Below are 55,730 nucleotides of genomic sequence, written 5' to 3'. Positions count from 1 at the left end.
GTTCGCTGCGCTCGCGGGCGGGCGCGGCGACGGGATCGCAGACGATCAGCGCGCACTCGATGGCGCCGTTGAACACCTGGTATTTCTTCTGCGCGCGCAGGCCGGTGGCGTGGGCCAGATCGGCGTTGCCGCACAGCAGGCTGGCGCGCCAACCGGGCACGGCGCGTTGCAGCGCGTCGCCGAGCATGCGGTACAGCGTCGCGTCGGCGGCCAGGCGTTCGTCGTAGGGCGGATTGCAGACCACCAGGCCGCCGCCTTCGCCGGGGGCTTCCAGCTGGGCGACGTCGCGGGTCTGGAATTGAATCTGCCCGGCCAATCCCGCCAGGGTCGCGTTCTCGCTGGCGGCGCGGATGGCGCGTGAATCCAGATCGCTGCCGAAGAAACGCGGTTGCAGCGCGCGACGGCCTTCGGTCTCGCGGGCGACGGCGTCGGCGAACAGATCGCGCCAGGCCTGCGTGTCGAAGCCCAGCCAGCGCGTCGGCAGCGCGTTGCCGTGGCGTTGCAGGCCGGGGGCGACGTCGGCCGCCATCAGCGCGCCTTCAATCAGCAAGGTGCCGCTGCCGCACATGGGATCCAGCAGCGCGCCACCGGCGTGGTACAGCGCCGGCCAACCGCCGCGCATCAATACGCCGGCGGCGAGGTTTTCCTTCAACGGCGCCTCGTTCTGTTCGCGGCGCCAGCCGCGGCGGTGCATCGGACCACCGCCGAGATCAATCGACAGCGTGGCGCGGCCCTTGCGCAGCGACAGGTTGATGCGCACGTCCGGCTGTTCGACATCCACCGAGGGACGTTCCAGTCCCTGCTGGCGCAGGCGATCCACCACCGCGTCCTTGATCCGCTGGGCGGCGTAGCGCGCGTGGGTGATGGTCTGGCCGGAGACATGCGCGTCCACCGCGAGGGTGAGTTCCGGGCGCAGGTGGTTTTCCCAGGCGATGGCGGCGGCGCCGTCGTAGAGCACCTGCTCGTCCGGACAGTCGTAGTCGGCGATGGGCCACAGCACGCGGCTGGCCAGGCGCGACCACAGCACGGCGCGCTGGGCGTCGCGCAGTTCGCCTTCGACGTTGACGCCGGCGATGGTGGCGGTGGCGCGGTGGGCGCCCAGCGCCGTCAGCTCGTCGGCGAGCAGGTACTCCAGGCCCTTGGCGCAGGAAACAAAGAACTTCAAGTGGACTCCGGAACTCGGGACGACGGGGCGCGGACGGGCGCGGTTTTGCCGGGCAATTTTGCCGGATTGGGGGTGGAAACACACGGAAAACCGGCCCCGCGCGCGCTCAGGCGTGCGACAGGGCCCAGCTTTCCCGCGACAGGTGCAGGCGATGGGTCAGGTCCAGCCGTTCCAGCAGGGCCTCGTCGTGGGAGACCACGGCCAGCGCGCCGCGGTACTGGCGCAGCATGCTTTCCAGCGCGTCCAGCCCGGCCAGATCCAGATGGTTGCCGGGTTCGTCCAGCAGCAGCAGGCCCGCCGGCTGCGCGGCGTACAGCACGCAGGCCAGCGCGGCCTTGAGGCGCTCGCCGCCGCTGAGTTTCGCGCTGGGGCCGTCGATGTGGCCGGCGTCCAGCCCCAACAGCGCCAACCGGGTGCGCAGCGCGGCCTCGCCCGCGTCCGGGTTGGCCTCGCGCAACTGCGCCAACACGCTGGCGGCGGGATCCAGCCCGGCCAGGCGCTGATCCAGCCACGCCACCGGCACGTGCGCGCGGCGATGTCCGGACAAGAGCGGCACCTGCCCGGCCAGCACCTTCAGCAGCGTGGATTTGCCGCTGCCGTTGGCACCGGTGATGCCGATGCGCTGGCGCCCGGTGAGGGTGAGGTTCATGCCTTGGGCGGTGGCGGGTACGAACGGCAGCACCGCGTCTTCCAGGCGCAAGGCGATACGGTCCTGCGCGGAGGCCGCATCGGGCGCGAACAGGGCCAGTTCCACCGCGGGCTCCTGCCTGCGCGCGGCCTCGCGTAACTGCGCGCCGAGCTGTTCGCGCGCGGCCTGCTGGCGGGCGGCGAAACGGCCGGCGCTGTCCTCGCTGCGGTCCTTGCGCAGGCCCATCAGGATCGGTGCCTGGTTGGCGTCGCGCGCGTCGCGGTTGCCGCGCGCCTGCCGGCGTTGCTGGCGTTCGCGCTGTTCGCGCAGCGCGCGTTCCTGGCGCTGCACGGCGGCCTTGGTCTGCTCCAGTTCGCGCTGCGCCTGCGCCTGCTCCTCCGCCTTGCGCGCGGCGTAGAAACCATAACCGCCGCCGTAGGTCCGCAGGCCGTGCGGCGACAGTTCCTCGATGCGGGCGAAGGTGTCGAGCAGGCGGCGATCGTGGCTGATCACCAGCAGGCCGTTCTGCCATTGGGCGAGTTGCGCGTGCAGGCGCTGGCGTTGCGGCGCGTCGAGGTGGTTGCTGGGTTCGTCGAGGATCAGGAAGTCGGCCTCGGACAGGAACGCGCCGGCCAGCGCCACGCGCATCGCCTCGCCGCCGCTGAGGGTGTCGGCGGCGCGATCCGGCGCGAGATCCGGCAGGCCCTGCGCCTCCAATGCCTGCGCGAGTTGCTGGCGGATGTCCCAACGATCGCCCAACGCATCGAAATCGCGCACCTCGGCGCTGCCGGCCTCGATGCGCGCAAGCGCGTCCAGCGGACCATCGACGCCGGCGAGCGAGGCGACGGTGGCGCCGGGTGGCACGCGGATCTGTTGCGGCAGGTAGTGCACGCGGCCGCTGGCGGCGCGCTTGCCGGCGGTGGGTTCGACCTCTCCGGCCAGCAGGCGCGCAAGCACGCTCTTGCCCACGCCATTGCGCCCCACCAGCCCGGTCGGGGGGGCGTCCAGGTGCAGGTCGAGATCGGAGAAAAGGATCCTGCCGTCGGGCAGGGACAACGACGCGCGGTCGAGCGTCAGGAAAGGATTCGTCATGCGGATTCCATGTGATGCCACGGGAACTCCCTCGGCGCGGGGCCGGCGGGAACCTGGGCCGTCTGAAGCGACGGCGGCATCAATGGCGCATGGGCGTGGACACCTGGGACGAATCGAGGCCGCGATTCTAGCGGCAGTCGCGCGGCCGCGGCCAGACGCGGGCTGAACGCGGCGCGGCGGGGTTACAGCGAGGCGAGCAACTGGCCGAACGCGTCGGCGGAGGCTGCCACGTGCGAAGACAGGCGATGCGCGTCGTCGACCATCAGCAGGCGCGCGCGGCGGGCGTGCGCCCAGTCGACGACGAGCTGCGCGGGAATCAGTTCATCGTCCCAGCCGTGGATGACCGAAATCGGCACCGGCGCGGCGTCCAGTCCCGGCAGCGGCCCCATGGTGGTGGGCGGCGCCATCAGGAACAGGCCGCGCACCGGCACTTCCAGCGAGATGCGGCCGGCGATGTAGGCGCCGAGGCTGGAGCCGGCGAGCACCAGCGGGCCACGGCTGGCGGCGGCGAGCGCGAGGCCGCGCAGGCGTTCCAGCCGCGCGGGCACGTCACCGAGCGAGCTGATCTCGCGGCGCGCGTCCAGATCGGTGTAGTCGGGACGTTCGTGGGTCCAGCCCAGGCGCTCGGCGACGTCCGCCAGCGCGGTGACCTTGGTGGCGTCGGGGCCGCTTTCGAAACCGTGCGAGAGGATGCAGTGGCCGCGAATCCGGGAGGGCGGGCTCACAGCGCCTCCACGCGATCGCCGATGCGGAACACGCCGCCTTCGAGGATGCGCGCGCACAGGCCGCCGTGGCCGCGCATGGCGTTGTAGCCGCCCGGGCCGAGCGCGTCTTCCATGCGCGAACAGGGATCGCATTCGTCGGTGCCTTCCAGCACGACGTCGCCGATGCGGAAGCGGCGCTCCTTCAGCGCGATCAGCGGAATCCCGGAGACCACCACGTTCCGTCGCAGCAGCGCCGGTTGCAGATCCGCACGCGCGGCCAGCGCGGCGATGGCCGGCAGGTGTTCGGCCTGGATGAGGGTGATGCCGCGCTTGCCGCTGCCGCCGGCATAGCGGTCGCCGACCAGGCCGATGCCGGTGACGGCTTCGACCTGCTGCACCGGCACCATCGCCACGTCGCGGGCGGGACGCAGGCCAATCCATTCGACCTGGCCGGCGCGCGGCAGGCGGGCCATCAACTGGGCAAGCGGGGAATCGGGAGACAGGGGCATGGGGATCATCCCGCCGCGACGGCCGCGGCGCAGGCCGCCAGTTTACTTGAGCCGCGCGCCGGTATCGGCCTGCTAGCATGCCCGGCATGTCCGACGCGCCCGCCATCCACTCCGCTCCCCTGCCCTATGAAACCCGGCTGGAGCCGCGCCCGCTGGCACAGGTGGATCTGGTGGTGATCCATTGCACCGAGCTGCCGGATCTGGCGACGGCGCGGCGGTTTGGCGAGGAGATCCTGTATCCGGGGTCGGGTACCGGCAACAGCGGGCACTTCTATATCGATCGCGACGGCAGCGTGCACCAGTACGTGGCGCTGGACCGGGTGGCGCACCATGTGCGCGGTTACAACCCGCGCGCCATTGGCATCGAGCTGGTGAACATCGGCCGCTATCCGCATTGGCTGGCGAGCGACCACCAGCGGATGGAAGAGCCGTATACCGAAGCGCAGATCGAGGCGTTGATTGCGCTGCTGCGCTGGCTGCCGTCGCAACTGCCGGCGCTACGGTGGATTGCCGGGCACGAGGATCTGGATCGGACGCTGGAGCCGGCGAGCGATGATCCGGCGGTGCAGGTGCAGCGGAAACTGGATCCGGGGCCACTGTTCCCGTGGGAACGGGTGATGGTGGCGGTGGGGCTGACACGGTTGGAGCCCTGATGGGGTTTCCTTGTGGGAGCGACGTCAGTCGCGACCGGAAGCCATCGGGTCGCGACTGACGTCGCTCCTACAGGTGGGGGTTGTGGGTCTTCCCGCCAGAAGCAAATCCCCCTCGGTCCCCCTTCTGCGAAGGGGGAGGCAAAGCTTGCTTCCGAGCGGAATTTTGGTGGCGCATGTTTTTCCGTGGGAAACGGGCGATGGCAGCAGTGTGACTGGTGCGGTGGGTGCCCTGATGGGGTTTCTTTGTGGGAGCGACGTCAGTCGCGATTCGGGATCCCGGATTCGCGACTGACGTCGCTCCCACAGGTGGGGGTTGTGGGTTTTCCCGCCAAAAGCAAATCCCCCTCGGTCCCCCTTCTGCGAAGGGGGAGGCAAAGCTTGCTTCCGAGCGGAATTTTGGGCGGCGCATGTTTTCCGCAGATACAGGTGATGGCAGCAGTGTGACTGGTGCGGTGGGTGCCCTGATGGGGTTTCCTTGTGGGAGCGACGTCAGTCGCGATTCGGGATCCCGGATTCGCGACTGACGTCGCTCCCACAGGTGGGGGTTGTGGGTTTTCCCGCCAAAAGCAAATCCCCCTCGGTCCCCCTTCTGCGAAGGGGGAGGCAAGAGCGGGGATGTCCTCGATCTGATGCTCCAATCCCGAATCCCGAATCCCGAATCCCGAATGCCCAATCCGGCCCTGAGGCCCCAAGCCCCCGCCCCGTATAATCCCCACCCTTCCGACCCGCCTTGCGAGCCGCCGTGTCTGCCAAGCCCGAACCCGTCGTCAGCGAACTCATCGACCTGCTCTCGCTGGAGCGGCTGGAGGACAACCTGTTCCGGGGCCAGAGCCGCGATATCGGCACCAAGTACGTGTTCGGCGGGCAGGTGCTGGGACAGGCGCTGTCGGCCGCGCAGGCGACGGTGGAAGGTGAAGGCGAGCGCCGGGCGCATTCGCTGCATGCCTACTTCCTGCGCGCCGGCAACATCGAGGCGCCGATCGTCTACGAGGTGGATCGCACGCGCGATGGCGGCAGTTTCTCGGTGCGCCGGGTCACGGCGATCCAGCATGGGCGGGTGATCTTCTTCTGCGCGGCCTCGTTCCAGGGCGAGGAAGCCGGCGCGGAACACCAGTTGTCGATGCCCGAGGTGCCGCAGCCCGAGGACGTGACGCCGGCGCCGCCGGTGCCGGCCGAGGTGATGGCGACGCTGCCGATCAAGGTGCAGCGCTGGCTGTCGCGGCGCGGGCCGTTCGAGTTCCGCCACGTGTATCCGCGCGACGAACTGAATCCGCCCAAGCGGCCGCCGTTCCAGCAGGTGTGGTTCCGTCTGAGCGAGAAGGTCGGCGATTCGCCCGAGCTGCATCGCGCCCTGCTGGCCTACGCCTCCGATTTCCAGCTGCTGGGCACGGCGACCTATCCGCACGGCATCAGCTATTACCAGCCGAACGTGCAGATGGCCTCGCTGGATCACGCGCTGTGGTTCCACCGCCCGTTCCGCGCCGACGACTGGCTGCTGTATTCGATCGACAGCCCCAGCGCGCAGGGTTCGCGCGGGCTGGCGCGCGGGCAGATCTTCGATCGCCATGGCCGGCTGGTCGCCAGCACCGCCCAGGAAGGCCTGATCCGGGTGGTGCCCGACGCCCACGCTGCGGCCGCCGTGCCGGCGAAGGACTGATCGACGATGCGCCAGATTTTCACCAGCCAGCGTCTGGAAACCGTCGAGGGTGTGGCCAAGCTGCTGCGCGACGCCGGCATCGAGGTCCACATCAGCAACGAGCGCTCGTATCGCGGCAAGCGCGGCAGCCAGTTCCGCTATACCGAACCGGTGCCGAAGGGCCTGCAGCCGGCGGTGTGGGTGCGGCATCCGGAAGACCAGCCGCGCGCGCGCCAGATCCTGCGCGACGCCGGGCTGCTGGAAACCACCCGCCCCGGCGCGGGTCCGGCGCCGCTGACCTTCACCAGCACCCAGGACGATCCGCCGAAGCGCAACTCCTGGGCCTGGCGCATCCGCCTGATCCTGCTAGGCCTGATTGCGGTGGCGGCGGTGTTCACGGTGTTGCGCCACCGCGCGCCGCGCCCGGCCGCACCCGCTCCGGCGCCGGCCGCGGCACCCGCCGCGCCCACGCAGCCGGCACCCGCGCCCGCCGACGAGACCGAGGAAGACGACGCGGTGCGGGTACAGGTGAAGCCGGCTTCCGGAGGCTGATCCGGCTTGGTCACATTTTTCGGGCGGTCTCGTCCCGGGGACCAGGAACCCAAGGAAGCCCCGCCCCGATGAATGCCCAGACCCTCGACCTGATGCTGCAGCACGAGCTGCCCGCCGCCGCGCGTGGCAATCAGGATGCCTATGGCCGCATCGTCAGCGCCTGCCAGAACACGGTCACCGCGATCGCCTACGCCATCACTCGCGACGTGCAGGCCAGCGAGGACATCGCGCAGGAAGCCTTCCTGCGCGCCTGGCAGCGGCTCGACCGACTGAAGAACAGCGCCAGCTTCCTGCCCTGGCTGCGCCAGATAACCCGCAACCTGGCGCGCGACTACCTGCGCACCCAGCACCACAAGCCGATGTCGGGCGAAGCGGCGGAACTGGCGATCACCCTGACCGCCGATCCCTCGCCCTCGCCGGCCGAACGCCTGCTGCGCACCGAGGAGGAAATCGCCGCCGCCGACATCATCTCGTCGCTGCCGGAAGATGCCCGCGAAACCCTGCTGCTGTTCTATCGCGAAGGGCAGAGCTCGCTGCAGGTGGCCGAATTGCTGGGCCTGAGCGACGCGGCGGTGCGCAAGCGCCTGTCGCGTGCGCGCGGCATCGTGCGCGAGGAAATGCTGAAGCGTTTCGGCGAGTTCGCCCGCTCCACCGCGCCCGGCGCGGCCTTCACCGTGCTGGTGGTCAGCGGGCTGATGGGTGCGGCGCCGGTCGCCAGCGCCGCCATCGCCATCGGCGCCGGCGCGGTCGGCGTGGGTTCGGCCAGTGCCGGCAAGCTGGGCGCCAGCGGGCTGGGCGTTTCGTCGCTGTCCGGCGGCACCGCGATGGGCACGCTGATGGGCGCCTACGACACGCTGGCCCACGGCGGCGTCACCGCCGGTTTCTCGCTGGGCGCGGTGATCGGCGGCGTGGTCGGTGGCGCGCTGGGCACGTACTTCGGTGGCCGCCTGCTGCTGAGTTTTGCCGATACCGAAACCGAACGCGCGCAGTTGCGCCGCTTCATCCGCATGAACACCGCTACCGCGGCGGCGGTCGGTGTCAGCATCATGGCCGCCGCCGCCCTCAGCCGCAGTTGGTTGCCGATGACGCTGGCGGCGGCGATCGGCATGGCCGTCATCAACTACCAGTGCCTGGTGCCGCTGCGCCGGATGATGAAGCCCATGGTGGCGCGCGATATCGCCCGGCGTGGACACAGACGCGGCGCGTGGCTGTACGAGAGCATGTACGGCGCGACCGGGGTGGTGATCGCCTCGGTGCTGGCGCTGGGCGGGATGATCGTGTCGATGAAGGTGTCGGGGCGGTTTTGAGTTTTGGGGGAGGCTGTGCAGGCTTTCGGCCGTCACTACCTCGCACCGCCGTACCTGCGGGCGCTGACCTTGCCCCCATCCCAACCCTCCCCCGCTTGCGGGGGAAGGGGCGAAGTACGCATCAAGTACCTTCCTCCATCTCTTGAGGATGGTGGCAGCGTACGGACACGGCTCCCTCCCCCGCGTGCGGGGGAGGGTTGGGGTGGGGGCCAATGCCGCAGCCCGCTCCCGTACCGCCCCCCGCGAACGTCGATGCATCGCGCCGGAACGACGATGACGGGGTTTCCGGATTGCCCTACCCCGTCATCCAGGCGAACGCTGGAACTTTGCCCCCATCCCAACCTTCCCCCGCACGCGGGGGAAGGGGCGAAAAAAGCACCGGGTCACATCGCGTCTCCCCAGGCGTCTGTGCTTCCATAGCCGCCTGGGAGCCGACCACCGATGACCGCCGCCACGCTGGAATTGACCCTGCGCCATGAGTTTCCCGCCGCCCAGCGGGGGGATCGCGATGCCTACGGGCGGATAATCAGCGCCTGCCAGAACACCGTCACCGCGATTGCATATGCGATCACCCGGGACGTGCACGCCAGCGAGGACATCGCCCAGGAAGCCTTCCTGAAGGCGTGGAAGCACCTCGGCAGCCTCAAGAATCCGGACAGCCTGCTGCCGTGGCTGCGCCAGATCACCCGCAATCTGGCGCGCGACCACCTGCGCGCCGGGCAGTACCGGCCGCTCACCGGCGAAGGCGCCGACATCGCCATCGAACTGGCCACCGACACCGCGCCCACGCCGGCCGAGCTGGTGTTGCAGACCGAGCAGGAACGGGTGGCCGCCGACGTCATCGCCGCGCTGCCGGAAGACAGCCGCGAAGTGCTGCTGCTGTACTACCGGGAAAGCCAGAGCTCGCAGCAGGTCGCGCACCTGCTGGGACTGACCGATGCGGCGGTGCGCAAGCGCCTGTCGCGGGCACGCGGTTACGTGCGCGAGGAATTGATGAAGCATTTCGGCGAGTTCGCCCGCAGCAGCGCGCCGGGCGCGGCGTTCGCCAGCATCGTGCTGGGCGCGCTGGCGGTGGGCGCGCCGCCGACCGCCGCCGCGGCGGTGCTGGGCACCGGTTCGGCGCTGGCGGGCAAAGGCCTGCTGAAAGTGCTGGGCGCATCGTTCGGTGCGGTCGCCGTCGGCCTGATCGGCGGCATCGGCTCGGTCTGGTTCGGTATCCGCAAGCAGTTGCGCGATCCGCTGGATGCGCGGGAGCGGCGGGCGCTGATTGCCTACGGCACCGTCAACACGCTGATGATCCTGGCGTTCCTCGCCGGTGCGCTCGCGCTGCAGAAGGTGCCGGGCTGGATTCCGCACCTCCTGCTCACCGCCGCCTATTGCGGCGGCATCATGTGGTCGTGCAGCCGCTGGCTGCCGCGGATCCTGGCGCGCCGGCGCGCGCGCGACATGCAGTTGGACCCGGTGGCCGAAACCGCCGACGCGGTGCGCCGGCGCAAGTGGCGGATCGTCGGGGTCACCGTGGGACTGGTGCTGGGGTTCGGCGGCCTGCTGTATGGGTTGATTGCAAGTGGGCGGCTGGTGTTCTGAGCGGGTTGCCGTGGGCGCTTCATTCGTCCGCCAGCGAAAGCCCGGTGCCATGCGATTCGGGACGTGCGGGATGGAGCCTGCCCGTACCTGGTGTTTCCGGCCGTTCGATGTCCCATCGCGACTGACGTCGCTCCCACAAGGGATTGTGCAGGCAGGAGCGGCGTCAGCCGCAACCGTGGTCGACGCCGATTGCAGGAAGTTCTGCCGGGGATGGATGGCCGGTCGCACACGGGTTCCGGCGCTTCGATTTTTTCGTCGCGACTGACGTCGCTCCTACAAGGCGGTTTGCTTGGGGACCCAACCGCTCCAGCCCCACCGCCGCCATCACCGATTTACGGAAACGCGTGCGCCGCGCAGGATTCAGACCGGAAACAGGCTTTGCCTCTCCCTTCGTAGAAGGGGGACCGAGGGGGATTTGCTCTTGGCACCTTTCGCAAGGGCATCACAGCCCTATGTGGGGGCGGCCATGACTCCGAACGGCGGGATATCGCAGACACGACACCGGCCGCGCTTGGCGGCCGGTGTGCGGTACCATGATTGCGCGGCTCAGCGCGGCGAACGCGGCTTCAGTTCGTCCTGGCTGAGGAAGCCGTCCTTGTTCGCGTCGAGCTGATCGAAACGCTCCGCCAGGCGCGACTTGCCCTTGGCTTCATCGCGGCTGATGCGGCCGTCCTTGTTGGCGTCGGCGGCGGCGAAGCGTTCGGCGCCACGCGCCTGCATGCGCTGCTGGAACTGCGCGCGCCGGTTGGCATCGGCGGTGTCGATCTCGGCGCGGGTCAGCTTGCCGTCCTTGTCGGTGTCGGCGCCGGCGAACCATTCGTCACGACGCTGCTTGCCGCGCAGCTCGCGATCCTTGGCATCGACGTAGCCGTCACCGTTCGCATCCATCCTGGCGAAATGCTCGGCGAAGCGCGGCTGCTTGCCGGCCTCGGCCTTGCTGATGCGGCCGTCGCCGTCGGTGTCCAGTTGCTTCATCATGCCGCCGTGGCCACCGTGGCCACGACGGTGGCCGCCGCCGTCCATGCCGTGGCGGCGATGCGGGCGTTCCTCGGCGCTGAGCTTGCCGTCCTTGTTCTTGTCGAGCGTGTCGAAACGCTCGGCCAGGCGCGGATGCGCGGCGGCTTCGGCGCGATCGACGACGCCGTCGCCGTTCTTGTCCAGGACCGGACGCGAGGCGCCTGCGGCCGGCGCGGACTGGGTGGCGGCGAAGGCGGTACCGGCGGCGAGCGCGGTCAGCACGGCCACCACGAGCAGGGTCTTGTTGCGGGTCATGTTCGGGTTCTCCTGATCACGCGGCGCGGTTGCGCCACTGCCCGGGAAAACGCCCGGCCGCCGCCACGGTTGACGCGGCGACGAACGGATTCAGCTTCCGGCCGGTCGCATGCACCGCGACGACGGCGGCGCAGTATGCTGGCCGCATGGTCCACGCCTTCGCCCGCGCCGTTTCCATCCTCGGACACCCGATGCTGGTGCTGCCGGTGGCGGCGCTGCTGCTGGCGACACGCACCCTGGGCGTGCGCGAGGCGGCGTGGATGGCGTTGGGCTTCGCCGCGTTCGCCGCGCTGGTGATGGGCTGGTCGGGATGGCAGGTGCGGCGTGGCCGCTGGCAACACGTGGACGCCAGCCGGCACGAGGAACGCCGGACCTTGAACCGCTTCCTGCTGGTCGCGCTGGCGCTGGCGGCGGTGCTGGGCTGGGTCGCCGGCCAGCCGGTGCAGCTGGCGCTGGGACTGATCCTGGCGGCGGCGCTGATCGCGGTGGCGATGCTCGGTGCGCGATGGTGCAAGCTGTCGCTGCACATGGCCTTCGTCATCTACGCGGCGATCCTGCTGTCGCAGATCCATCCGGGCTGGGGCATCGCCGGCTTGGCGTTCGCCGCGCTGGTGGCGTGGTCGCGGCTGAAACTGCGCCGGCACGTGCCGCGTGATCTGGTCGCCGGCGCGCTGGCCGGCGCGTGCGCGGGCGGCCTGTTCGTCTGGCTCGCGCCGAAACTGGCGGGGGCGTGATGGGCAACAATCCTCCGCAGCCGGCCGAAGACCTGCGCCTGTTCCATACCGGCGAACATCCCTGCGGCTACTGGCCGGATCGCAACGCGCGCGATCTGGTGCTGGATCCGCGCGATCCGCGCCTGCCGATGTTCTATCCGAACGCGCTGGCATGGGGTTTCCGTCGATCCGGCGACATCGTCTACCGGCCGCATTGCCTGGGCTGCCAGGCATGCGTGGCGGTACGGATTCCGGTGGAACGGTTCCAGCCGGATCGCAGCCAGCGTCGTTGCGCGCGGCAGAATCCGGACGTGGACGTGCGGGTGATGGCGGCCGAGCGCAGCGAGGAGCACGTCGCGCTGTACCAGCGCTACCTGACCGCGCGGCACCCGCTGGGCGGCATGGACGATCACGGCGCGGTCGAGTTCGAGCAGTTCCTGATCGGTAGCTGGGCCAACAGCCGCTTCCTGGAACTGCGCGAACACGGACGGCTACTGGCGGTGGCGGTCACCGACGTGCTGCCGGAAGCGCTGTCGGCGGTCTACACCTTCTACGATCCGGATCTGGCCGCGCGCGGGCTGGGCACGCTGGCGATCCTGCGCCAGATTGACTGGGCGCGCCGCGAGGGCCTGCCGCACCTGTACCTGGGCTACTGGATCCACGGCCACCGCAAGATGGACTACAAGCGCCGCTTCCAGCCACTGGAAGCCTACGACGGCCGCGGATGGCGGGACTTCCAGCCGCCGCCGGATCCGTAACCGTGCTGTCATCGGCGGCGCTGGTGCCCATGTCAGAATGGCGGCATGCGAACCTTCCTCCTGCCCGCCTGCCTGCTTTCCCTGCTCACGGCCTGCGTGAACGTCAACGTGCACGGTGATCCCGCCGCCGCCCTCGCCGACAGCCCCGCGCGCCTGCGCGTGGCCACCTACAACACCTCGCTGTATTCGGACGAAGCCGGCGGCGTGATCCGCGAACTGGAAGGCGACAGCACGCATGCGCGCAAGATCGCCGCGGTGCTGCAGAAGGTGCGGCCGGATCTGGTGCTGCTCAACGAGTTCGACTACGACGAGGCACATCGGGCGGCGGATCTGTTCCAGCAGCGTTATCTGGAAGTGGCCCAGCCCGGCGGCGGCGAAGCGCTGCGCTATCCCTACCGCTATCTGGCGCCGGTCAACACCGGCGTGCCCAGCGGACTGGATCTGGACAACAACGGCGAAGCCGGCGGCGAAGGCCGCGCGCGCGGCAACGATGCCTGGGGCTACGGCCTGCACCCGGGCCAGTACGGCATGCTGGTGCTGTCGAAGCATCCCATCGATGCCGCGCAGGTGCGCACGTTCCAACTGCTGCGCTGGAGCGCCCTGCCCGGCGCGGCGCGTCCGGTGGATCCGGCCACCGGCAAATCCTGGTATCGCGACGAGGTGTGGTCAAAGCTGCGGCTGTCGTCGAAGTCGCACTGGGACGTGCCGGTACGCACGCCCTCGGGCGTGGTGCATTTCCTGGTCTCGCATCCGACCCCGCCGGTGTTCGATGGCCCGGAGGATCGCAACGGTGCGCGCAACCACGACGAACTGCGCCTGTGGCACGAGTACATCAGTGCCGGCGACAAGCCCTGGCTGTGCGACGACGCGGGCGTCTGCGGCGGGCTGGCGCAGGACGCACGCTTCGTCATCGCCGGTGATCTCAACAACGATCCGGTCGATGGCGACGGCCGCCACGAGGCGATCCTGGAACTGCTGGAGCATCCACGGGTGATGCGCCACGCCACCCCGCAGAGCCGCGGCGGCGCCGAGACCGCCGAAGCCTACGCCGCCAAGGGCATCGCCCATCGCGGCGCGCCCGGCCACGTCACCGGCGATTTCGGCCCGAAGGCCGGCGCGATGCGGCTGGACTACGTGCTGCCCTCGACCGGCTTCGCCTACGAAGGCGGCGGCGTGTTCTGGCCCGCGAAAGCCGAGCCGGACGCCACCATCGCCGATGGCAGCGATCATCATCTGGTGTGGGCGGATTTGAAGCCCTGAGGGCTGTTTCTTCCCTTGTGGGAGCGACGTCAGTCGCGACCGTGCGCAACACTGATTGAGGCAAGCGCGGCGCAGGGGGACGGATGACCGTGCTCCCCCCGCTGTTCCTTGCCCGTCTGTTTTTCCGTCGCGACTCACGTCGCTCCCACAAGGGCACTTTCCTGTGGGAGCGACGTGAGTCGCGAATGCGGGAAGTCGGGCGCCTACGACCCCACCACCGTCGTGCGCGGGCTGAAGCCGATGGCGCCGTCGCTGCGGGCGGAGACGATCATCTTGACCATGCTGCCGGGGATCATCACTTCGATCTGCACGGTCTTGCCGTCGGGCGCGAGGCCTTCCAGGGTCATTTCGATCAGCGCGCCAGCGGTGTCGATCTCACGGCACAGGATGTGCGGCTCGCCACCTTCCACCTGCACCAGATAGGGCTTGATCGCCTCGCCCAGCGCTTCCAGCGCCTGCGGGAAGAAGAACACCGCGTAGCCTTCATTTCCGTTCATGGTCCGATCCTTACTTGAGTTCGATGCCGAGGGCTTCGGCGGCGTCGCGCGCGATGGCGCGGGCGGTGTCGATGTCGGCGGCGCGCGCCAGGGTCACGCCGACCCGGCGATGGCCCTCCACGCGCGGTTTGCCGAACAGGCGCAGCGCGGTGTCCGGCGCCACCAATGCCTTGTTCACATTCGAGAACACCGGCACGCCATGGCCGTGCGCCAGCACCGCACAGGAGGCCGACGGGCCCTGCTGGCGGATGACCGGAACCGGCAGGCCAAGGATCGCGCGCGCATGCAGCGCGAATTCGCTCAGCTCCTGCGAGACCAGGGTGACCAGGCCGGTGTCGTGCGGACGCGGCGAGACTTCGCTGAACCACACCTCGTCACCCTTCACGAACAACTCCACCCCGAACACGCCCCAGCCGCCCAGGTTGTCGGTGACCGCGCGCGCCACCGCCTGCGCGTTTTCCAGCGCGCGCGCCGACATCGGCTGCGGCTGCCAGCTCTCGCGGTAGTCGCCGTCGCGCTGCAGGTGGCCGATGGGTTCGCAGAACGAGGTGCCGCCAGCGTGGCGCACGGTCAGCAGGGTGATTTCGTAGTCGAAGTCGATGAAGCCCTCGACGATGCAGCGACCAGCGCCCGCGCGGCCGCCGGTCTGCGCGTACTCCCAGGCCGGCGCGATGTCGGCGTCTTCGCGCACCGTGCTCTGGCCCTTGCCGGAGGACGACATCACCGGCTTGACCACGCATGGCAGGCCGATCGCGGCAATGGCCTCGCGATACTCCACCTCGGTATCGACGAAGCGGTACGGCGAAGTCGGCAGTCCCAGGGTTTCGGCGGCCAGCCGGCGGATGCCTTCGCGATCCATGGTCAGGCGGGCGGCGCGGGCGGTCGGGATGACCCGGGCGGCGCCCTCGGCCTCCAGCGCCACCAGGGTGTCGGTGTGGATGGCCTCGATCTCCGGGACGATCACGTGCGGGCGTTCCCGCGCGATCAGCGCGCGCACCGCGGCCGGATCCAGCATGTCCAGCACGTGCGCCCGGTGCGCGACCTGCATGGCCGGGGCGTCGGCGTAGCGGTCGGCGGCGATGACTTCCACGCCCAGCCGCTGCAGCTCCAGCGCGACCTCCTTGCCCAGTTCACCGGACCCCAGCAGCAGGACCCGGGTGGCGTGGGGGCTGAGCGGGGTACCGAGGTCGACCATGGGGCGGGATTCCGATGCGGGGAGGAGCGGCATTCTACCGGCCCGGCTCCTCCGCCCTCCCGGCCGACGGACGGCACTTGCCAGTTGATATCATTTTGATATCTTTCCTTCCAACAAGGAGAGACCACCATGAAAGAGAACCCCATCCGCTCGCTGCCCGGCATCCCCTTCCTGCTTGCCCTGCTGGCCGTGACCGCCCTGGCCGTCTGGCTGTTCGCCACCGGCATGGGTCCCGATCCGAAGTACTCCGGCGTCGTCTCCGGCGCGCGCATCGCCGCCGGCGTCATCCTGGCCGTGCTGGCCTTCTTCAGCCTGATCGGCCTGTACACCGTGCAGCCCAACCAGGCCGCGGTGATCAGCCTGTTCGGCAAGTACGTCGGCACCGTCAAGGACAACGGCCTGCGCTGGAACAACCCCTTCTATTCCAAGAAGAAGGTCAGCCTGCGCGTGCGCAACTTCGAAAGCGGCAAGCTCAAGGTCAATGAACTGGACGGCAGCCCGATCGAAATCGCCGCGGTGATCGTGTGGCAGGTGGTCGATGCCTCCGAAGCCGTCTACAACGTGGACGACTACGAGAGCTTCGTGCACATCCAGTCCGAATCCGCGCTGCGGGCAATGGCCACCAGCTATCCCTACGACCAGCACGAGGAAGGCCAGCTGGCCCTGCGCAGCCACGCCACCGAGATCTCCCAGCACCTGAAGAACGAACTGGCCGAGCGCTTGGCCGATGCCGGCGTACAGGTCATCGACGCGCGCATCAGCCACCTGGCCTACGCGCCGGAAATCGCCCAGGCCATGCTGCAGCGCCAGCAGGCCAACGCGGTGATCGCCGCGCGCACCCGCATCGTCGCCGGCGCGGTCGGCATGGTCGAGATGGCGCTGGCCGAACTGCAGAAGAACGGCGTGGTGCAGCTGGACGAGGAGCGCAAGGCGCAGATGGTCAGCAACCTGCTGGTGGTGCTGTGCGGCGACCGCAGCACCCAGCCTATCGTCAATACCGGCTCGCTGTACTGAGCCGGGCGGAAGGCAGGCGTCGTGGCCGAGAAGAAAGCCTATCCCCTGCGCATCAGCGCCGACGTGCTGAACGCGGCGCAGCGCTGGGCGGATGACGAGTTGCGTTCGCTCAACGCGCAGATCGAATACGTGTTGCGCGACGCGCTGCGCAAGGCCGGGCGCCTGCCCAAACCGTCACCCTCGCCGGATGCCGACGGCGGCGACGAGTAACCGCGCCACGACAGGCGCAAGGTCGCGGCCCACCGCGACCCGGACAAGGAGAAGGACATGAGCAAGCGTTGGACCTACCAGGTCATCGAAGTGAAGCCCGGCCTGATGGGCGGCCTCAAGCACGAGGAACTGCAGAACGAACTCAATCGCCAGGGCGCGCAGGGTTGGGAGCTGGTCAACATCATCGTGCCCGCACCGATGACCGCGGTGCAGATGGTGTTCAAGAAGGAGGCCTGAGATGCGGATTCCGTTGTGGATTGTGCTGGTGCTGGGCGCGCTGTTCTCCCCCGCCACCCTCGCGGCCGAGGCACCGGCCATCCTTGCCAACCGCTTGCTGGATCATCTGCAGGCCGGCGACTACACCGCCGCCGAGGCGATGTTCTCGCCGGAAATGGCCACCGCCGTACCGCAGGACAAGCTGAAGGCAGTGTGGGAATCGCTGCCGGCGCAGATGGGCGCGTTGCGCACGCGCGGCGAGCCCGGGGTCGCGACGCACCAGGGCATGCAGGTCGCCTTGATCCGGCTGGAATTCGCCAACGGCGCCATCAACGCGCAGGTCGCGGTGAATGCGCAGGGCAAAGTGGCCGGATTCCTGCTGCAGCCGGCCCCCCCGGAAGCCGCCACGCCGGTTCCCGCCGATGCGTCCTATCTGGAGCGCGAAACCAGCGTCGGCAGCGGCGAACAGGCGCTGGCCGCCACCCTGGCGATGCCGAAGGGCACCGGCCCCTTCCCCGCCGTGGTGCTGGTGCATGGCTCCGGTCCGCAGGATCGCAACGAGACCATCGGCCCCAACCGCCCGTTCCTGGACATCGCCCGTGGCCTGGCCGCGCAGGGCATCGCGGTGCTGCGCTTCGAGAAGCGCAGCAAGGCGCGTCCGCAGGATTTCACCGGCGGCAAGTCGTTCACCGTCGATGACGAAGTCACCGACGACGCGGTCGCCGCGATCGCCACCCTGCGCGCCCAGCCGGGTATCGACGGCAAGCGCTTGTTCGTGCTCGGCCACAGCCAGGGCGGCATGCTGGCGCCCCGCATCGCGCAACGCTCCGGCCATGTGGCCGGGCTGATCCTGTTCGCCGCGCCCGCGCGTTCGCTGCTGACGATCCTGCCGGAGCAGAACCGCTACCTGCTGGCGAAACAGGGCCCGGCGACGCCGGAGGCGCAGGCGTTCCTGGACAAGCTCGACGCGCAGATCGCGAACGTGCGCGGCAATGCGCCCGACGATTCCACCGACACACCACTGGGCCTGCCCGCCCGCTACTGGCGCTCGCTGGAAGCCATCGATCCGGTGGCCGAGGCCAAGGCGCTCGACCTGCCGCTGTTGCTGCTGCAGGGCGGCCGCGATTTCCAGGTCGTCGATACGGACTGGCAGCGCTGGCGCACGGGACTGGCCGGCGATCGCCAGGCCACCTTCAAGCACTACCCCGCCCTGAACCACCTGGGCATCACCGGCGAAGGCGCCGGCACGTTGTCCGAATACCAGCGTCCCGGCCAGGTCGATCCGCAACTCGTCGCCGACACCGCGCGCTGGATCAAGGAACACTGAGCATGACCCGTGATTTTCCCGTTGCCCCGCTCGACCGCTGGACCCTGCTCGGCCTGTGGCTGCCGATGACCAGCGCGATGGCGATTGCGGTGGGCGCCGTGTTCTGGAACTCCAGCGAAGCGGTGCCGCGCGGTCTGCTGTTCACCCTGCCCTTCATGCTGCTGGTCGGCGTGGTCCTGCACGTGTTGCTGCGCCGCCGCCGCATCCAACTGGAACATGATCAATTGCGAATCACCGCGACCATGTTCCGCAGACAGGTTCCGGTGAGCGCCCTCGATCTGGACAAGGCCCGCATCGTCAATCTCGACGAGCACACCGAACTCAAGCCCGCCCTGAAGACCCATGGTTTCAGCCTGCCCGCCTTCACCGCCGGGAACTACCGGCTGCGCAACAAGGCCAAGGCGTTCTGCCTGATCAGCGACCGCGCGCGGGTGCTGGTGCTGCCGCTGCGGGACGGTCCACTGGTGCTGCTCAGCCCCGAGAAACCCCGCGAGCTGCTGGACGGTCTGCGCGAAGTGGCGGCCTCCGCGCCGCGCCGCTAAGCTGCCGGGCATGCACACGCCTCCGGTTCCGCTCAAGACCCGCCTGCTCAACACGCCCGACGTGGAACTGTGGCCCGGCGGCCTGCTGCGCGCGCGTGGCAACGCCGACGCCCGCATCCTCGCCCGCGCCCGGCGGGTGCTGCGGCGCAAGCGCGATGGCCGCTACCTGGCCGCGGAGTTGCCCGAGGGACTGATGCCGCTGATACCCGGCCTGCCACGCGAACCCGGCATCGAAGCCGCGCTGGATCGACTGGATCACGACGGCGGCGGACGCGGCCCCTGGCGCGGCGAAGCCGGCGAACTGCCGCTGGACGCGCTGCGCGACCACCTGGATGCACTGGGCCTGGATGACGGCTACGGCGAACGCACCGGCCTGCCGCTGGTGGCCGAGCCGGACACGCTGGCCTTCGCCGGATTCGACCGTTACCGCCGCGCACTTTGGCTGACCCACGCTGCCGCGCACGCCTGGCTGGGCCTGCGCGACGCCGCCGCGCGCGAGGGCGTGGTGCTGGAGGCGATCTCCGGCTACCGCAGCCACGACTACCAGCTCGGCATTTTCGAACGCAAGCTCGCCCGCGGACAGACGGTGGAACAGATTCTCTCGGTCAACGCCGCGCCCGGCTACAGCGAACATCACAGCGGACGGGCGCTGGACATCGGCGCACCGGACGAGCCGGCGGCCGAGGAAAGCTTCGAGGACACCGCCGCATTCGCATGGCTGGTGGCGAACGCCGGCGCATTCGGCTTCTCGCTCAGTTACCCGCGCGACAACCCGCACGGCATTGTCTACGAGCCGTGGCATTGGTGCTTCGCCGCTGATGTCGCGGCCGATGCGGACTGAGACCGAACGCCAGCGCCGACGGCTGTTGCAGGCCATGGCATTCGGCGGCATGGCCGCTGCCGCCGGCTGCCGCCGCGACGACACGGATGCCGACGCGGTCAGCGATGTCACCGACATCGACCACATCCCGGTCGCCGGCCAACTCCGCCCCGCCACCACCGCCGCCCTCCAGCAGGCACTGCGCCAGAACCGCGGGCCGATCTCGATCGGCGGCGCGCGCTACAGCATGGGCGGGCAGATCGCCGCCGACGGTTCCACCCACGTCGACATGCGCGGCATGAGGCGCCTGCTCCACCTGGATGTCCAGGCACGCACTGCGCGCGTACAGGCCGGCATGTGCTGGCGGGATCTGCAGGATCATCTGGATCCGCATGATCTGGCGGTGCGGATCATGCAGAGCTACAGCAACTTCTCCATTGGCGGCTCGCTGTCGGTGAACTGCCATGGGCGCTACGTCGGCGCGGGCCCGCTGGCGCATTCGGTCCGTGCGCTGCAACTGGTGACCGCCGATGGCACCGCGCACGAACTGGATCGCCAGCGGCAACCCGAATTGTTCGCCGCCGTGCTGGGCGGCTATGGCGGCCTGGGCGTGGTCACCGAGGTGGAACTGGATCTGGACGAGAACTTCCCGATCCGGCGCGACGCGCGGCGGGTGGCGCTGGACGAGTATCCGGACTTCTTCCGCGAGGAAGTACATGCCCGGCCCGGCATCCTGCTGCACAACGCCGATCTGATGCCGCCGGATTTCGACCGGCCCCTCGCGATCAGCTGGACCCGCACCGATCAGCCGCTCACCCTCGCCGAACGACTGGTGCCACGCCACCTCGACTACGGACGCGAGCAGAACCTGATCTGGACCGCGTCCGAACTGCCGGGCGGCGGTGCGTTGCGCGAGAAGTTCCAGACCGATCGCATCCTGCGCGAACCCGTGGTGGTCATGCGCAACCGCGAGGCCAGCCTGGACGCCGCTTCGCTGGAACCGCGCACGCGCATGGTGTCCACCTACCTGCTGCAGGAGTACTTCATCCCGGTGCGTTCGTTCGCGATCTTCGCCCGCCGGATGACGGCGATCCTGCGCCGGTACGAGGTCAATGCGCTCAACATCTCGATCCGGCATTCGCCGGCCGATGCCGTCTCGCTGCTCAAGTGGGCTCCGCAGGAGGTGTTTTCTTTCGTCCTGTACCACAAGCAGCGGGCCTGGTCCGGGGTTGATCAGGCGGCCGGCGTCTGGACCCGGCAACTCATCGATACCACGCTGGCGCTGGGCGGACGCTACTACCTGCCCTACCGGCTGCATGCCACGCCCGAGCAGTTCCACCGCGCCTATCCGGAAGCCGCCGCCTTCGCCGCGCTCAAGCGCCGGGTCGATCCGCAACGCCGTTTCCGCAACCGCCTGTGGGACAAGTACCTGCCCGCTTGAACCCAACCATCCATCACGCGTCTGGGGAGAATGCCGTGACCGACACCAATCCGTATTCCACGCCTGCCGCGGCGATTTCCGCCATGCAGGTACCGGACATTGAGATTCCCGAAGAAATCGCCCGTCCCATCAAGCATGGCTGGGTGGCTGCCTGCGTCACCGGCGCATTGACGCTTGTCCTGACGCTGCTGTCGCAATTCGGCGCCTCGGCCAATCGCACCGAGCTATGGAACCTGCTGGACGTGGGCCTGGTCGCTGTCCTCGCCTTCGGCATCTACCGCAAGAGCCGGATCGCCGCCACCCTGATGCTGTGCTATTTCGCCCTGTCCAAGATCCTGATGATGATCGCGGAAGGCATGCCGACCGGGCTGGTGGTCAGTTTCATCTTCCTCATCTTCTACTTCCGGGCGACGGTTGCCACTTTCCGCTACCACCGCTTCCTGCGCGAAGTGAAGCGCAACCCGCCGCCGCCACGCCGCCGCCTGAGCGACGACCCGTTCTTCCAGGCATCACCGGCAGCCTCGGCAAATGCGGCGCCAGGCATCCCCGGCGACACGGGGACCGGTACGCCGATGCCCTGAGATCTCCCGCGGAAAACGGAAGGCTTCCGCCACGGGAAGAGAAGGCCGCGTAGCGAGTCGCAATACCGCTATCGCCATCATCCCGCTGGAAGCGCGCCGGACTTGAGCGAGATCAATGTGCCGCGTGCGCGGGCTGCCGATACTCGCGGCGTCATCCCGCCGTGGCCGCCCCGATGTTCTCGACCCATGCCCGCTATCGTCCGTCGCTGGTTGCCCTGCACTGGCTGACCCTGCTGTTGCTGATCGGTGTCTACGCCACCATCGAGCTGCGCGGCCTGTTCCCGCGCGGCAGCGATGCGCGCCAGCTGATCAAGACCGCGCATTTCTTCCTGGGCATCAGCGTATTCGGCCTGACCCTGCTGCGCCTGCTGGTGCGGGCATCGTCGCCGACACCGCCGATCGCGCCGGTGCCGCCGACCTGGCAGAAGCTGGCGGCCGGCGCGATGGCGCTGGCGCTGTACGGGCTGATGCTGGTCACGCCGGTGCTCGGCTACCTGCTGCTCAACGCGGAAGGCACCTCGCCCGCGCTGGGCGGTTGGGCATTGCCGTCGCTGATGGCCGCCCAGGACACCCTGGGCGACGCCCTGAAGGAATGGCATGAAAGCATCGCCGTCGCCGGCTACTGGCTGATCGGGCTGCACGCGCTGGCGGCGCTCTATCACCACCACGTGCGCCACGACGACACACTGCTGCGCATGACCTTCAGACGCTGACATGTAGAGCGGAGCCTGTTCCGCCGCGGCGCTCACGGATCGGGCGCCGGGGGTTCGGCGGAGCGGGCTTCGCTCTACATCGCAGCCGTTGTCCGCCTTGTCCGCTTGCTCAATCCTGGGAACGCCTGGTGGGCGCCTTGGCCTCGGTGCCGAAGTCGGCGATGCGCCACAGGTACTGGGCGGCGTAGGTGCGGTACGGGCCCCAGCGTTCGCCCCGGGCCACCAGTTCCTTCGGGGTCGGCGCGGTGTCCAGTTTGTCGACGAACTGCGCGCCCTTGCGTATGCCCAGATCGTCCACCGGCAGCACGTCAGGCCGCCCGAGCCGGAACATCAGCATCATTTCCACCGTCCAGCGACCGATGCCGCGGATCGGTACCAGCGCTTCCACGATGGCGTCCTCGCTCATCGTCGACATCCGCCGCAGATCCGGAATCTCCCCGCGCGCCTCGCGTGCGGCCAGGTCGCGCAAGGCCAGGGTCTTGTTGCCCGACACGCCGCAGGCGCGCAGCGCGGCGTCATCAATCTTTCCCAGGGTGTCGAAATGCAGGCGGGTGCTGCCAATGGCGGTTTCCACCCGGCCGACGATCGTCGCCGCCGCCTTGCCGCTGAGTTGCTGGTACAGGATGGCGCGGGCCAGCGCGTCGACCGGATCGAACGGCTTGCGCCAGGTCGGCTGCGGCTCGATGTAGCCGATCCGCTTCATCCAGGTGCCCAGCTTGCGGTCGCGGCGGCCCAGGTGATCGAAGGCCGCCTCGGTATCGAATCCGCGCGAATAGCGGGGCATGGATTTACCTGCGCACCGCGTCGATGGCCCACAGCAGCCAGCCCGCCATCAGCGCCATGCCACCGGCCGGCGCGAGTTGGGTGGACAGGCCGGCGAACACCGCCGCGATCAGGCTGCCGGAAAACAGCAGCGTGCCGGCCAGCAACAGGAACAGGCCGGCCTTGCCCATCCAGCGGGTCGTTCCGGGCGCCAGCGCGGCCAGGGCGATGCCATGGCCGAACGCGAACAGCGCCGCGGTCTCCAGCCGCGACTGCGCCACCGCTTCGCTGATCGCATGGGCGGCGTAGGCCGATAGGCCGACCGAGGCACCGGCCAGCAGGCCGCCGCACAGGGCGAAGACGGAGGGTTTGCGTTGGCGGCGGTCGTAGTGCATCAGGGTGGCGTCCTGCGGGTGCCGACAGCCATCCTTCCGCGCAGGAAAAACGGCCGCACAAAAAAACAACGCGCCGCAATGAGCGGCGCGTTGTCGGGTTCACGCATGGGACCTTGCACGAACAAGGCAAAGATCCCGAAGCGGATTACTTGATGGCCCAGTAGATGTCGAACTGGCCATTTTCGGTGAACGAGTTGTCCACGCCGCTCTTCCAGGACTCGTACGGACGGTCGACCACTTCGTAGCCGTTGGTGACGGCCCAGGCGCGCAGCGCGCTGCGGTTGGCGTCCAGCTCGGCCATGAAGCCGGTGTAGTTGGCGAACGCGGAACGGTGGGCCTTGGTGACGACGTGCTCAACCGGGGCGCCGGACGGGATGGTCACCTTCAGGTCGCCGGTCGAGGCGACCGGGGTGGAGGTGGCCGGCACCGGCACCGGGATCGGGTTGCCGTCCTTGTCCTTGGCGTCGGCGCTCGGGGTCTTCGGACCAGTGCCCGCCTTGCGGACCGGCACGGCCACGTCGAACGCGTACTTCTCGGCGCCGAAATCGGTGGTGATGATGCGGACCGGGCCGGCGGCTTCCAGGCCATTGGCGTCCATCACCCGCTTGATCCACTCCTGGTTGGACTTGATCGAAGCCTTGATGGGGTCGTTGCTGCGGTCGATGTTGCCGGCGTTGACGACCAGCAGGTCCTCGGCGGGCAGCTCGACGATCTTCAGACCGGTCAGCTTGCTGCCTTCGGTGCGGTAGTCGAAATTCGGCACGGTGGCCAGCATGTTGGTCAGCTTGGACAGGCCGGCCTTGACCGCGTCGCCGACATGGCGGCTGACGTACATGCCGGCGTAGCGGCCGATCAGGTTCCAGCCATAGCTGACTTCATAGGTCTGGGTGATCTTGACGTTGCGGTTGTTCTTGCCGGTCGGTTCCAGGTTGAACGCGGTGACCTTGTCCGTACCCAGCTTCTGGTCGGTGATCGCATAGACGATCTTGCCGGTGCCGCCGTTCGGCGCCGGGCGCTCGCTGGCGGTGATTTCCCAGCTGCCCTTGCCCCACTGGCCCTTGGAATCGTAGTCGACGCGGGCGCCGACGCCGGCATGGCCTTCGTCGCCACCGGAATAGGAAAGTTCGTTGGCGGCGTGCGGCAGCAGCGGGTTCCAGTCCTTCAGACGGCGCACGTTGTTCAGCGTGTCGAACACGATGGTCATGCGGCGGTTGGTCTCGGCGCTTTCCTCAAGCTGGCGCTTGGAAGGCAACACCAGGCCGATCACCAAAAACAGCGCCAGGACCAGCGCCAATGCAATCAGGAACTCGATCAAACGGGTCATTCAGGGAGTCTCCGGGGGCCGGTGCCTCGGCCATTGAAAATGTGCACCGCGCATCCTATCAGGCTTGGCGGGTTCCGCGCAGCCCATTCCGGCCACGGATCGCGCCCTTGTTCCGAACGCCCGGAAACACGCGCCCTTCACGCCCTTTTCGGGACCGCAACGGTCCCGTTGGCGGCGCCGGGATGCCGGCGCCTCATAGGCAGACCAATCGCGACCGGACCGGACCGCCGCCGGTCGTCGCCCCGCTCAGACCAGTTGCAGCTCGAACGCCTTCAGGACCGCGCGGGTGCGGTCGCGCACGCCGAGCTTGGAGAGGATGTTGGAGACATGGTTCTTGATGGTGCCCTCGGCCACGCCCAGCGAATTGGCGATCTCCTTGTTGGAAAAGCCGCTGGCCATCAGCCGCAGGATCTCGGTCTCGCGATCGGTCAGCGGGTCCGGGCGATCCAGGCTGACGAAATCGTTGCGCATGTGCTCCAGCCCGGACAGCAGGCGCTGGGTCACCGCCGGCTGCACCAGGGATCCGCCATCGGCCACGGTGCGGATCGCGCCGACCAGTTGCTCCAGCGACACGTCCTTGAGCAGGTAGCCCTTGGCGCCGGCCTTCAGTCCGGCCAGCACCAGCTGGTCGTCGTCGAAGGTGGTCAGGATGATCGCCGGCGGCAGTTGGCCGGCGCGGGCCAGCGCCTGCAGGGCCTCCAGGCCGGACATCACCGGCATGCGCATGTCCATCAGGACCACGTCCGGCTTGATCTGGGGAATCATCTCCACCGCCTGCTTGCCGTCCGCGGCTTCGGCGACGACCTCGATGCCGTCGTCCAGCGCCAGCAGCGAGCGGATGCCCTGGCGCACCAGGGTTTGGTCATCGACCAGGCAAACACGGATCACAGGCTACCTCCAGGGGCTGTCTCGGACAGCGGTTCGGTTTCGGGTTCGGCGCGCAGCGGGAGCACGCCGGTGCTCTCGGCCGCGGGGAGCCGGATGTGCAGGCAGAAGCCCTTGCCGGGCTGGGTTTCGATGTCCAGTGCGCCGCCGTACTGGGCCAGGCGCTCGGCCATGCCACGCAGGCCATTGCCGGAGATCACGGCGTCGGCGCCGGCCCCGTCGTCGCGGGCGTCGATGAGAATGCTGCCGGCCTCGCGCCGGCAATGCACCCACAGGTTGCGGGCGCCGGCGTGGCGGACCGCGTTGGTGATGATTTCCTGGGTGCAGCGCAGCAAAACGTGGGCGCGCTGGGGATCGTCCAGGGTCAGCGGTTCCTCGATGTCCATGTGGATGGCCAGCGCGGGCACCTTCTCGGCCAGCGGCAGCAGGGCCGCGCCCAGGTCGATGGCGCCGCTGTCGCGCAGCTGGCTGACCGCCTCGCGCACGTCGGTCAGCAGCAGCCGGGCCAGGGTGTGGGCCTGGCGCACATGCTCCTGGGCGCGGCCCTCGGTGATGTGCCCGGCCACTTCCAGGTTCAGGCTGAGCGCGGTCAGGTGGTGGCCCAGCAGGTCGTGCAGCTCGCGGGAGATGCGGGTGCGCTCGTTGACCCGCGCGCTCTCGGCCAGCAGCACCCGGGTGGCGCGCAGTTCCGCGTTCAGGCGGCGCTGCTCCTCGCGCGCCTCGGCCTGCTGGCGGGCCACGTAGGCGGTGATCAGCACGAAGGCCGCAAATCCCACGTAGAAGGCCGACTGGAACAGGGCCTCCCAGAAGTTGAAGTCCTCCAGGGCCATGAACGACCACACCAGCGGCGCATGCCCCAGCAGCAACCAGGCGATGGCCACCCGCAGGTTCAGCAGCCAGGGCAGCACCCCCGCCACGATCACCATCAGCATGGCGCTCAGGCCGGTCCGGCTGTACACGCCCACCGCCACCGCGGCCAGGGTCAGCACCAGCGCCAGCGGGATGTTCCAGGCCTGGGACACCCGTCCCCCGCGGGCGCCCAGCGAGCGGGTGGCGAACCAGTAGCAGGCGCCGAAGGTGAAATAGGCCAGCGCGGTCAGCGGGATGTCCACGCCCTTGCCGTCCGCGCCGCTGGACGGCGGCAGGAACCACACGTTCAGGACGATCGGAATGCCGACCAGGGCCCAGGTGTACAGGCCGGTGGCGCGCAGCAGGCGGGTGTGGCTGAGTCGTCCCAACATGGACGCAGTTTAGGGGCAATCAGCGGCGCCGGCCGCCCAACGAAAGTCATGCAATGGGCATCGGGGGCCGTCCCGGCCGGTTCACGGACCGCTTACCCGGAAGCTGCCACCCTCCCGCCACAAATGCGATAATCCGCCGTCGGCCGCCGCGCTGCGGCCGCCCGAACGAAAGCCTTTTGCAAGACCTCCCGCCCCGGAGCCGAGTAATGTCGATTGTCATCCGCGACGTGCGCGAGCACGAGCTGGATTCCGTTCTAGCCCTCAACAACAATGCCGGACTGGCGATCCTGCCGCTGGATTCGGCCAAGCTTCACCGCTTCTACGAGCAGGCCGAATACTTCCGCGTCGCCGAACGCGACGGCAACCTGGCCGGCTTCCTGGTGGGCTTCGGCTCCGATGCCGATCATGACAGCAGCAATTTCGCCTGGTTCCGCGAACGCTATCCGCAGTTCTTCTACATCGACCGCATCGTGGTCGCCAGCCGTCGTCGCGGCGGTGGCGTCGGCCGCGCCTTCTACGCGGACGTGCAGAGCTATGCCGAACTGCGCTACCCGCAGCTGGCCTGCGAGGTATTCCTCGATCACGGCGCCGATCCGGCGCTGCTGTTCCATGGCAGCTTCGGCTTCCGCGAGGTCGGCCAGAACACGATGGCCGATGTCGACGTGCGCGCCAGCATGCTGATGAAGGAACTGTGCAGCTATCCGTGGGTGCAGGAAACCTACGGCGACGCCCTGCCCGACCTGCCCTGGGCCCGTACCCGCGCGCTGGCCGCTTCGCGCACCGAACGGCCGACCGGGACATGAGCGTGACCTCAGCGAACCTTGACTACGAACAGGCCGGCGAACTGAAGATCGGCCAGGTCGGCATCGCCAACCTGCGGGTCCGCACCCTGGATGTCGAACAGCTCGTGCGCGAGATGCGCGAGCGGGTCGAGCGTGCGCCCAAGCTGTTCGGCCGCGCCGCGGTCATCGTCGATTTCGGCGGCCTGATCCGCACCCCGGACGTGGACAGCGCGCGCGCGCTGATCGACGGTCTGCGCGGCGCCGGGGTCATCCCGGTGGCGCTGGCCTATGGCACCCGCGAAATCGAGCAACTGGCCGAACAGCTCGGCCTGCCGCTGCTGGCCAAGTTCCGCGCCCAGTACGAACGGGTCGACGCGGCGCCACCCGCGCCCGCCCGCCCGGCGCCCGCGCCGGAGCCGGCTCCCGCACCCGCCAAGCCCGCCGCGGCGGCCAAGGCGGCCGCCAACGCCGGCAAGCCCGGCCTGATGCAGAAGACCCCGGTGCGCTCGGGCCAGCAGCTGTACGCGGAAAACCGCGACCTGACCGTGCTCAGCACGGTCGGCGCCGGCGCCGAAGTCATCGCCGACGGCTCCATCCACATCTATGGCGCGCTGCGCGGCCGTGCCCTCGCCGGTGCGCAGGGCAACACCGACGCGCGGATTTTCTGCCGCGAATTCCACGCCGAACTGGTCGCCATCGCCGGCCACTACAAGGTGATGGAGGAAGTACCCCAGGAATTGCGCGGCAAGTCCGTGCAGATCTGGCTGGACCAGGACCAACTCAAGATCGCCGCCCAGGACTGACGCGGCCCTACCTCACTAGAAGAACGACCAAGGAGAACACCATTGGCTGAAATCATCGTAGTCACGTCCGGCAAGGGCGGCGTCGGCAAGACCACCACCAGCGCCAGCATCGCCTGCGGCCTTGCCCGTCGCGGCAAGAAGGTCGCGGTCATCGACTTCGACGTCGGCCTGCGCAACCTCGACCTGATCATGGGCTGCGAACGCCGCGTGGTGTACGACTTCGTCAATGTCACCCAGGGCGAGGCCACGCTGAAGCAGGCGCTGATCAAGGACAAGCGTTTCGAGACGCTGTACGTCCTGGCTGCCTCGCAGACGCGCGACAAGGACGCGCTGACCAAGGAAGGCGTGGAGAAGGTGCTGAAGGATCTGGGCGACGACGGTTTCGACTACGTGGTCTGCGATTCGCCGGCCGGCATCGAGAAGGGCGCGTTCCTGGCGATGTATTTCGCCGACCAGGCGATCGTCGTGGTCAACCCGGAAGTGTCCTCCGTGCGCGACTCCGACCGCATCCTCGGCCTGCTGGATTCCAAGACCCGCCGCGCCGAGAACGGCGAGCCGCTGAAGGCCAACCTGCTGCTGACCCGCTACAGCCCCGCGCGCGTCGAGGGCGGCGAGATGCTGAGCATCAAGGACGTGGAGGAAGTGCTGGGCCTGAAGACCCTGGGCGTGATCCCCGAGTCCGGCGACGTGCTCAATGCGTCCAACAAGGGCGAACCGGTGATCCTGGATCTGGAATCCCCGGCCGGCCAGGCCTACGACGACACCGTCGCCCGCCTGCTGGGCGAGGAGCGTCCGCTGCGTTTCACCACCCTGGAGAAGAAGGGCTTCTTCAGCAAGCTGTTCGGAGGTTAAGGCATGGGTCTGTTCGATTTCCTGCGTACCAAGAAGAACACCGCCGAAACCGCCAAGAACCGCCTGCAGATCATCATCGCGCAGGAACGTTCCTCGCGCGGCGGTCCCGACTACCTGCCGCTGCTGCGCCGCGAGCTGCTGGAAGTCATCAAGAAGTACGTCAACGTGGATGCCGAGGCGGTCAAGGTCGATCTGATCAAGGACGGCGAACACGACGTACTCGACATCTCGGTCGCCCTGCCGGAAGGCCAGGGCTGACCGGAAGGTCCGTCCCGAGCCGGCCCTCAGCGGGCCGGCTCATGCCATAGTCGGCAAACCTACACCCGCCGGGATTCCGACATGGATGCCACATCGTTTCGCCGTTGCTGGTATGCCCTGATTCCGGTCATCGCCCTGTCAGCGGCGACTGCGATGGCACAAACCCCGGTTGCGTCCCCCACACCGCCAGCGGATTCCCCGACGGCGGATGCCCCGACCGAAACCAAGGCCGACCCTTGGCAGGCGCAGCAGGACCGCCTCATCGTCATCGGCGACGAGTTGCTGAAGAAGCGTCAGCCCGAGGCTGCCATCCGGGAAGCTTTCGAGCCCGTCATCCAGGCGCATGAAGCCCGCTACGCCGACGACGGCACGATCTACTTCTGCTCCCGCGACCCCGCGGAAGCGCTGCTGTACCTGCTGGGCGTGGCCGCCGATCACACCGAGGGCAAGGGGGGCGGCAATGCCAGGGTACTGGGGCCAGCCTGGGCCTATGGCTATTACGGCAAAGCGTACGCGCTGATCGAACTCAACCGCTTCGACGAGGCCGCCGTGGCGCTGGATCGGGCGCTCGAACTCGCCCCGGCCAACCCACAGTTCCTGACCGAGCGCGGCTACCTGTACCGTGCCAGCCGCGAGTGGGACAAGATGCTGGCCAGCAACCAGGCGGCACTGGAACATGTCGCGCTTGCCCCCGAATCGCTGCGGGACACCGAACGCGCGCGCGCGCTGCGTGGCGCCGGCTATGCCCTGATCGAACTGGACCGGCTGGATGAAGCCGAACGCCACTTCCGCGATTCGCTGAAAATAGAGCCCAAGAACCAGGTCGCCTTGGACGAACTGGATTACATCAAGCAGCTACGCAAGAAAAAGCCATGAACACACCCGCCCCGCCCTCCGCCGAACCCGAAGTCCTGCGCGTGCGTGATCGCGTGTTCGCGGATCTGGCGGATCTGCTCGCCCGCTACGATCTGCACCTGCATCGGGTCGCCGACGGCGAGAAGATTCCCGGCAGTTTCTGGGGCGAGCCGGAGGCCGGTGTGATTGCCGACAACGTCTACGTCCGCGGCGATACGCCGCTGCATTCGATGCTGCACGAGGCCTGCCACCTGATCGTGCTGCCCCCGGAACGGCGCGCGTCGGTGCATACCGACGCCACCGATTCGGACATCGAGGAAGACGCCACCTGCTACCTGCAGATCCTGCTGGCCGACGGCATTCCCGGCGTCGGTCGCGAACGCCTGATGGCGGACATGGATGCCTGGGGCTATTCGTTCCGGTTGGGCACCACCCGCGACTGGTTCGAGGGCGACGCCGAGGACGCGCGCCAGTGGTTGGGCGAACGCGACCTGCTGGCACCGCGCTTCGGCCAGCGGCACGCGGCCTGACGACATGTCCGCCAAGCCGCACGCGCCCTACCCACCGCTGGGCGCGCACTGGGACGGCCTGACGGTACTGGCACGCGGCGCGAATCGCCTGTGCGCGCTCGCTCCGGACGATGCCGGGCATTGCCTCAAGTTCGAACTGCATCCGGATGAACGCCCCGCGGTGGGCCTGCGCGCGCGCCTGCGGCGTTCGCTGGCAGCGGGCGAAAACGCCACCGAATGGCGCGCCTGGCAGCGCCTGCGCGCACGCATCGGGCCCGCGCTCGACGGCTGGCTGGCGCCCTGCACCGGCATAGTCGCCACCAGATGGGGCCCGGCCCTGCGTTGCGTGCTGGTGCGCGATGCCGATGGCGCGATCGCGCGCAGCCTGTACGCGCACCTGTTCGAAGGCACCCGATCGTCGCCCGAGTCGCTGTGCGCGGCGGTCGACGCGATGGAACGTGAACTGCTGGCCCACGACGTGCCGCTGTTCGATCTGAACGCCGGCAATTTCGTCGTCGCCGGATCCGCCGCGCAGCCCCGGCTGGTCTGCGTGGATGCCAAGTCCACCCTGAGCGGCAAGGAAATCCTGCCGTTCTCGCGCTGGTCGCGACGCTTGATGCACCGCAAGATCCGGCGCCGGGCCGGGCGGCTGCGCCAGCGCATCCGCGCCGCCCTTGCGGACGCACCGCCGCCGCACTAGCCTTCCGGGTTCCTGCGCCTGCCGCACCCTCGAAGGACTTCCCGTGAAGCAACGCCACCTCCTGCTCGCACTCGCCGTCGGCGCCAGCGTGCTGGTCCTGTCCGCCTGCAAGAAGGACGAACCCAAGGACGCCGCCGCGCCGGCCGCCGCCCCCCAGGGCGAGACCGCGGATCAGTTCATCGCCCGGGTGAACCAGGAACTGCGCAAGATGTATCCGGAGATCACCGCGTCGCAGTGGTTGTCCAACACCTACATCAACGACGACAGCCAGTTGCTGGAAGCCAAGTACAACGAGCGCTACCTGTCGCAGCTGAACGTGTGGATCGAGCAGGCCAAGAAGTTCGAAGGCCAGCAGATGTCGCCGGAAACCGCGCGCGCCATCCAGTTGCTCAAGCTCTCCACCGCCATGCCCGCGCCGAAGGACCCGGCCAAGCTGGAGGAAATCACCAAGCTGGCGTCCAAGATGGGCGGCATGTACGGCGCCGGCAAGTACTGCACCGGCGAAGGCGATGCGAAGAAGTGCCGCGATCTGGGCCAGTTGGAAGACGTGCTGCGCAGCAGCCGTGACTACGACGCGCAGTTGGACGCCTGGCAGGGTTGGCACACCATTGCCCAGCCGATGCGCAAGGACTACACGCGCTTCGCCGAACTGGTCAACGAAGGCGCCAAGGAACTGGGCTACGCCGACGCCGGCGAGATGTGGCGCAGCGGCTACGACATGACTCCGGCGGAAATCGCCGCCGAGACCGATCGCCTGTGGGGCCAGGTCAAGCCGCTGTACGAGCAGTTGCATTGCTACACCCGCACCAAGCTGCAGGCCACCTACGGCGTGGAGAAGGGCCAGGTCAACGGCATGCTGCCGGCGCATCTGACCGGCAACATGTGGCAGCAGGACTGGGGCAACCTGTGGGACATCCTGCAGCCGTACAAGAACGCCGGCAGCCTGGACATCAGCGAAGCGCTGAAGGCCCAGTACCAGGCGGATTTCGTCAAGGAACTCGGCAAGGCCGGCCCGGCGCCGACCACCGAGCAGCAGTTCCAGGCCGAACGCGCCGCGCAGTTGGCGGTGGCCAAGCAGATGACCGAGCGCGCGCAGGATTTCTACGTCTCGCTGGGCATGCCCAAGCTGCCGGAGAGCTACTGGTCCAGGACCCAGTTCATCAAACCGCTGGACCGCGACGTGGTCTGCCACGCCAGCGCCTGGGACATGAACATGGGCGGCGAGCCGGGCGGCGGTCCGGACGTGCGCACCAAGATGTGCATCAAGCCCAACGAGGAAGACTTCACCACCATCTACCACGAACTGGGCCACGTCTATTACTACCTGGCCTACAACAAGCTGGCGCCGCTGTTCCAGAACGGCGCGCATGACGGCTTCCACGAAGCCATCGGCGACACCATCGTGCTGGCCATGACCCCGGACTACCTCAAGTCCATCGGGCTGGTCGGCGACCAGCAGCAGAGCCACGATGCGCTGATCAACGCGCAGATGCGCATGGCGCTGGCGAAGGTGTCGTTCATGCCGTTCGGCCTGATGATCGATCGCTGGCGCTGGGGCGTGTTCGACGGCTCGATCAAGCCAACCGACTACAACAAGGCGTGGTGGGATCTGAAGGCCCGCTACCAGGGCGTGGCGTCGGTGAGCGCGCGCGGCGAGGACTTCTTCGATCCGGGCGCCAAGTACCACGTGCCGGGCAACACGCCGTACACGCGCTACTTCCTCTCGCACATCCTGCAGTTCCAGTTCTACAAGGGCCTGTGCGACGCCGCCGGCTACAAGGGCCCGCTGTACAACTGCAGCTTCTACGGCAACAAGGTCGCCGGCCAGCGCTTCTGGGCGATGCTGGAGAAGGGCGCCAGCCAGCCGTGGCAGGCCACGCTCAAGGAACTGAGCGGCACCGAGAAGATGGACGCCAGCGCGGTGCTGGAATACTTCGCGCCGCTGCAGGAATGGCTGAAGCAGCAGAACGAAGGCCAGACCTGCGGCTGGCAACCCACGCCGCCCGCCACCACCGCCGCGGCGCCTGCCGCGCCGGCGAAGGCGGAACCGGCCAGAAAGCAGGGCTGAGATTCACGCGAAGGGTTACGAAAAGGCCGGCGAAAGCCGGCCTTTTCAATGTTACGCGCATGCACATCAGGCTCGTCCTTATCGTTGATACCATTCCCGGACCATGGACGAATCAGGGGAAGCAAGATGGGCAAGCGGATATATCTCGGCCTGGGAATGCTGGCATTGGCGTGCGCCATCGCCATGCCAGCCGGCTGGGCCCAGAGTGTGCCCGGCGAAACCAGCCGCACGCCGGCGCCGCCGGCAACGCATTGGCGCACGCCAGATTTCAATGCGCTGCAAAGTGCGCGCCTGCGTTATCGCGAGATGCCGGTGCAGCGCCTCTTCGACGTGCAGAACCGCAATGCGCTGCGGCAGATGAAGGCCGTGCAGATCGGCGTTGGCCGTCGGCTGGATTCCGAAGGCACGACCCTCCTCGCCCAGCCCGCGCTGAGCTGGCGCGCACTGGCGCACGGCGCATCGGCACGAATCGAAATCACGTCTCCGGACGCGCTGGCGGTGCGCACCGGCCTGCAGGTCGCCTCGCTGCATCCCGATGTGGAACTGCGCTTCGCCGGTTCGGACAATCCGTATCGGGTCATCGCCGTGGTGACCGCAGGCGAAGCGCAGCGCCAGTTGGATGCGCAAGGCCTGTACTGGACGCCCAGCACCGACGGCCAGACCCAGCTGATCGAAATTTACCGTCCCGCCCACGTCAATGCATCGATGGCGCGCGTCGGTGCCCCGCAACTGACGCACCTGCTGACCAACAGCCGCAGCGACTTCAAGATTCTGGAGAAAATCGGCGAGTCCGCCAGTTGCAACGTCGATACGGCATGCCGCGTCAATGAACTGGGCGAACGCTTCGTCAAGGCGAAAAACGCGGTCGCGCACATGGTGTTCATCAAGAGCGAGAACGGCCAGACAGGCGCTTTCATCTGCACCGGTACGCTGCTCAACGATACCGTCACCGGCACTCAGGCGCCCTACTTCTACTCCGCACATCACTGCATAAGCGATCAAAGCACCGCCTCCACGCTCAATACGTTCTGGCGCTACGAGGCCACCAGCTGCAACAGCGGGGTGTCGCAAACGGTCACCCAACTGACCCGCGGCGCCACGTATCTATATTCGAGCAGCGACACCGATGCCCTGCTGTTGCTGCTGGCCGAACCCGCGCCCGCCGGTGCTGAATTCAGCGGCTGGGACGCCGCCGCGCTCCCCGCTTCCAGTGCCATCCTCGGCATCCATCATCCATCGGGCGACGCCAAGAAGGTTTCCTCGGGTCAGCAGATCCCGGCCAGCAGTAACGCCACCCACAACGGCGTCGCCTGGCTGAGCGGCAGCACCGAGGGCGGCAGCAGCGGCTCCGGCCTGTTCACCCTGCATCCGGAGGGCTACCGCCTGCGCGGTGGCCTGTATGGCGGCGATGCCGCCTGCAGCAACAGCGGCGCGATCAACAACTCCGGAAATCGCGACTGGTACTCGCGCTTCGATGTGGCCTATCCGCATATCCGGCAATGGTTGGCGCCGACCACGCCCATCCGCATGCACGGCGCTCAGCCGTTGATCCCCGGCCAGGCCAACGCCGCATCCGCCCGCGCGATGCCCACCCGTGCCGCCACCCAGATCAAGGCCCGCCCCGTGTTCAAGCGCCGCCCCATCTATCGCCACCGGACTCCGTAGAGGGAAACCTGCTCGGCTCGGCACTCCGGCTGCCATGGCGGAATTTTGCTCCGCCCCGGCGTTTCCTTGGGGACCTCACTTCGCTCCAATTCCACATCCGGGTTCGGCGCAGGCGAGCGCCTGGCGTGAGTTGATGGATGCATGGGATGTCGTCAGCGGGGCAAGCTCCGCTCTACGGCCCGGGCTTCACCGTCACTTCAAATGCAACGGCGATGGTGGGCACCTCTCGTCCATGCCGGAGTTCCAGATGCCCACCGTCTTCGCGCACGCCCTGGTTCCCATCGCCATCGGTCTCGGGCTGGGAAGCCGTCGGATTCCTCCACGCCTGCTGATGGCAGGCGCAGCGGCTGCGATGCTGCCGGATGCGGACGTGGTGGCATTCAAGTTCGGCATCGCCTACGCCGATGCGCTGGGGCATCGCGGCGCCAGCCATTCCGTGGTGTTCGCACTACTACTCGGTGTGTTGGCAGCGCTGTGTCGTAGTCCGTTGCGTGCGCGGGCTTGGACGGCGTTCCTGTTCGTCGCCTGCTCGGGGCTCTCGCATCCACTGCTGGACATGCTGACCAACGGCGGCCTGGGCGTGGCGCTGTTGTGGCCGTGGTCGGAGCAGCGTTTCTTCGCGCCGTGGCAGGTCATCGAGGTATCGCCGTTCGCGCACCGGTTCTTCAGCGCGCGCGGCGTGGAGGTATTGTGGTCGGAAGCCCGCTGGATTGGCATGCCGGCGCTGTTGCTGATGGCGACCTTAGCTGCACCACGCTTCTTGTGGGAGCGACATCAGTCGCGATGAAAGCATCCGGATCATCCCGGTCGCGACTGACGTCGCTCCTACAAGGACGCTATTCAATGCTGGGTGGGGGCGGCGTCCGGTTCGGAATCGGCGTCTTCGGCGCCGGCACTCATCTCGGCTTCCAGCTTCTTCTCGAAGTCCTCCAGGCTCATGCCCTGGGCGGCGGCTTCGATGACGGCGGTGTCGCGCAGTTCATCCGAGTAGACCAGCCGCACCGGCTGGCCGTTGGCCTCGTGCAGGGCGGCGGCGCGCTTGATCATCGCCAGCACTTCGGCGGCGCTGTCGGAACTGCCGGCGATGCGACCATCCATGCCCAGCACCCACACGCCGGCCTGGCGCACGATGCCGGCCAGCAGGTCACCCTGCGGATTGCGCAGCTCGGCGTGTGGTTCGATCGCCGGGGCATTGGCGCGGGCCAGGTTGCGCGCCTTGATCACCTTGCGCTTCTTGGCGTCGCGGCGGGCCTTTGAATTCGTGGACATCGGGGGTTCCTTGGTTGAAGCTCAGATTTGATCGGTGGGTTCCAGCGCGGCGGGTTCCTTCGGGCAGGCTTCGGCGCGCCGGCTCACCTGCGCCTCCCAGCGCCACATCGCCCAGCCGCCCAGGGTCAGCACGCCCGCGCCCAGCGCCAGCCACAACCCGTGCCTGCTCAACAGCGCCGAAACCACGCCGGCGATGATCGTGTTGATGAACAGGTTGCTGAAAGCCTGCAGCGACGAGGCCGCGCCGCGCTGGCGCGGATACATGTCGAGGATGGCCAGGGTGAGGATGGGGAAGATCAGCGCCACGCCGAACGCCGACAGGCACATCGGCAGCACCGCCCACGGGATGGTGATGGCATCGCCCACCCACGCGTTGTAGGTAAGGTTGGCGAGCGTCGACACGCCCATGCAGGCAAAGCCGATGCGGGTCAGTTGGGTGCCGCTGATGCGGCCGGCGGCGCGGCCGGACACGAACGCACCCAGGGTCATGCCGCCGATGGTGGGCAGGAACAACCAGGCAAACTGCTGCTCGTTCAAGCCCAGCCGGTCCATCACGAAAATCGGCGCCGAGGCGATGTACAGGAAGATGCCGCCGAAGCTCAAGGAGCCGGCCAGCGCCAGCCGCTGGAAGCGCGGGTTCAAGGCGATGGCGAAGTAGTCACGCAACAGGTGCTTGGGCGAGACCCTCACCCGCACTTCCGGCGGATGGGTTTCCGGCAGCCACAGGCCGACGGTCAGCAACAGCAGCAGCGAGAATCCGGCCAGGAACCAGAAGATCACCGGCCACGCGCTCCAGCCCAGGATCCAGCCGCCGATGATCGGCGCGATCGCCGGGGCGATGCCGAAGATCATCGACACCTGGCTCATCAGCCGCTGCGCGTCGTCGCCGTGCAGCACGTCGCGGATCACCGCGCGGCCCACGATGAAGCCCACGCCGGCCGAGAAACCCTGCAGCGCGCGGAACAGCAGCAGCGTGGTCATGTCGCGCGACAGCGCGCAGCCAATCGACGCCAGCAGGAACAGGAACAGCCCGCCCAGGATCACCTTGCGCCGGCCGAACGCATCCGATAGCGGGCCATGCACCAGGCTCATCAGCGCGTAGGTCAGCAGGTAGACGCTGATGACCTGCTGCATCGCCAGCTTGTCCGCGCCCAGCTGCGCGCCCATTGCGTTGAACGCGGGGAAGATGGTGTCGATCGAGAAGGGGCCGAACATCGCCAGCCCGCCCAGCAACAGGGCCAGGCGGCGGTTGGACGGCAGCTTGCGGACGCCGGTCATGCGGCGCTCCCGGTCGCCGGGCTGGCAACGGCATTCACCGGCGGCGAGGTCGGCGGGCCTTTCAACTCGACCGTGTTGCCTTCCGGGTCCCGCAGGTACTGGGACGGCCCCATGCCGTCGGCGCCGTAGCGCTCACCGAATTCGGCCAGGGTCGCCCCGGCCGCTTCCAGGTACGCCGCCAGCGCCTCGCGGTCGAACGGTTCCACCCGCAGGCACAGGTGGTCGACGTTGTGGCCTTCGGGCCCCGGCGCGGCCCCGCCCAGCCGGCCCAGCTTGCCGTCCACCGGGACCAGGTCGATCAGCGACTCGCCGGCCCGCAGTTGCAGCAGGCCCAGCTCCGGCCGGTCCCGCTCCACCGCACAGCCCAGCACCCCGCAATAAAAGGCGCGCATGGCCGCCAGGTCGCGGACGCGCAGGACGATGTGGTCCAGGCGCAGGAGTCGGAAAGGGGGCGCATTCATGAACAGGGATGGCCGGCGCGGGGGGCCGGACATGGTAAGGCCAACCGGGACGGTGCGGGCGGCCGCAGGCTATAATCCGCGCCGCAACACCCAGGTGGGAGAAGCGGGGAAACCCGCTGCCGAAGGCGCAAACGCCCGTAATCGCTCAGGCCCGATACCACCGCCGCTGCAAACACTCTGGAGAGATCGGCCACGCGCCGGCGCCGAAGGGGCACGAAGCACCACCGCGACCTCGTCCGCGGCGCTTCCAAACTCTCAGGCAAAAGGACAGAGGGGCACCCACGTGCGCACTTCGCACGCCCGGCTTCATGCCTTTTCCGGATGCCCCTGCCCATGTCCCAGACTCCGTCCTCGCTTCGCGATCTCGAGCACCACGACGCTTTCATCGCCCGCCACATCGGTCCCAACGACGCCGAAATCGCGCACATGCTGCGCGTGGTCGGCCACGACTCGCTGGAGGCGATGACCGACGCCATCGTGCCGGCCAACATCAAGTCCGCCGCCCCGCTGGCCCTGCCCGAAGCAATGACCGAGGAAGAGGCGCTGGCCAAGATCCGCGCCGTCGCCGACCGGAACCAGGTGTTCAAGAGCTTCATCGGCCAGGGCTACTACGGCACCCACACCCCCAAGGTGATCCTGCGCAACATCCTGGAGAACCCGGCCTGGTACACCGCCTACACCCCGTACCAGGCGGAAATCTCGCAGGGCCGCATGGAAGCGCTGATCAACTTCCAGACCATGATCACCGACCTGACCGGCATGGAAATCGCCAGCGCCTCGCTGCTGGACGAAGCCACCGCCGCCGCCGAGGCGATGACCCTGGCCAAGCGTTCGGCCAAATCCAAGTCCAACGTGTTCCTGGTCGCCGGCGACACCCATCCGCAGACCATTGAAGTCCTGCAGACCCGCGCCGAACCGCTGGGCCTGACCGTGGACATCGTCCGTTCGACCGAAGCCTTCCATGAAAAGCTCGCCGCCGGCGACTACTTCGGCGTGCTGGTGCAGTACCCCGCGTCCAGCGGCTGGCTGGAGGAATGGGGCCGCGACGCGGAGATCATCCACGGCCACCAGGCGCTGTTCGTCATGGCCACCGATCTGCTGGCGCTGACCCTGCTCAAGACCCCGGGCGAGATGGGCGCCGACATCGTGGTCGGCAACACCCAGCGCTTCGGCGTACCGTTCGGCTTCGGTGGCCCGCACGCGGCCTTCATGGCCTGCCGCGACGCCTACAAGCGCTCCATGCCGGGCCGCCTGATTGGCGTGTCGGTGGATGCCGACGGCAATCCCGCCTACCGCCTGACCCTGCAGACCCGCGAGCAGCACATCCGCCGCGAGAAGGCCACCTCCAACATCTGCACCGCGCAGGTGCTGCTGGCGGTGATGGCCTCGATGTACGCGGTCTACCACGGTCCGGAAGGCCTGACCCGCATCGCCAGCCGCGTCGCCCGCCTGACCGCCATCCTGGCCGAAGGCCTGCGCACGCTCGGCCACGCCACGATGCACGCCAGCGCGTTCGACACCCTGTGCATCGACGCCGGCGACGCCGCCGAGGCGATCCTGGCCCGCGCCAGGCAGGCCCGCATCAACCTGCGCGTGCGCGGCAACGGCACGCTGTGCATCTCGCTGGACGAAACCACCACCCGCGCCGACGTGGAAGCGCTGTGGGGCGTGTTCGCCAACCCGGGCGCCACCCTGCCGGGCATCGACGCGCTGGACGCCAGCGCCCCCTCGCTGATCCCGGAAGCCCTGCGCCGCACCAGCCCGTTCCTGACCCACCCGGTGTTCAACACCCACCACAGCGAGCACGAACTGCTGCGCTACATGCGTGCGCTGGCCGACAAGGATCTGGCGATGGATCGCACCATGATCCCGCTGGGCAGCTGCACCATGAAGCTCAACGCCACCGCCGAGATGATCCCGGTGACCTGGCCGGAGTTCGGCAACCTGCATCCGCTGGCCCCGGCCGATCAGGCGCAGGGCTACAAGGAACTGATCGACGGCCTGGAAGCCATGCTGGTCGAATGCACCGGCTATGACTCGGTCAGCCTGCAGCCCAACTCCGGCGCGCAGGGCGAATACGCCGGCCTGCTGGCCATCCGCGCCTATCACCGCTCGCGCGGCGAGGCCAGGCGCGACATCTGCCTGATTCCCGAATCCGCGCACGGCACCAACCCGGCCAGCGCGCAGATGTGCGGCATGCAGGTGGTGGTCACCAAGTGCGACAGCAACGGCAACGTTGATGTCGAGGACATCCGCCGCGCCGCCGAGAAGTACAGCGATCGCCTGGCCGCGATCATGATGACCTACCCCTCAACCCACGGCGTGTTCGAAGAGGACGTGGTGGAGATCTGCAACATCATCCACCAGCACGGCGGCCAGGTGTACACCGACGGCGCCAACATGAACGCGCTGGTCGGCGTGGCCAAGCCGGGCAAGTGGGGTTCGGATGTCTCCCACCTCAACCTGCACAAGACGTTCTGCATTCCGCACGGCGGCGGCGGCCCGGGCGTGGGCCCGTGCGCGGTCAAGTCGCACCTGGCGCCGTTCCTGCCGCGCACGCTGGGCGGCGAAGGCGACGTGGGCATGGTATCGGCGGCCAGCTTCGGCAGCGCCAGCATCCTGCCGATCAGCTGGATGTACATCACCCTGATGGGCTCGGCCGGCCTGCGCAAGGCCACCCAGGTGGCGCTGCTCAACGCCAACTATGTCGCCAAGCGCCTGGCCCCGCACTACGAGACCCTGTACACCGGCCGCAACGGCCTGGTCGCGCACGAGTGCATCCTGGATCTGCGCCCGCTCAAGGACGCCACCGGCATCAGCGCCGAGGACGTGGCCAAGCGCCTGATCGACTTCGGCTTCCACGCCCCCACCCTGAGCTTCCCGGTGGCCGGCACGCTGATGGTCGAGCCGACCGAGAGCGAATCGCAGCACGAACTGGATCGCTTCATCGACGCGATGATCCAGATCCGCGAGGAAATCCGCGCGGTCGAGGACGGCCGCCTGGATCGCGAGGACAACCCGCTCAAGCACGCCCCGCACACCGCTACCCAGGTCAGCGCCAGCGAATGGACCCACGCTTATCCGCGTGAACTGGCCGCGTTCCCGCTGCCCAGCCTGAAGCTGCAGAAGTACTGGCCGCCGGTCGCACGCGTGGACAACGTGCACGGCGACAAGAACGTGTTCTGCAGCTGCATCCCGGTGGAAGCCTTCGCCGGCGAACCGGAAGCCTTCAGCGAGCCGAACGTGATGTAAGAAAAAAAGCCCCGCGATGCGGGGCTTTTTTTGGGAGTACTCGCACGCTGCAACGCCCCCTTCCCCCGCTCGCGGGGGAAGGTGCCCGAAGGGCGGATGGGGGCAAGTTCGTATGCCTTCATCTCTCAGATTTCTCTCCGCGCCAAAAGCAAATCCCCCGTCACCCGCTTCGCGGGTGCCCGCCCCCTTTTTCAAAGGGGGCTTTTCAAGCGCACCGGTCGCCGCCTTTCCTCCCCCTTCGAAGAAGGGGGACCGAGGGGGATTTGCTTCTGCTTTCCAACACCCACGTCCCTCCTGCCAACGAGGGAAGCTGCTCAAAGTCAGCGGGAAGCAACCCCTAAAGCTGCTTGACGAGGTTATGACTCACCGTCAAATACCCCAGCCGCGCATACAGCGCCTGCGCACCCGCGTTGTGCGCAAACACATGCAAGCCAATCCGATCGATCCCCTGCGCACGCACCTGCGCCTCCATCGCCGCGAATGCGGCAACCGCATAGCCACGACGGCGATGCGCCGGATGCACAAGCACGTCATAGACATGCACCTGGCGCTGCTCGCCTTCGGTGTATACGCCGTACCACAGCGATCCCACCGTGCCTTCCTCGCCGGCAACGATCTCGAACAGACAGTGATCCGGCGTGGCCGCTCCCTGCGGCAGCAATTGCGCGAAGGCTTCCTGCGAACGCTCACGCGCACCTTCGGCGGGCCAGCGTCCGGCAGAGACATTCTCCGCGGCGTAATTTTCCACTGCGACATGCAGGAACGTGCGGAACGCACGCTCGCTCATCGGGACCAGCGAAACTTCGGACATGGGCGAAAGAGACGGGACGGGAGGGCGGACTCTATCCCAGTCCCGCATCAAACGCGTGGCGGCGGCGTAGCAGGCACGGGAATCGCCGGACGGGTCCCGTCGCTCAATGCCATCAACTGGCAGAACGTGGCGTCATAGGCCGCCGCTTCCTCCTGGTAGCCGGCAACGGCCCGCAGCGAACCGCGCGCGGCCAGCTTCTGCGCGACCGCGCGCAAGCGCTCGCCGTCCGGATGGGTCTGCACCAGCGCCGCCATCCAGACGGTCAACGCTTCCAGCTGGCCGATGGCGCGCGCATCGGTGGCTTCCAGCCGGCACAGGTGGGTATGGATCTGGGTGTCTGACAACAGCATGCAATCGACTTCCGACATAAGGGGTTCACCGCCGCAAAGCCCCCTCTCCGCGCCGTTGGTTTCCCTCACGCGGCGGGCAAGACGGATCGGACAGGCCGCGCGCGCCGTGGTCATTCACCGTTCGGGCGGGTGAAGCCGGAACTGAATATCCGGCTCCCCGTATTCAGCCACATGGGCCGGCCCGCCCAATTCCATCAGCCCTCGCCCGCCGGCAGGGTCTCCTCGTCCTGGTCGTAGGCCGGTGGGTAATAGAAGTTGAGCGTCTTCAGGAAGGTCCGCCCGGTATTGCGGATCTCGTGGCGCTCGCCGTGTTCGATTACCAGCAGGCTACCCGCGCGCAACGTCTGCCGCTCGCCTTCGATGGTCGCCACGCCGGTCCCCGACACCACATACAACCATTGGTCCGCGCCGCGATGCCGGTTGTCCGGCCCGCCCTCGGCCTCGCCCGGCGCGATCACCATCTCCGCCGCCTGCACCTCCCGCACCGCGAACGCGGTGCGAAAGCCTTGTCCGAAACGCAGGTGTTTGTATTGCATACCGGTTCCAATGACCTTGTCCTGACGACCGTGAAGCTCCCTTCCCCCGCGCGCGGGGGAAGGTGCCCGAAGGGCGGATGGGGGCAAACCGTCCAGCATCCGCTATGACAGCCTCACTCCAACCCCTCAATGCCGCAGATTCACCTCAGCCACGCGATCGCGGTAATGCTTCTTCGGATCCATGCCCAGCATCAGCTTCACCCCGGCCAGCATCGGGTTCTCGTTCAACCAGATTTCCGCGTGCTCGGCATCGAAGCGCAGCAGGGCCAATCGTGGATCCTCCATCCCGCCTTCGTACCAGGCGGCCAAATAGGGATTCCACAACCGGTCGACCACCTCGCGATCCGTATGCTCCACCAGCATCCCGTTGACGCTGGCGAACAAGTCATGACCCTTCGCGCAGAACGTGGCGATGGCACGCTGCGGCGTGCCCACGCGCTGTGCCAGGCGATTGTCGGTGGTGGTGAAGAACCAGATGGGGCCGTGCCCCTCGTCCTCCATCTGCGCCGTCATCGGCCGGGTATGACCATCCTCGGCCCCCTCCAGGCCAATCATCACGACCATGTCGGACTTCAGCAGCTTCCAGAATTTCTTTTCGAGTTCCTGTGGCGTATGCATGACGATACTCCCTCGAAACAGGTGGCTTCACGCTAGTCCCGCGAATGTCACGCCGCCGTCAAGCAAGCGTTATCGCCGTGATAGTCGTGCCCGCCAGCGCGCATCCTTCGCCGCCTGTTCACGCGCACGGGACTAACACAGGCACGTTGTCCGAAGGAGACGCCGCCATGCCGGAAGCAAAGACCCGCCGCGCCGTCGAACGCGACAAGCGCGAAGGAAAGTCGGCCAGTACCCAGGCCGGCGAATTCGTCCGCGAGGAAATCGAACACGTCCGGGAAGGCAAGCACGGTGTCCAGAACACCCAGCAGGCCATCGCCATCGGCCTGTCCAAGGCCCGCCGCGCCGGCATCGACGTCGAACCCGGCGACACCGCCTCGCCGGCGATCAAGAAGAAAGCCCGCAAGGACATCGCCAAGAGCAGGAAAACCGCTACAAAGCGCCCCGCCGCCAAGCGCTCGGCCGGCGCCAGGAAGGCACTGAAGACTGCCAGCAAGAAGGTCGCAAAGAAGGCCGTCAGCCACACCGCCCTGTCCAAACAGGCCAAGAAGGCGGCCAGCAAGCGCACCGCCGCCGACCGTTCCGCCGCGGCAAGGAAAGCCGCCCGCACCAAGGGCCCCGCCAAGCGCTCGGCCGCCGCGAAGAAGGCGGCGCGTACCCGCAAAAAGGCGTCCTGATCAACTGGTGGGTCTCGGCCCACCATTGCCATGCCTGCACGTCGATGGCCCCGGGGTGGCGTTCAAGCGAACGACAGGAGCATCGGCCGCCCGGCACCGCGATGGTGGGCCAAGGCCCACCCCGCCTCAGCGCTTGTCAGCTTCCATCACTCGGAACTGCGCCATGCGCTGGGCAAGCCAATCGGCCAACGCCGCAGCCTGCACGTCATTGAGAACATCGTTGTGGCCGGCCGACACATCCTTGCCGGTTTGCATCACCCAGACTGCCTTCCTGGCCTGTTCCTGGCACTGCTCACCGGTGCCGATCGCCTCGATCATCATGCGTCCCCCCAGACTGAGTTGACAGTCCGGTTCCGTCACCGTGCACGCATCACCGCTGCAGGCGCGCACCGAATGGCTGACCCAATCCCGATTGAACCCTATCGCCCGCTTCCAGAACGCAAACGGAAACAGATAGCGCACCGGAACATCAGCGGTGGACTGCAGGACGATGATGCGTCGCGAGCCATCGGGCGCGGCACGCAAGGCTGTCGCCATGCTCACCTGCCTACCGGAAAACGCCTGGCGTGAGCGCGCTTTCTCCTCCAGGCGTGCCTTGATTTTTTCCAGTTCTTCCGCCCTGGCCGCAGGGTTGATCATGATGTATTCAAGCGTCGTATCCGGCGCGTCCTCCATCCATTCCTTCACTGCCCACAGGACCGCCGACCCTCCCAGGCTGTGGCCGATCACGAATACCTGGCGCTTCGGATCCTGCGTCCGCAACCAGGCGACCACCTCCCGCAGTCCCTGCTTGCCTACCTGCTCAGAGGCGTGCTTGCGGTCGCGAATGGTGAGGAAATCACTGGGTTCCCACGGGATGAAGGTATCGATCGAATCGCCTCGCCATCCCACATAGATTGCGTTGACCGGTCCCGCCTTCTCAACGTTCTCCAACCGGGCCAGGAACGCCGTGAACTTCTGGTAATTGCTGTCGTAAGGCCCGCCCCCCTTGCAGGCAGGCTCGCCGGCCTGCTGCCGGCAGGCATTGTGGTGCCAACCGTGCACGAACAGCACCACCGGGCGAGTTGGCGTCGCTGCCATCCACTGCGCCATCTTCTGCATCTGCGCAGGCTGATAGAGCTGCCCGCGATCATCCGCCTCGAACACCATCATCTGGCTCTGCAACCCGGTCTGCACCGGTGCCGGCTCATTGAGTCCCCACCATTCCCGGTCCGGAATCGTCCGGCAACCCACCAGCAGCAACACCCCAAGCGCTACCGCGCCCAACTTTCCCCAGATGCGCATGCGACGTCCCTTTCCGTTGGCTCCAACCGGCGCCAACGCATGGATGGACCGCACACGGCCACATCCGCGCCGGACTGCCCGGAATGACTGCCCGGAAAGCCCGACTTGCCTACCCCTGCAGGTGCCGTCCGTCGCCTGCTCCGGCACGGGCACCATGCCCCTCTTGTCCGCGCCGCCGTTTCCGGTATAGCGTGCGGTCGATTCTGCCGCGCAGGGGAAACCGGCAGTCTCCCGACCCGACCACTCATGGCAACAGCGCCAATACCGGTCGCCGCAAGGCACCGTGTTTCCGCGTCAGCTGCCATCGCAGTAGTGCCGGTCATCACGCTGCACAGGGAAAGAACCGTTGCGACATGCACGACCAGCGCCGTCTTTCGCGGACGCGCTGGCACAGGAACCGCATCCAAGGAGGAGTGTTTGATGAAAGTCCATTGCCTGGCTCCCTGCCTCTTGTTCTGGCTGGGGACCTTTCCGTTTGCCCATGCGCAGGAAAGCACCGACAAGAACGCAGACCTGCAGGCACAGATCGATCGCCTGACCAAGCAGGCCGAACTCAACAAGCTGACCTACGGCACGCCTTCGGAAGGCAAGGCTGGCGACGTGACCGGACCGGAAAACGTCAAGGGACTAGCCCAGCAACGCGTGCTCGCCCTTTCCGCCGCCACGGGACAGGATCTCGGCCGCCGGATTCGCGCACAAGCCGCTGCGCAGGCGTGTACCAATGTCCTGCTGACCGACGATGCCGACCATGCCACCAAACAGGTCCTGGCCCTGTCGATACAACAGAAGCTGGACGCAATGGGCCGGGAAATCGACAAACTGGATGACCTCGCGTCGAAGTACAACGCAAAGAGCCGAAGTGGTCTGGTGGCCTCGGTGGGCATCATCACCGGTATCGCCCAATCCCTGGTCAGCGTCTGGAAACTCTTCCAGTCCAACTATGCGGTTAGCAGCTTTACCACCACGCGGGACGCCGACTGGACCGAAGCCAACATCCGTACCGGGTATCTTGCTGACAAGACGACGGCTGCCCCTGCCTTGCTGTCCACCCGCTATCCCTCCTTCGCCCAAGCCAATGCCAATATCAAGCAACTGGACGATTGGTTGGACAGTGCGACACGCGCACGCGACAAGATCCAGCAGAAAACCAAGGACTCCAAGAAACCGGCGGATGTGCAGGCACGCGCCTATGCCGAAGAAGTCGTCAAGGCGATTACCGGCATGCGCACCGCCCTGGTCGGAGCCGACGCCTCGGTCATGGCGCCTATCGCCGCATTGACGCCCTATCTGGCCAACCAGAAGGCCAAGGGCTGCACGGTCCGCTGGAAGGACAACACGCCCGAGGGCGTTGCAATGACCAAGGACACTCTCTGGGGCAAGCGCGGCCGCGTCTATCTGAATCACGCGGTGCAACTGTCCGCCATCGTTCTGAGCGACGACGGCGTGCCCATGTCCGCGCTGTGCCAGCAGCGCTCCATGGCCGCCACGATCAAACTGTCCGCGCTGACCAAGGGGGACCCCGATGCTGCCGGAGGGTCCTGGACCGGCATGGAACGCCTGTCGTCACCGGTCGACTGCGGGATGTTCCCGGCCGGCACCGATGCAAACCAGGGCCCCGCCGGCAATGCGCAGCCTCCTGCCGTGAGCTGAGCCATGCGAGGAAACTGCTTTCGCTGGCGCTGCATCGCGGCAGTGTTGGCAAGCGGCCTTGGGGTCGCAGCCAATGCCTGGGCCGACGACACGGAAGCGCTCAGGATCGCCCAGGCCCCGCGGCGCCTGGCCCTGGTGGTGGGCAATGCGGGCTACCAGCACCTTTCTTCCATTCCCAGCGCGGAGGTGGATGCCAGGCGAATGGAGGCGCTGCTGAGGGATCTGCAGTTCCAGGTGTCGCCCATCGCCACGATGACCTCGGCGGTGTCCTTTGAAGAAACCACGCTGCCCGACTTCCGCCGCAAGATCGAGGAAGGCGACATCGTGGTGGTCTATTTCTCCGGCCATGGTTTCTCCTACGGGCAGAACAACTACCTGGCCGGAACCGATACCCCGCTGCAACTGGACGAGCAGAACCTTCCGGACCATGCGGTGGCGGTGGAATCGCTGGAATCGTACTTGGCCAAGAAACGACCCGGCCTGTTGCTCTTCATCGTGGATGCCTGCCGGACCATCGGTGGTTTCGTCATCAAGGACAGGCAGCATCAATATGGCGTGGAAAAAGGCTACATGCCCGTCCAGCATGCCGACAGCGGTGTCAATACGCTGGTGGCCTACGGCTCGCGTCTGGGAACCGCGGCCCTGGGCTCGAGCGAGGCGACGCGCCCCAGCACCTTCACCGAAGCGCTGTTGAACAATCTGCCCCGCCAGCCCGGCGAGTTCGGTAGCGTCTTCAACGATGTCAGCGCCCGCGTCACCATTGCCACTGGTTCGACGCAACAGCCCGGCGTGCTGGACTGGTCGGACAGCGATTTCTATTTCCTGCCCGATGACAGGGTGAGTGCGAGGGAACGCGAAGCATGGCTGAGCGCGCTGGAATCGGGCATCCGCGAACAGGTCCTTTACTTCAGCCGGCGCTTTTCCACCAGCCACTACGCCCACGCGGCGCGGCAATGGCTGAGCACGCATGACAAGGATGAACCTGCCTACACCCTGGTGTTTCCGCCCGCCGTGGAGGCGAGCTGGAGCATCAACACGCCGGTCGGCATCAGCCGTGCGGATTTCGGCCTGGCCTATGCGCGCCTGCATCGAGTGATCGACGAGATCACGCAGGCCGGGCCGACCTGGAACCCGGATACGGTGGGCCTGGTGGCTGCTTCCACGAAGGCACCCGCGCTTTCGCCCGCGTTGCTGGAAACCCTCAAATCCAATCTGCAATCCCAGGCCTCGCTGGTCGCCAGTACCAACCTGATCGCGTACGCCGGGCCGGATACGTCCTCCGGGATTGAAAGCCGGGTGACGAAAGGCGACTACCTGCAGTTTGTCGATTTCGTCGAGAGTTCCGGCACGCATTCGCTGTGGATGCAGGTGCGCAAGCCCGACGACAAGCTGATCTATATTCCCGCGCCGGACAAGCCGCTGGCCCCGATGAGCATCGGGCACCCGCTCGATGAGGTCATTGCCCGGACAGCGCCCGGCGACCTGCCGGAACTGATCGACGAGTCCGCCATTCAACAGGAGTTCCAGCAATTCAAGGCCGCAAGGAAGTCGGTCAGTTGGGTTTCCATTGCCTACGAACCATCCGATCGCAAGGAGCTCCAGCTTCAGCGGCAGGCGCGCGCCGCCCATACCCTGCGCGTCCTCAAGAAACAGGGCGTTCCCGGCGTCCAGATCACCACCACCGAGGTGCCGCAGAGTGGACTGGGTGACGGGGTGCGGGTGCGCTTCTTCGGTTATTGACCTCCCAGACAAGGAATCGCCATGGACATGCTCAGTCGTTGCTTCACCGCTTCACTCCTGCTGGTCGCCATCGCCTCCACCGCCTTTGCCCAGCAGCCGGCTTCGCGCGAAAGCCTGTTGACCGGCCGTACCGCGTCACAACCGGTACTGGACGCCATCGAGGTCTATCTCGACAAGAAAGAGAAGAAGATCGTCGGTGGCAAGCCGGCCAAGGCCGGCCAGTTTCCCTGGCAGGTGGCCTTGCTGGTAGCCCGCGTGCCAGATGCCTACGACGCGCATTTTTGTGGCGGCAGCGTGCACACCGAGCGCTGGATTGTCACCGCGGCCCATTGCGTCCATGACACCGAAGCCGCGGACATCGCCATTGTCGCCGGTACGCATCGGTTGAATGCGGAAGCGCCCGAGCGCATCGCCGTCAGCCGCATCCTGGTCCATGAGGACTATGACGATGAAACCTACGACAACGACATCGCCCTCCTGGAACTGGAGAAACCACTCGCGCTGGGCGATCGGATACGGGTCATTCCCCTGCTGGGTACCGGCGATGAACCCGCGACCCTCAAGCCGGGAGCGCTCCTGACGGTCTCAGGCTGGGGAAGGACGCAACAGGATGGCGAAGGCACGTCCGCGCTGCAGTACGTGGATATTCCCTTCGTTGAACGCAAGACCTGCAATCGCGCGCTCGCCTATGACGGCGCCGTTACCGAGCGGATGATCTGTGCCGGCGTGGCGGCCGGCGGCAAGGACAGTTGCCAGGGCGACAGTGGCGGACCGTTGGCCGCAAACGCAGGCAGCCAGCCTCGCCTGGCAGGCGTGGTCAGCTGGGGAGAGGGCTGCGCCCAGGCCAACAAGGTGGGGGTCTACACCCGCGTCAGCCAGTTCACTGGCTGGGTTTCGACCTGCACGACCGATACCGCCCGGTGCAAAGCCAAGCATCGGTGATCATCGCGCGCACGGACAGGCGCTCCCTTTCCGGCCGGCCCGCTTCCCACGGGTAGCGGGCCTTGCGGGGTGGGCTGGAAACAGGCGTTCTTCAGCCGCAGGGCGACCAGCGCTCCCCTCACGCCTGGCAGGTACCGGCAGCGGGTACGGATTTGCGCAATCGAATGCGCAGATTCCATGCTCCCGCGCCATCGGTTGTCCTCCTGTCCTGACGGATGACGGTTCACGAAAGGCGGGCCCGTCCTCGACATGCGCCCACCGTCCGTCGGATCGGCGCCGGTTTTGATTGCGGCCCGCGTTGGCTACTGATAAATCGCAGGCTCGCGCCGTGGTGGGGATACAGGGGCCGGCGCGCGGCTGACAAAGACTGGATGCTTGCCGTCGCATCGTCACGGAGGTCGTTGTGCGAAAGTCGCCCCTGGATCCGCGCCCGGAGTGGCGCCCGTCGCGCATGGTCGCGCCCGTTCCGCCATCGCCGTGGAACCGCCCGTCATCCCCCTGCGCCGGGAGGCCGTCATGAAACGGCGTCCGCGTTCGCGTGGGTGGAGCCTTTCCCTCATGGTCCTGGTCCTCGCGCTGACGATACTGGGCGCCGTCAGTTGCGTTCCCGGCAAGACCTACCGCACCCAGCTCAAGACGGCGGACTACTGCGTCGCCCGCGACATGCGCGATTGCCCCCGCGATGCACTGCATCTGGTGGCCGGCGCGCCGCAGGGCGTGTCGTCTCCCCTGCTGGGTTTCGTCGAGTTCGATGACCAGGGCTACCTGCGCGAACCGGTGCTCAAGGATCAGCTGGTCCGCCATCTGGGCAGCCTGGCCACCACGCGTCCGCTGCTCATCGTCGTGTTCACCCATGGCTGGAAACACAATGCCGATCCGGCCGACGGCAACGTCGCCGCCTTCAGCCAACTGCTGCTCGACCTGGCCGCCGCGGACGCGGAAGGCTGTGCCAACACGCCCTGCCAATCGCGGCAGGTGGTCGGTGTCTATCTCGGCTGGCGCGGACTCTCCAACCGCCTGGAACCGTTCAAGACGCTGAGCTTCTGGGATCGCAAGGGACGCGCGCACCGCGTGGGCGGAGACGGCGTCACCGAAGTGCTGGCCGAACTGGCCAAGATCAACGCCCGGGATCGGGAGAGCCGGCTCGTCATCATGGGCCACAGCTTCGGCGGCGCGGTGGTCTACAACGCCGTCAACCAGATGCTCATCCGCGATACCGCATTCCTCAACCGCGACCGCGTGGCCCGCAACGTCGCCGACCTGATCGTGCTGGTCAATCCGGCCTTCGAGGCGGCGCGATTCAATGCCATCCAGCGCAAGGCCTCCGGCTTCACCTTCGTCCCGAAGCAGAAGCCGATCCTGGCCATCTTCACCTCCGAGGCAGACACCGCGACCAAGCGCGCGTTCCCGGCCGGACGCGCGTTGTCCACGCTGTTTTCCGAGCACCGCGATGCGCGCCAGCGCAGCCAGAACATCCGCGCCATCGGCCACTACGCGCCCTTCCAGACCCATACGCTGACCGAAAACAGGGGCGCCACCACCGCCAGCCTCGGGGAATTCGCCTGCGCGTGGCAGGCCTACAGCCGTGGCGACACGGATCACTGGGCGGTAGGCCCGGTGGCGTTGAACCGGATGGCGCCGCCGGACTCCGGTTCCCGGCGCTTCAACCCCTATCTGGTCGTGCGGGTGGAGAAGGGCATCATCTCCGGCCACAACGACATCTGGGGCGAGGCGTTCTCCGATTTCGTCTATCGCTTCGTCGCCGTGCAGGACTACCGCACCTGCCCGTCGGCCGATGCCACACCCGATCCGTCGACATCCCCCGCGGAAGCTGCACCCACAGACGCCGCCCCCACGGAAGCATCGCCCACGGAAGCAACGGAGGTTGCCGATGAACGATCCGCGCGCCAGCCGTAAACGTCCGCTCCTGGCCGCCGGATTGGCGCTGGCCCTGGGCGCCTGCGCCACCGCGCCGGCCAACCGGGAACCTCCCGCCGCAACCGCATCCCCCGAGCCCTCCCCTGCAACGGCATCCGAGCCCACGCGCGATACCCACCCCACCGCAGTGGACGGCGCGGCAGCGCAGGACTCGGCCACCGTCACCCCGGTTCGCCCCGACGCCCCGCCCCGCCACACCGTCGTCCCGCGCAGCTATCCGGAACCGGCCACACCCGCCGGCCTGCCGATGGCCAGCGCGGATCCGTCCACGATGGTGGCGCACTTCATCAACGTCGGCCAGGGCGACGCCATCCTGCTGGAGTTCTCTTGCGGCGCCGTCCTCATCGATACCGGCGGCGAGCGCACCACGCGCGCGCGCGGCAGCGATTTGCTGCGCAGTTACCTGGAAGAATTCTTCGGCCGCCGCCACGATCTGTCGCGCACCCTGGATCTGGTCGTCCTGTCGCATCCGCACTCCGACCATACCGACGGCGCATCGGCCCTGGTGGAAGCCGATCCTGCCTTCGACGTGCTCAACCTGCTCGACGACGGCGAACCCGGCAGCCACGACTCCGGCCGCAAGGGCCAACTCGCCCTGCAACGCTATGTCGCCGAGAACGAAGGCGGCTACGTCGGCCTGAGCGAGTCCGACGTCAAGAATGTCTCCGGGGTCAGCAACGCGGTCATCGACCCCGTCGACTGCCGTCGCACCGGCGGCATCGACCCGAAAATCGTGGCCTTGTGGGGACGCGTGGATCTGGATGTGGGCTGGGCCAATGATCGCAACAACGACAGCGTCGTGGTGCGGGTGGATTTCGGCAAAGCTTCCTTCCTGTTCGTGGGCGACATGGAGCACCAGGGCCTGTCGGCGATGCTGGAGTCCTACGAGGCGGACCCGCGCATCTTCGACGTCGACGTGCTGAAGGTCGGCCACCACGGCTCGATGAACGCGACCACGCCGGACTTTGTCCGCGCCACCAGCCCGAAGATCGCGGTCATCCAGGCCGGTGACACGGCCTTCATCAACGAACCCCACAACGCCTACGTCTACGGCCATCCGAACCGCGCCGCGATACGGATGCTGCTGGCCGACGACGGCGGCGTATCGATGGCGCGCGAACCCACCCAGGTACGCGTGGGCATCAAGGGAAAAGGTCTGGGCGCCGATGCACCGCCGCCGCAGTTCACCCGCATGCGGCTGGACAAGGCCATCTACAGCAACAGCTGGGACGGCAACATCGCCGTCGTGGCACAGGCCGATGGCACGCTCGAAGTGGAGACCGAGTACTGAGCATGGGCAGCCGGGCGCCCCGTTCCGAATCGCCGGGATCCGTCGAGGGCCTGTCCTCCGATCTGCGCGCCGCCAAAACCGAAGCCAGCGACCGCTACTTCGCCAAGGCCTCGCGACACCCGCTCGCGCCCTTCATCCTCCGTCGCGCGCTCGCCGGTTTGCGGGAGGTCGGTGGTCACCAGATCCACGCCATCGGCATCGGCTACAAGCTGACCAACGGCAAGCCGGGCGACGCGTTGTGCGTGCGCTTCTATGTCTCCCAGAAACTGCCAAAGCGCCTGCTGTCCGCCCGGGCGCGCATCAACACGCACATCGACGGCATCGACACCGACGTCATCGAAGCCGCGCCCGCCTTCCCGGCCATGCCGCTGGCCTGCTCGCGCGCGCGCCGCCAGCACAAGCGTCCGCTGCGCCCCGGCGCATCGATCGGGCTGGAGACGGTGGCCGGCGGCACGCTCGCCTTCCGCTGCACGTCCCGGCTTGCCCCGGAACGCGGCCAGACGCTGCTGCTGAGCAACAGCCATGTCTTCTCCGACTACGGCGCCGCGCCCCCGGGTTCGGTCATCTACCAGCCTTCGCTCGCCGATGGCGGAATGCCGCAGGACCGCGTGGGCCTGCTCCTGCGATCGGTGCCCCTCCAGGCCGGCGTGCTGGCCACCAACCAGGTGGACGCCGCCGTGGCCGTGCTGGACCACGGCATCGGTGTGGATGCGGACATCTGCACCGTGGGCGCCGTGCAGGGCATCGCGCCACCCGCGGTGGGTCAACTGGTGCACAAGCACGCCCGCACCACCGGCTATTCCTCCGGCGTGGTGGACGACATCGCGTGCGACGTGCTGCTGCCGCTGTCGCGGGCCGCGCCGGAGCGGCAGGCCCGCTTCGTCAACCAGATCCGCATTCGCGCGCGGGCCGGCGCGTCGCTGTTCGCGCAGTTGGGTGACAGCGGCGCCCTCATCGTCGAAAAACCCGGCAACCGCGCGATCGGCCTGCTGTTCGCCTGCCCCGACAACGGTACGCACGCGTTCGCCAACCCGATTCGCGCGGTGCTTGACCAACTGGACATCGACCTCGGCTAAGGAGAACCCGTCATGAAGGCCAGCCTGCGTTTCGCCGCGTGCCTGCTGCTAGTCCTGTCCGGAACCTCGGATGCACCGGCACAGGAGTCCGTGGTGCGGAGCGACGCCCTCCGCGAGCTGCGCGCACAGGACACGCTTTCTTCCGGCATGGTCCAGCGGATGCGCGGTTCCACCCTTCCGCTGGAGGAGGTCACCCGGGTTCGCGACAGCGAGTTGCGGGAAGCCATCAACCGCGCGGCAAGCGAGCGCGAGCCGGTCACCCGCGTTCCTGCCGCCACGGAGGTGCAGCCGGCACCCGCGCCGGCGTCCGCCGAGCCTCCGGCCGCAGCCTCGGCCGCGACCACGCCCATGCTCGATCTGGCCGCGCTGCGGCAACAGGCGGGCGTGGGAACCGTGGAGCTGTATCAGACCGGCCGCAAGCTGGATATCGAAGGCACCGCCGCGATTCCGCTGGAACAGGGCCAGATCGTCGCGGTGCGGGATCCCTCCGCGCAACCGGTGACGGTGAAGGACAGCAACGGCACCCAGTCGGCCTCGCCCACCCGGCTGATTGCGCTCGATGCGCTGGGCAAGCTGCGCCAGCTGGCGCTGGTGCATCGCGTCCAGGGCCTGACCTGGAACCGCGACATGGGCCGCTTCACCGGCGTCCTGCTGGTGGGCCTGATTGACCGCGAACGTCCCGGCGAACAGGCCCGATTGCCGGAAGCCATCGCGGTGCAACTGCTCGCCGCCGGCGCCCTGCTCAATCCGCAGGAACTGGCCATCGATCGGATTGGGGGTCGGCTGGAAAGGATCGACGTCTCCATCGCCGATCCCGATGATCCCTTCACGGTGCAACTGGTCTCCCCGGTCGATCAGGACGTGCCGCAGGCCGTCGTGCCCCTGCACCGCATTCCCCTGGTCATCATGGCGCCCGCGCAGATCGACGCCTTCGGCATCGGGGTCAGCGACATCACTGTGCGTGGCCGCAGTGGCCACCTGCATCCGGGCGATGTCGTAACCCTGGATCTGGACAACGGTGCGCTGGATGCCACCTCGCTAACGGTCGGCCCCACCGGCGTGGCGACCA

General features: G+C 67.7%; 56 protein-coding genes and 1 riboswitch (1 of these 57 running past the window's edge). Of the genes, 36 read left to right on the top strand and 20 right to left on the bottom strand.

Going from position 1 to position 55,730, the window contains the following annotated elements; all coding sequences use genetic code 11:
* The 4 genes from rlmKL to FG323_RS18215 all read right to left on the bottom strand — a co-directional run.
* A protein-coding gene (gene rlmKL, locus FG323_RS18230; protein ID WP_141456146.1) for a bifunctional 23S rRNA (guanine(2069)-N(7))-methyltransferase RlmK/23S rRNA (guanine(2445)-N(2))-methyltransferase RlmL crosses the window boundary here: on the bottom strand, positions 1-1,165 show its 5' portion. It extends 968 nt beyond the left edge of the window; 1,165 of the gene's 2,133 nt are visible here — the first part of the coding sequence; the start codon lies at positions 1,163-1,165; its stop codon lies beyond the left edge, outside the window.
* Between the two features lie 106 nt (positions 1,166-1,271).
* Positions 1,272-2,885, bottom strand: a complete 1,614-nt coding sequence (locus FG323_RS18225) for an ABC-F family ATP-binding cassette domain-containing protein (protein ID WP_141456145.1) — start codon at positions 2,883-2,885, stop codon at positions 1,272-1,274.
* Between the two features lie 182 nt (positions 2,886-3,067).
* Entirely contained in the window at positions 3,068-3,592 is a 525-nt protein-coding gene (locus FG323_RS18220) for a hypothetical protein (RefSeq protein ID WP_141456405.1), read from the bottom strand.
* Between the two features lie 14 nt (positions 3,593-3,606).
* A complete protein-coding gene (locus FG323_RS18215; RefSeq protein ID WP_141456144.1) occupies positions 3,607-4,098 on the bottom strand; it encodes an MOSC domain-containing protein in 492 nt (163 codons plus the stop codon).
* Positions 4,099-4,184: 86 nt separating this feature from the next.
* Here FG323_RS18215 and FG323_RS18210 point away from each other — a divergent pair, with 86 nt between their 5' ends.
* From FG323_RS18210 to FG323_RS18190, 5 genes are all read left to right on the top strand, one after another.
* Positions 4,185-4,751 (top strand): N-acetylmuramoyl-L-alanine amidase, encoded by a 567-nt coding sequence (locus FG323_RS18210; protein WP_141456143.1) that lies wholly within the window; start codon positions 4,185-4,187, stop codon positions 4,749-4,751.
* A 742-nt stretch (positions 4,752-5,493) separates the two neighbouring features.
* Complete coding sequence (tesB, locus tag FG323_RS18205; RefSeq protein ID WP_141456142.1) at positions 5,494-6,408, top strand: acyl-CoA thioesterase II; 915 nt, start codon at positions 5,494-5,496, stop codon at positions 6,406-6,408.
* Positions 6,409-6,414: 6 nt separating this feature from the next.
* Positions 6,415-6,939 carry a pathogenicity-like protein gene (locus tag FG323_RS18200; protein ID WP_141456141.1) on the top strand — a complete coding sequence of 175 codons (525 nt, stop codon included), beginning with the start codon at positions 6,415-6,417 and terminating at the stop codon, positions 6,937-6,939.
* 68 nt (positions 6,940-7,007) lie between these two features.
* Entirely contained in the window at positions 7,008-8,246 is a 1,239-nt protein-coding gene (locus FG323_RS18195) for a sigma-70 family RNA polymerase sigma factor (RefSeq protein ID WP_141456140.1), read from the top strand.
* Between the two features lie 441 nt (positions 8,247-8,687).
* Entirely contained in the window at positions 8,688-9,833 is a 1,146-nt protein-coding gene (locus FG323_RS18190) for an RNA polymerase sigma factor (protein ID WP_141456139.1), read from the top strand.
* A 546-nt stretch (positions 9,834-10,379) separates the two neighbouring features.
* On the opposite strand, the gene FG323_RS18185 is transcribed toward FG323_RS18190, so the two are convergent.
* On the bottom strand, positions 10,380-11,105 hold the full coding sequence (locus tag FG323_RS18185) for a calcium-binding protein (protein ID WP_141456138.1): 726 nt from the start codon (positions 11,103-11,105) through the stop codon (positions 10,380-10,382).
* Positions 11,106-11,251: 146 nt separating this feature from the next.
* Here FG323_RS18185 and FG323_RS18180 point away from each other — a divergent pair, with 146 nt between their 5' ends.
* From FG323_RS18180 to FG323_RS18170, 3 genes are read left to right on the top strand one after another with little or no spacing between them, the layout of a single operon-like run.
* Positions 11,252-11,839, top strand: a complete 588-nt coding sequence (locus FG323_RS18180; RefSeq protein ID WP_141456137.1) for a phosphatase PAP2 family protein — start codon at positions 11,252-11,254, stop codon at positions 11,837-11,839.
* Positions 11,839-12,576 carry an arginyltransferase gene (locus FG323_RS18175; protein ID WP_141456136.1) on the top strand — a complete coding sequence of 246 codons (738 nt, stop codon included), beginning with the start codon at positions 11,839-11,841 and terminating at the stop codon, positions 12,574-12,576. The genes FG323_RS18180 and FG323_RS18175 overlap by 1 nt, the downstream gene beginning before the upstream one ends.
* Before the next feature lie 45 nt (positions 12,577-12,621).
* Entirely contained in the window at positions 12,622-13,836 is a 1,215-nt protein-coding gene (locus tag FG323_RS18170) for an endonuclease/exonuclease/phosphatase family protein (RefSeq protein ID WP_141456135.1), read from the top strand.
* A 203-nt stretch (positions 13,837-14,039) separates the two neighbouring features.
* Here the strand turns inward: FG323_RS18170 and FG323_RS18165 are convergent, their stop codons facing one another.
* Together FG323_RS18165 and purT are read right to left on the bottom strand one after the other, a co-directional pair.
* Complete coding sequence (locus FG323_RS18165) at positions 14,040-14,333, bottom strand: hypothetical protein (RefSeq protein ID WP_141456134.1); 294 nt, start codon at positions 14,331-14,333, stop codon at positions 14,040-14,042.
* Between the two features lie 10 nt (positions 14,334-14,343).
* A complete protein-coding gene (gene purT / locus FG323_RS18160) occupies positions 14,344-15,528 on the bottom strand; it encodes a formate-dependent phosphoribosylglycinamide formyltransferase (protein WP_141456133.1) in 1,185 nt (394 codons plus the stop codon).
* Between the two features lie 129 nt (positions 15,529-15,657).
* Here purT and FG323_RS18155 point away from each other — a divergent pair, with 129 nt between their 5' ends.
* The 9 genes from FG323_RS18155 to FG323_RS18115 all read left to right on the top strand — a co-directional run bounded on the left by FG323_RS18155 (position 15,658) and on the right by FG323_RS18115 (position 22,392).
* The gene (locus tag FG323_RS18155) at positions 15,658-16,542 is read left to right on the top strand and encodes an SPFH domain-containing protein (RefSeq protein WP_141456132.1); all 885 of its coding nucleotides are present in this window, start codon (positions 15,658-15,660) and stop codon (positions 16,540-16,542) included.
* A 21-nt stretch (positions 16,543-16,563) separates the two neighbouring features.
* Positions 16,564-16,752, top strand: coding sequence for an Arc family DNA binding domain-containing protein (locus FG323_RS18150; protein WP_141456131.1), 189 nt, complete (start codon positions 16,564-16,566; stop codon positions 16,750-16,752).
* Positions 16,753-16,809: 57 nt separating this feature from the next.
* The gene (locus FG323_RS18145) at positions 16,810-16,989 is read left to right on the top strand and encodes a DUF4177 domain-containing protein (protein WP_141456130.1); all 180 of its coding nucleotides are present in this window, start codon (positions 16,810-16,812) and stop codon (positions 16,987-16,989) included.
* 1 nt (position 16,990) lies between these two features.
* Positions 16,991-18,295 (top strand): alpha/beta fold hydrolase, encoded by a 1,305-nt coding sequence (locus tag FG323_RS18140; RefSeq protein WP_141456129.1) that lies wholly within the window; start codon positions 16,991-16,993, stop codon positions 18,293-18,295.
* Between the two features lie 2 nt (positions 18,296-18,297).
* A complete protein-coding gene (locus FG323_RS18135) occupies positions 18,298-18,837 on the top strand; it encodes a PH domain-containing protein (RefSeq protein ID WP_141456128.1) in 540 nt (179 codons plus the stop codon).
* Positions 18,838-18,847: 10 nt separating this feature from the next.
* Positions 18,848-19,678, top strand: a complete 831-nt coding sequence (locus FG323_RS18130) for a M15 family metallopeptidase (RefSeq protein WP_141456127.1) — start codon at positions 18,848-18,850, stop codon at positions 19,676-19,678.
* A complete protein-coding gene (locus FG323_RS18125) occupies positions 19,668-21,098 on the top strand; it encodes an FAD-binding oxidoreductase (protein ID WP_255470230.1) in 1,431 nt (476 codons plus the stop codon). The genes FG323_RS18130 and FG323_RS18125 overlap by 11 nt, the downstream gene beginning before the upstream one ends.
* Before the next feature lie 35 nt (positions 21,099-21,133).
* Positions 21,134-21,679 (top strand): hypothetical protein, encoded by a 546-nt coding sequence (locus FG323_RS18120; protein WP_141456126.1) that lies wholly within the window; start codon positions 21,134-21,136, stop codon positions 21,677-21,679.
* A 173-nt stretch (positions 21,680-21,852) separates the two neighbouring features.
* A complete protein-coding gene (locus tag FG323_RS18115; RefSeq protein WP_141456125.1) occupies positions 21,853-22,392 on the top strand; it encodes a cytochrome b/b6 domain-containing protein in 540 nt (179 codons plus the stop codon).
* Between the two features lie 109 nt (positions 22,393-22,501).
* Here the strand turns inward: FG323_RS18115 and FG323_RS18110 are convergent, their stop codons facing one another.
* From FG323_RS18110 to FG323_RS18090, 5 genes are all read right to left on the bottom strand, one after another.
* Positions 22,502-23,176, bottom strand: coding sequence for a DNA-3-methyladenine glycosylase (locus FG323_RS18110; protein WP_141456124.1), 675 nt, complete (start codon positions 23,174-23,176; stop codon positions 22,502-22,504).
* Positions 23,177-23,180: 4 nt separating this feature from the next.
* Entirely contained in the window at positions 23,181-23,549 is a 369-nt protein-coding gene (locus tag FG323_RS18105; RefSeq protein ID WP_181444291.1) for a DUF423 domain-containing protein, read from the bottom strand.
* 145 nt (positions 23,550-23,694) lie between these two features.
* Positions 23,695-24,873 (bottom strand): polyketide cyclase, encoded by a 1,179-nt coding sequence (locus FG323_RS18100; RefSeq protein ID WP_141456123.1) that lies wholly within the window; start codon positions 24,871-24,873, stop codon positions 23,695-23,697.
* 246 nt (positions 24,874-25,119) lie between these two features.
* Positions 25,120-25,761, bottom strand: coding sequence for a response regulator transcription factor (locus FG323_RS18095; RefSeq protein ID WP_141456122.1), 642 nt, complete (start codon positions 25,759-25,761; stop codon positions 25,120-25,122).
* A complete protein-coding gene (locus FG323_RS18090) occupies positions 25,758-26,999 on the bottom strand; it encodes a sensor histidine kinase (RefSeq protein WP_141456121.1) in 1,242 nt (413 codons plus the stop codon). Before FG323_RS18090 ends, FG323_RS18095 begins: the two co-directional genes overlap by 4 nt.
* Before the next feature lie 206 nt (positions 27,000-27,205).
* Between FG323_RS18090 and FG323_RS18085 the strand changes: the two genes are divergently transcribed.
* The 10 genes from FG323_RS18085 (at position 27,206) to FG323_RS18040 (ending at position 36,278) form a co-directional block, all read left to right on the top strand.
* Complete coding sequence (locus tag FG323_RS18085) at positions 27,206-27,802, top strand: GNAT family N-acetyltransferase (protein WP_141456120.1); 597 nt, start codon at positions 27,206-27,208, stop codon at positions 27,800-27,802.
* A 2-nt stretch (positions 27,803-27,804) separates the two neighbouring features.
* Complete coding sequence (gene minC / locus FG323_RS18080; protein WP_141456402.1) at positions 27,805-28,584, top strand: septum site-determining protein MinC; 780 nt, start codon at positions 27,805-27,807, stop codon at positions 28,582-28,584.
* 42 nt (positions 28,585-28,626) lie between these two features.
* The gene (minD, locus tag FG323_RS18075) at positions 28,627-29,436 is read left to right on the top strand and encodes a septum site-determining protein MinD (protein ID WP_141456119.1); all 810 of its coding nucleotides are present in this window, start codon (positions 28,627-28,629) and stop codon (positions 29,434-29,436) included.
* A 3-nt stretch (positions 29,437-29,439) separates the two neighbouring features.
* Positions 29,440-29,694: a cell division topological specificity factor MinE gene (gene minE / locus FG323_RS18070; protein WP_141456118.1), complete on the top strand. Its 255-nt coding sequence runs from the start codon at positions 29,440-29,442 to the stop codon at positions 29,692-29,694.
* A gap of 81 nt (positions 29,695-29,775) precedes the next feature.
* Complete coding sequence (locus FG323_RS18065) at positions 29,776-30,570, top strand: tetratricopeptide repeat protein (protein ID WP_141456117.1); 795 nt, start codon at positions 29,776-29,778, stop codon at positions 30,568-30,570.
* Complete coding sequence (locus tag FG323_RS18060) at positions 30,567-31,079, top strand: hypothetical protein (protein ID WP_141456116.1); 513 nt, start codon at positions 30,567-30,569, stop codon at positions 31,077-31,079. Before FG323_RS18065 ends, FG323_RS18060 begins: the two co-directional genes overlap by 4 nt.
* A gap of 4 nt (positions 31,080-31,083) precedes the next feature.
* On the top strand, positions 31,084-31,758 hold the full coding sequence (locus tag FG323_RS18055; protein ID WP_181444290.1) for a YrbL family protein: 675 nt from the start codon (positions 31,084-31,086) through the stop codon (positions 31,756-31,758).
* A 43-nt stretch (positions 31,759-31,801) separates the two neighbouring features.
* The gene (locus FG323_RS18050) at positions 31,802-33,826 is read left to right on the top strand and encodes a M2 family metallopeptidase (RefSeq protein WP_141456114.1); all 2,025 of its coding nucleotides are present in this window, start codon (positions 31,802-31,804) and stop codon (positions 33,824-33,826) included.
* A gap of 126 nt (positions 33,827-33,952) precedes the next feature.
* Positions 33,953-35,491 (top strand): hypothetical protein, encoded by a 1,539-nt coding sequence (locus FG323_RS18045; RefSeq protein WP_141456113.1) that lies wholly within the window; start codon positions 33,953-33,955, stop codon positions 35,489-35,491.
* A 247-nt stretch (positions 35,492-35,738) separates the two neighbouring features.
* Positions 35,739-36,278: a metal-dependent hydrolase gene (locus tag FG323_RS18040; protein ID WP_141456112.1), complete on the top strand. Its 540-nt coding sequence runs from the start codon at positions 35,739-35,741 to the stop codon at positions 36,276-36,278.
* Between the two features lie 53 nt (positions 36,279-36,331).
* Here the strand turns inward: FG323_RS18040 and FG323_RS18035 are convergent, their stop codons facing one another.
* The 3 genes from FG323_RS18035 to FG323_RS18025 are packed head-to-tail and all read right to left on the bottom strand — an operon-like array spanning position 36,332 to position 38,499.
* Positions 36,332-36,760 carry a hypothetical protein gene (locus FG323_RS18035; RefSeq protein ID WP_141456111.1) on the bottom strand — a complete coding sequence of 143 codons (429 nt, stop codon included), beginning with the start codon at positions 36,758-36,760 and terminating at the stop codon, positions 36,332-36,334.
* 21 nt (positions 36,761-36,781) lie between these two features.
* Positions 36,782-38,038, bottom strand: a complete 1,257-nt coding sequence (locus FG323_RS18030; RefSeq protein WP_141456110.1) for a multidrug effflux MFS transporter — start codon at positions 38,036-38,038, stop codon at positions 36,782-36,784.
* Positions 38,035-38,499, bottom strand: coding sequence for a VOC family protein (locus tag FG323_RS18025; RefSeq protein WP_141456109.1), 465 nt, complete (start codon positions 38,497-38,499; stop codon positions 38,035-38,037). Before FG323_RS18025 ends, FG323_RS18030 begins: the two co-directional genes overlap by 4 nt.
* Before the next feature lie 167 nt (positions 38,500-38,666).
* Positions 38,667-38,780, top strand: a riboswitch (glycine riboswitch).
* Positions 38,781-38,820: 40 nt separating this feature from the next.
* Between FG323_RS18025 and gcvP the strand changes: the two genes are divergently transcribed.
* Positions 38,821-41,751 (top strand): aminomethyl-transferring glycine dehydrogenase, encoded by a 2,931-nt coding sequence (gcvP, locus tag FG323_RS18020; protein WP_141456108.1) that lies wholly within the window; start codon positions 38,821-38,823, stop codon positions 41,749-41,751.
* 337 nt (positions 41,752-42,088) lie between these two features.
* Here gcvP and FG323_RS18015 read toward each other — a convergent pair whose 3' ends face one another.
* The 4 genes from FG323_RS18015 to FG323_RS18000 all read right to left on the bottom strand — a co-directional run bounded on the left by FG323_RS18015 (position 42,089) and on the right by FG323_RS18000 (position 44,066).
* On the bottom strand, positions 42,089-42,538 hold the full coding sequence (locus FG323_RS18015) for a GNAT family N-acetyltransferase (RefSeq protein ID WP_181444289.1): 450 nt from the start codon (positions 42,536-42,538) through the stop codon (positions 42,089-42,091).
* 71 nt (positions 42,539-42,609) lie between these two features.
* Positions 42,610-42,912 (bottom strand): hypothetical protein, encoded by a 303-nt coding sequence (locus FG323_RS18010; protein ID WP_141456106.1) that lies wholly within the window; start codon positions 42,910-42,912, stop codon positions 42,610-42,612.
* A 194-nt stretch (positions 42,913-43,106) separates the two neighbouring features.
* Positions 43,107-43,448 carry a cupin domain-containing protein gene (locus tag FG323_RS18005; protein WP_141456105.1) on the bottom strand — a complete coding sequence of 114 codons (342 nt, stop codon included), beginning with the start codon at positions 43,446-43,448 and terminating at the stop codon, positions 43,107-43,109.
* A 126-nt stretch (positions 43,449-43,574) separates the two neighbouring features.
* On the bottom strand, positions 43,575-44,066 hold the full coding sequence (locus FG323_RS18000; RefSeq protein WP_141456104.1) for a pyridoxamine 5'-phosphate oxidase family protein: 492 nt from the start codon (positions 44,064-44,066) through the stop codon (positions 43,575-43,577).
* Between the two features lie 167 nt (positions 44,067-44,233).
* Here FG323_RS18000 and FG323_RS17995 point away from each other — a divergent pair, with 167 nt between their 5' ends.
* Positions 44,234-44,740 carry a DNA-binding protein gene (locus tag FG323_RS17995; protein WP_141456103.1) on the top strand — a complete coding sequence of 169 codons (507 nt, stop codon included), beginning with the start codon at positions 44,234-44,236 and terminating at the stop codon, positions 44,738-44,740.
* Between the two features lie 126 nt (positions 44,741-44,866).
* Here FG323_RS17995 and FG323_RS17990 read toward each other — a convergent pair whose 3' ends face one another.
* Positions 44,867-46,024: a hypothetical protein gene (locus tag FG323_RS17990; RefSeq protein ID WP_141456102.1), complete on the bottom strand. Its 1,158-nt coding sequence runs from the start codon at positions 46,022-46,024 to the stop codon at positions 44,867-44,869.
* A gap of 420 nt (positions 46,025-46,444) precedes the next feature.
* Here FG323_RS17990 and FG323_RS17985 point away from each other — a divergent pair, with 420 nt between their 5' ends.
* The 7 genes from FG323_RS17985 to FG323_RS17955 all read left to right on the top strand — a co-directional run.
* Entirely contained in the window at positions 46,445-47,674 is a 1,230-nt protein-coding gene (locus FG323_RS17985) for a hypothetical protein (RefSeq protein WP_141456101.1), read from the top strand.
* Between the two features lie 3 nt (positions 47,675-47,677).
* The gene (locus FG323_RS17980; protein ID WP_141456100.1) at positions 47,678-49,414 is read left to right on the top strand and encodes a caspase family protein; all 1,737 of its coding nucleotides are present in this window, start codon (positions 47,678-47,680) and stop codon (positions 49,412-49,414) included.
* A gap of 21 nt (positions 49,415-49,435) precedes the next feature.
* On the top strand, positions 49,436-50,356 hold the full coding sequence (locus FG323_RS17975; protein ID WP_141456099.1) for a serine protease: 921 nt from the start codon (positions 49,436-49,438) through the stop codon (positions 50,354-50,356).
* 558 nt (positions 50,357-50,914) lie between these two features.
* A complete protein-coding gene (locus FG323_RS17970) occupies positions 50,915-52,273 on the top strand; it encodes an alpha/beta hydrolase (protein ID WP_181444288.1) in 1,359 nt (452 codons plus the stop codon).
* Entirely contained in the window at positions 52,248-53,585 is a 1,338-nt protein-coding gene (locus FG323_RS17965) for an MBL fold metallo-hydrolase (RefSeq protein WP_181444287.1), read from the top strand. Before FG323_RS17970 ends, FG323_RS17965 begins: the two co-directional genes overlap by 26 nt.
* A 2-nt stretch (positions 53,586-53,587) precedes the next feature.
* Positions 53,588-54,661: a hypothetical protein gene (locus FG323_RS17960; protein WP_141456096.1), complete on the top strand. Its 1,074-nt coding sequence runs from the start codon at positions 53,588-53,590 to the stop codon at positions 54,659-54,661.
* 12 nt (positions 54,662-54,673) lie between these two features.
* The coding region (locus FG323_RS17955; protein WP_220094205.1) for a hypothetical protein at positions 54,674-55,730 on the top strand (1,057 nt) is incomplete at its 3' end.

It is taken from the genome of Pseudoxanthomonas sp. z9 (assembly GCF_006542425.1).
Taxonomy (GTDB): Bacteria; Pseudomonadota; Gammaproteobacteria; order Xanthomonadales; family Xanthomonadaceae; genus Pseudoxanthomonas_A.
This window is presented reverse-complemented; position numbering and strand designations above follow the sequence as displayed.

Excerpts from the sequence above, each read along its gene's own strand:
- FG323_RS17970 (WP_181444288.1), top strand. The coding sequence starts at position 50,915 with ATGGTCCTGGTCCTCGCGCTGACGATACTGGGCGCCGTCAGTTGCGTT.
- FG323_RS17990 (WP_141456102.1), bottom strand. The coding sequence starts at position 46,024 with ATGCGCATCTGGGGAAAGTTGGGCGCGGTAGCGCTTGGGGTGTTGCTG.
- FG323_RS18085 (WP_141456120.1), top strand. The coding sequence starts at position 27,206 with ATGTCGATTGTCATCCGCGACGTGCGCGAGCACGAGCTGGATTCCGTT.
- FG323_RS18195 (WP_141456140.1), top strand. The coding sequence starts at position 7,008 with ATGAATGCCCAGACCCTCGACCTGATGCTGCAGCACGAGCTGCCCGCC.
- FG323_RS18165 (WP_141456134.1), bottom strand. The coding sequence starts at position 14,333 with ATGAACGGAAATGAAGGCTACGCGGTGTTCTTCTTCCCGCAGGCGCTG.
- FG323_RS17975 (WP_141456099.1), top strand. The coding sequence starts at position 49,436 with ATGGACATGCTCAGTCGTTGCTTCACCGCTTCACTCCTGCTGGTCGCC.
- FG323_RS18200 (WP_141456141.1), top strand. The coding sequence starts at position 6,415 with ATGCGCCAGATTTTCACCAGCCAGCGTCTGGAAACCGTCGAGGGTGTG.
- FG323_RS18055 (WP_181444290.1), top strand. The coding sequence starts at position 31,084 with ATGTCCGCCAAGCCGCACGCGCCCTACCCACCGCTGGGCGCGCACTGG.
- FG323_RS18110 (WP_141456124.1), bottom strand. The coding sequence starts at position 23,176 with ATGCCCCGCTATTCGCGCGGATTCGATACCGAGGCGGCCTTCGATCAC.
- FG323_RS18180 (WP_141456137.1), top strand. The coding sequence starts at position 11,252 with ATGGTCCACGCCTTCGCCCGCGCCGTTTCCATCCTCGGACACCCGATG.
- FG323_RS18000 (WP_141456104.1), bottom strand. The coding sequence starts at position 44,066 with ATGCATACGCCACAGGAACTCGAAAAGAAATTCTGGAAGCTGCTGAAG.
- FG323_RS18190 (WP_141456139.1), top strand. The coding sequence starts at position 8,688 with ATGACCGCCGCCACGCTGGAATTGACCCTGCGCCATGAGTTTCCCGCC.
- FG323_RS17980 (WP_141456100.1), top strand. The coding sequence starts at position 47,678 with ATGCGAGGAAACTGCTTTCGCTGGCGCTGCATCGCGGCAGTGTTGGCA.
- FG323_RS18170 (WP_141456135.1), top strand. The coding sequence starts at position 12,622 with ATGCGAACCTTCCTCCTGCCCGCCTGCCTGCTTTCCCTGCTCACGGCC.
- FG323_RS18030 (WP_141456110.1), bottom strand. The coding sequence starts at position 38,038 with ATGACCGGCGTCCGCAAGCTGCCGTCCAACCGCCGCCTGGCCCTGTTG.
- FG323_RS18215 (WP_141456144.1), bottom strand. The coding sequence starts at position 4,098 with ATGCCCCTGTCTCCCGATTCCCCGCTTGCCCAGTTGATGGCCCGCCTG.
- FG323_RS18010 (WP_141456106.1), bottom strand. The coding sequence starts at position 42,912 with ATGCTGTTGTCAGACACCCAGATCCATACCCACCTGTGCCGGCTGGAA.
- FG323_RS18045 (WP_141456113.1), top strand. The coding sequence starts at position 33,953 with ATGGGCAAGCGGATATATCTCGGCCTGGGAATGCTGGCATTGGCGTGC.
- FG323_RS18005 (WP_141456105.1), bottom strand. The coding sequence starts at position 43,448 with ATGCAATACAAACACCTGCGTTTCGGACAAGGCTTTCGCACCGCGTTC.
- FG323_RS18105 (WP_181444291.1), bottom strand. The coding sequence starts at position 23,549 with ATGCACTACGACCGCCGCCAACGCAAACCCTCCGTCTTCGCCCTGTGC.
- FG323_RS17960 (WP_141456096.1), top strand. The coding sequence starts at position 53,588 with ATGGGCAGCCGGGCGCCCCGTTCCGAATCGCCGGGATCCGTCGAGGGC.
- FG323_RS17995 (WP_141456103.1), top strand. The coding sequence starts at position 44,234 with ATGCCGGAAGCAAAGACCCGCCGCGCCGTCGAACGCGACAAGCGCGAA.
- FG323_RS18145 (WP_141456130.1), top strand. The coding sequence starts at position 16,810 with ATGAGCAAGCGTTGGACCTACCAGGTCATCGAAGTGAAGCCCGGCCTG.
- FG323_RS18115 (WP_141456125.1), top strand. The coding sequence starts at position 21,853 with ATGTTCTCGACCCATGCCCGCTATCGTCCGTCGCTGGTTGCCCTGCAC.
- gcvP (WP_141456108.1), top strand. The coding sequence starts at position 38,821 with ATGCCCCTGCCCATGTCCCAGACTCCGTCCTCGCTTCGCGATCTCGAG.
- FG323_RS18040 (WP_141456112.1), top strand. The coding sequence starts at position 35,739 with ATGCCCACCGTCTTCGCGCACGCCCTGGTTCCCATCGCCATCGGTCTC.
- FG323_RS17985 (WP_141456101.1), top strand. The coding sequence starts at position 46,445 with ATGAAAGTCCATTGCCTGGCTCCCTGCCTCTTGTTCTGGCTGGGGACC.
- FG323_RS18060 (WP_141456116.1), top strand. The coding sequence starts at position 30,567 with ATGAACACACCCGCCCCGCCCTCCGCCGAACCCGAAGTCCTGCGCGTG.
- FG323_RS18100 (WP_141456123.1), bottom strand. The coding sequence starts at position 24,873 with ATGACCCGTTTGATCGAGTTCCTGATTGCATTGGCGCTGGTCCTGGCG.
- FG323_RS18140 (WP_141456129.1), top strand. The coding sequence starts at position 16,991 with ATGCGGATTCCGTTGTGGATTGTGCTGGTGCTGGGCGCGCTGTTCTCC.
- FG323_RS18185 (WP_141456138.1), bottom strand. The coding sequence starts at position 11,105 with ATGACCCGCAACAAGACCCTGCTCGTGGTGGCCGTGCTGACCGCGCTC.
- FG323_RS18155 (WP_141456132.1), top strand. The coding sequence starts at position 15,658 with ATGAAAGAGAACCCCATCCGCTCGCTGCCCGGCATCCCCTTCCTGCTT.
- FG323_RS18135 (WP_141456128.1), top strand. The coding sequence starts at position 18,298 with ATGACCCGTGATTTTCCCGTTGCCCCGCTCGACCGCTGGACCCTGCTC.
- FG323_RS18175 (WP_141456136.1), top strand. The coding sequence starts at position 11,839 with ATGGGCAACAATCCTCCGCAGCCGGCCGAAGACCTGCGCCTGTTCCAT.
- FG323_RS18225 (WP_141456145.1), bottom strand. The coding sequence starts at position 2,885 with ATGACGAATCCTTTCCTGACGCTCGACCGCGCGTCGTTGTCCCTGCCC.
- FG323_RS18125 (WP_255470230.1), top strand. The coding sequence starts at position 19,668 with ATGCGGACTGAGACCGAACGCCAGCGCCGACGGCTGTTGCAGGCCATG.
- FG323_RS18210 (WP_141456143.1), top strand. The coding sequence starts at position 4,185 with ATGTCCGACGCGCCCGCCATCCACTCCGCTCCCCTGCCCTATGAAACC.
- FG323_RS18025 (WP_141456109.1), bottom strand. The coding sequence starts at position 38,499 with ATGAATGCGCCCCCTTTCCGACTCCTGCGCCTGGACCACATCGTCCTG.
- FG323_RS17965 (WP_181444287.1), top strand. The coding sequence starts at position 52,248 with ATGAACGATCCGCGCGCCAGCCGTAAACGTCCGCTCCTGGCCGCCGGA.
- FG323_RS18065 (WP_141456117.1), top strand. The coding sequence starts at position 29,776 with ATGGATGCCACATCGTTTCGCCGTTGCTGGTATGCCCTGATTCCGGTC.
- purT (WP_141456133.1), bottom strand. The coding sequence starts at position 15,528 with ATGGTCGACCTCGGTACCCCGCTCAGCCCCCACGCCACCCGGGTCCTG.
- minE (WP_141456118.1), top strand. The coding sequence starts at position 29,440 with ATGGGTCTGTTCGATTTCCTGCGTACCAAGAAGAACACCGCCGAAACC.
- FG323_RS18090 (WP_141456121.1), bottom strand. The coding sequence starts at position 26,999 with ATGTTGGGACGACTCAGCCACACCCGCCTGCTGCGCGCCACCGGCCTG.
- FG323_RS18130 (WP_141456127.1), top strand. The coding sequence starts at position 18,848 with ATGCACACGCCTCCGGTTCCGCTCAAGACCCGCCTGCTCAACACGCCC.
- FG323_RS18035 (WP_141456111.1), bottom strand. The coding sequence starts at position 36,760 with ATGTCCACGAATTCAAAGGCCCGCCGCGACGCCAAGAAGCGCAAGGTG.
- FG323_RS18015 (WP_181444289.1), bottom strand. The coding sequence starts at position 42,538 with ATGAGCGAGCGTGCGTTCCGCACGTTCCTGCATGTCGCAGTGGAAAAT.